At 69.6% G+C, this 56499-nt stretch carries 50 protein-coding genes, 5 tRNA genes and 3 pseudogenes (1 of these 58 running past the window's edge); 14 read left to right on the top strand and 44 right to left on the bottom strand.

Features of this window, described 5'->3' with window-relative positions; genetic code table 11:
* The first annotated feature begins 149 nt into the window (after nucleotides 1-149).
* Nucleotides 150-1511, top strand: coding sequence for an MFS transporter (locus ACWEK3_RS06580; protein WP_450542579.1), 1362 nt, complete (start codon nucleotides 150-152; stop codon nucleotides 1509-1511).
* A complete protein-coding gene (locus ACWEK3_RS06575) occupies nucleotides 1511-2866 on the top strand; it encodes a M20 family metallopeptidase (RefSeq protein WP_453249077.1) in 1356 nt (451 codons plus the stop codon). Before ACWEK3_RS06580 ends, ACWEK3_RS06575 begins: the two co-directional genes overlap by 1 nt.
* A gap of 114 nt (nucleotides 2867-2980) precedes the next feature.
* Here ACWEK3_RS06575 and gdhA read toward each other — a convergent pair whose 3' ends face one another.
* The 3 genes from gdhA to ACWEK3_RS06560 all read right to left on the bottom strand — a co-directional run bounded on the left by gdhA (nucleotide 2981) and on the right by ACWEK3_RS06560 (nucleotide 8428).
* The gene (gene gdhA, locus ACWEK3_RS06570) at nucleotides 2981-4339 is read right to left on the bottom strand and encodes an NADP-specific glutamate dehydrogenase (RefSeq protein ID WP_453249076.1); all 1359 of its coding nucleotides are present in this window, start codon (nucleotides 4337-4339) and stop codon (nucleotides 2981-2983) included.
* Between the two features lie 230 nt (nucleotides 4340-4569).
* Nucleotides 4570-5208, bottom strand: a complete 639-nt coding sequence (locus tag ACWEK3_RS06565; protein ID WP_450542573.1) for a PH domain-containing protein — start codon at nucleotides 5206-5208, stop codon at nucleotides 4570-4572.
* A gap of 145 nt (nucleotides 5209-5353) precedes the next feature.
* Nucleotides 5354-8428: a glycosyl hydrolase 115 family protein gene (locus tag ACWEK3_RS06560; RefSeq protein ID WP_453249075.1), complete on the bottom strand. Its 3075-nt coding sequence runs from the start codon at nucleotides 8426-8428 to the stop codon at nucleotides 5354-5356.
* A 293-nt stretch (nucleotides 8429-8721) separates the two neighbouring features.
* On the opposite strand from ACWEK3_RS06560, the pseudogene ACWEK3_RS06555 reads away from it, so the two are divergent.
* A pseudogene (locus tag ACWEK3_RS06555) lies at nucleotides 8722-8853 on the top strand (LysR family transcriptional regulator); the annotation flags it as partial.
* A 96-nt stretch (nucleotides 8854-8949) separates the two neighbouring features.
* Nucleotides 8950-9543, top strand: a pseudogene (locus ACWEK3_RS06550) (carbohydrate-binding protein); the annotation flags it as partial.
* 111 nt (nucleotides 9544-9654) lie between these two features.
* Here the strand turns inward: ACWEK3_RS06550 and tuf are convergent.
* From tuf to ACWEK3_RS06475, 15 genes are all read right to left on the bottom strand, one after another.
* Nucleotides 9655-10848 carry an elongation factor Tu gene (tuf, locus tag ACWEK3_RS06545; RefSeq protein ID WP_376407873.1) on the bottom strand — a complete coding sequence of 398 codons (1194 nt, stop codon included), beginning with the start codon at nucleotides 10846-10848 and terminating at the stop codon, nucleotides 9655-9657.
* A gap of 173 nt (nucleotides 10849-11021) precedes the next feature.
* Nucleotides 11022-13148, bottom strand: coding sequence for an elongation factor G (fusA, locus tag ACWEK3_RS06540; RefSeq protein ID WP_376407875.1), 2127 nt, complete (start codon nucleotides 13146-13148; stop codon nucleotides 11022-11024).
* A 39-nt stretch (nucleotides 13149-13187) separates the two neighbouring features.
* Entirely contained in the window at nucleotides 13188-13658 is a 471-nt protein-coding gene (gene rpsG, locus ACWEK3_RS06535; protein ID WP_003992340.1) for a 30S ribosomal protein S7, read from the bottom strand.
* A gap of 2 nt (nucleotides 13659-13660) precedes the next feature.
* Nucleotides 13661-14032 (bottom strand): 30S ribosomal protein S12, encoded by a 372-nt coding sequence (gene rpsL / locus ACWEK3_RS06530; protein WP_003948652.1) that lies wholly within the window; start codon nucleotides 14030-14032, stop codon nucleotides 13661-13663.
* A 334-nt stretch (nucleotides 14033-14366) separates the two neighbouring features.
* Nucleotides 14367-14840, bottom strand: a complete 474-nt coding sequence (locus tag ACWEK3_RS06525) for a DUF1707 and DUF4190 domain-containing protein (protein ID WP_453249074.1) — start codon at nucleotides 14838-14840, stop codon at nucleotides 14367-14369.
* A gap of 199 nt (nucleotides 14841-15039) precedes the next feature.
* Entirely contained in the window at nucleotides 15040-18939 is a 3900-nt protein-coding gene (locus ACWEK3_RS06520; RefSeq protein WP_361422374.1) for a DNA-directed RNA polymerase subunit beta', read from the bottom strand.
* Nucleotides 18940-19035: 96 nt separating this feature from the next.
* Nucleotides 19036-22521 carry a DNA-directed RNA polymerase subunit beta gene (gene rpoB, locus ACWEK3_RS06515; RefSeq protein WP_450542565.1) on the bottom strand — a complete coding sequence of 1162 codons (3486 nt, stop codon included), beginning with the start codon at nucleotides 22519-22521 and terminating at the stop codon, nucleotides 19036-19038.
* Nucleotides 22522-23129: 608 nt separating this feature from the next.
* The gene (rplL, locus tag ACWEK3_RS06510; RefSeq protein ID WP_390875157.1) at nucleotides 23130-23516 is read right to left on the bottom strand and encodes a 50S ribosomal protein L7/L12; all 387 of its coding nucleotides are present in this window, start codon (nucleotides 23514-23516) and stop codon (nucleotides 23130-23132) included.
* A 117-nt stretch (nucleotides 23517-23633) separates the two neighbouring features.
* A complete protein-coding gene (gene rplJ, locus ACWEK3_RS06505) occupies nucleotides 23634-24164 on the bottom strand; it encodes a 50S ribosomal protein L10 (protein ID WP_365431727.1) in 531 nt (176 codons plus the stop codon).
* Nucleotides 24165-24458: 294 nt separating this feature from the next.
* Nucleotides 24459-25382, bottom strand: a complete 924-nt coding sequence (locus tag ACWEK3_RS06500) for a hypothetical protein (protein WP_453249073.1) — start codon at nucleotides 25380-25382, stop codon at nucleotides 24459-24461.
* Nucleotides 25383-25610: 228 nt separating this feature from the next.
* Nucleotides 25611-26336, bottom strand: a complete 726-nt coding sequence (gene rplA, locus ACWEK3_RS06495; protein WP_361422359.1) for a 50S ribosomal protein L1 — start codon at nucleotides 26334-26336, stop codon at nucleotides 25611-25613.
* Between the two features lie 95 nt (nucleotides 26337-26431).
* Nucleotides 26432-26866, bottom strand: a complete 435-nt coding sequence (gene rplK / locus ACWEK3_RS06490) for a 50S ribosomal protein L11 (protein WP_019756559.1) — start codon at nucleotides 26864-26866, stop codon at nucleotides 26432-26434.
* 179 nt (nucleotides 26867-27045) lie between these two features.
* Nucleotides 27046-27864 (bottom strand): transcription termination/antitermination protein NusG, encoded by an 819-nt coding sequence (nusG, locus tag ACWEK3_RS06485; protein ID WP_225078007.1) that lies wholly within the window; start codon nucleotides 27862-27864, stop codon nucleotides 27046-27048.
* An 81-nt stretch (nucleotides 27865-27945) separates the two neighbouring features.
* Complete coding sequence (gene secE / locus ACWEK3_RS06480) at nucleotides 27946-28230, bottom strand: preprotein translocase subunit SecE (RefSeq protein ID WP_365436724.1); 285 nt, start codon at nucleotides 28228-28230, stop codon at nucleotides 27946-27948.
* Between the two features lie 108 nt (nucleotides 28231-28338).
* Nucleotides 28339-28411, bottom strand: a tRNA-Trp gene (locus ACWEK3_RS06475).
* A 261-nt stretch (nucleotides 28412-28672) separates the two neighbouring features.
* Here ACWEK3_RS06475 and ACWEK3_RS06470 point away from each other — a divergent pair.
* Both ACWEK3_RS06470 and ACWEK3_RS06465 read left to right on the top strand, forming a co-directional pair.
* Nucleotides 28673-29899, top strand: a complete 1227-nt coding sequence (locus ACWEK3_RS06470; protein ID WP_384432272.1) for a pyridoxal phosphate-dependent aminotransferase — start codon at nucleotides 28673-28675, stop codon at nucleotides 29897-29899.
* Between the two features lie 134 nt (nucleotides 29900-30033).
* The gene (locus ACWEK3_RS06465) at nucleotides 30034-31065 is read left to right on the top strand and encodes an adenosine deaminase (protein WP_450542560.1); all 1032 of its coding nucleotides are present in this window, start codon (nucleotides 30034-30036) and stop codon (nucleotides 31063-31065) included.
* A gap of 25 nt (nucleotides 31066-31090) precedes the next feature.
* Here the strand turns inward: ACWEK3_RS06465 and ACWEK3_RS06460 are convergent, their stop codons facing one another.
* From ACWEK3_RS06460 to ACWEK3_RS06430, 7 genes are all read right to left on the bottom strand, one after another.
* On the bottom strand, nucleotides 31091-31804 hold the full coding sequence (locus ACWEK3_RS06460) for a DsbA family protein (protein ID WP_453249072.1): 714 nt from the start codon (nucleotides 31802-31804) through the stop codon (nucleotides 31091-31093).
* Between the two features lie 28 nt (nucleotides 31805-31832).
* Nucleotides 31833-32888, bottom strand: coding sequence for a UDP-N-acetylmuramate dehydrogenase (locus ACWEK3_RS06455; protein ID WP_384432281.1), 1056 nt, complete (start codon nucleotides 32886-32888; stop codon nucleotides 31833-31835).
* 66 nt (nucleotides 32889-32954) lie between these two features.
* The gene (locus ACWEK3_RS06450) at nucleotides 32955-33383 is read right to left on the bottom strand and encodes a MaoC family dehydratase (protein ID WP_453249071.1); all 429 of its coding nucleotides are present in this window, start codon (nucleotides 33381-33383) and stop codon (nucleotides 32955-32957) included.
* An 8-nt stretch (nucleotides 33384-33391) separates the two neighbouring features.
* Complete coding sequence (locus tag ACWEK3_RS06445) at nucleotides 33392-33844, bottom strand: MaoC family dehydratase N-terminal domain-containing protein (protein WP_361427345.1); 453 nt, start codon at nucleotides 33842-33844, stop codon at nucleotides 33392-33394.
* Between the two features lie 144 nt (nucleotides 33845-33988).
* A complete protein-coding gene (rpmG, locus tag ACWEK3_RS06440; protein ID WP_003948671.1) occupies nucleotides 33989-34153 on the bottom strand; it encodes a 50S ribosomal protein L33 in 165 nt (54 codons plus the stop codon).
* 89 nt (nucleotides 34154-34242) lie between these two features.
* Nucleotides 34243-34315, bottom strand: a tRNA-Met gene (locus tag ACWEK3_RS06435).
* A 46-nt stretch (nucleotides 34316-34361) separates the two neighbouring features.
* Nucleotides 34362-34434 (bottom strand) — tRNA-Thr (locus tag ACWEK3_RS06430).
* A gap of 230 nt (nucleotides 34435-34664) precedes the next feature.
* Between ACWEK3_RS06430 and ACWEK3_RS06425 the strand changes: the two genes are divergently transcribed.
* The gene (locus ACWEK3_RS06425) at nucleotides 34665-35927 is read left to right on the top strand and encodes an amidohydrolase family protein (RefSeq protein WP_450542554.1); all 1263 of its coding nucleotides are present in this window, start codon (nucleotides 34665-34667) and stop codon (nucleotides 35925-35927) included.
* 121 nt (nucleotides 35928-36048) lie between these two features.
* Complete coding sequence (locus tag ACWEK3_RS06420; RefSeq protein ID WP_453249070.1) at nucleotides 36049-36705, top strand: SDR family oxidoreductase; 657 nt, start codon at nucleotides 36049-36051, stop codon at nucleotides 36703-36705.
* Between the two features lie 34 nt (nucleotides 36706-36739).
* Here the strand turns inward: ACWEK3_RS06420 and ACWEK3_RS06415 are convergent, their stop codons facing one another.
* Nucleotides 36740-36952, bottom strand: coding sequence for a hypothetical protein (locus ACWEK3_RS06415; protein WP_450542551.1), 213 nt, complete (start codon nucleotides 36950-36952; stop codon nucleotides 36740-36742).
* Between the two features lie 437 nt (nucleotides 36953-37389).
* Between ACWEK3_RS06415 and ACWEK3_RS06410 the strand changes: the two genes are divergently transcribed.
* The gene (locus ACWEK3_RS06410) at nucleotides 37390-38907 is read left to right on the top strand and encodes an FAD-binding oxidoreductase (protein WP_450542549.1); all 1518 of its coding nucleotides are present in this window, start codon (nucleotides 37390-37392) and stop codon (nucleotides 38905-38907) included.
* Between the two features lie 286 nt (nucleotides 38908-39193).
* Here the strand turns inward: ACWEK3_RS06410 and ACWEK3_RS06405 are convergent, their stop codons facing one another.
* Nucleotides 39194-39544 (bottom strand): hypothetical protein, encoded by a 351-nt coding sequence (locus ACWEK3_RS06405; protein ID WP_450542547.1) that lies wholly within the window; start codon nucleotides 39542-39544, stop codon nucleotides 39194-39196.
* 30 nt (nucleotides 39545-39574) lie between these two features.
* Between ACWEK3_RS06405 and ACWEK3_RS06400 the strand changes: the two genes are divergently transcribed.
* Nucleotides 39575-39892, top strand: coding sequence for a hypothetical protein (locus tag ACWEK3_RS06400; protein WP_453249069.1), 318 nt, complete (start codon nucleotides 39575-39577; stop codon nucleotides 39890-39892).
* 402 nt (nucleotides 39893-40294) lie between these two features.
* A complete protein-coding gene (locus tag ACWEK3_RS06395; protein ID WP_450542543.1) occupies nucleotides 40295-40582 on the top strand; it encodes a hypothetical protein in 288 nt (95 codons plus the stop codon).
* A gap of 355 nt (nucleotides 40583-40937) precedes the next feature.
* Here ACWEK3_RS06395 and ACWEK3_RS06390 read toward each other — a convergent pair.
* From ACWEK3_RS06390 to ACWEK3_RS06360, 7 genes and pseudogenes are all read right to left on the bottom strand, one after another.
* Nucleotides 40938-41014 (bottom strand) — tRNA-Met (locus ACWEK3_RS06390).
* A gap of 366 nt (nucleotides 41015-41380) precedes the next feature.
* Nucleotides 41381-42052 carry a tyrosine-type recombinase/integrase gene (locus tag ACWEK3_RS06385; protein ID WP_453249068.1) on the bottom strand — a complete coding sequence of 224 codons (672 nt, stop codon included), beginning with the start codon at nucleotides 42050-42052 and terminating at the stop codon, nucleotides 41381-41383.
* On the bottom strand, nucleotides 41973-42602 hold the full coding sequence (locus ACWEK3_RS06380) for a tyrosine-type recombinase/integrase (protein WP_453249067.1): 630 nt from the start codon (nucleotides 42600-42602) through the stop codon (nucleotides 41973-41975). Before ACWEK3_RS06380 ends, ACWEK3_RS06385 begins: the two co-directional genes overlap by 80 nt.
* The gene (locus ACWEK3_RS06375) at nucleotides 42602-42814 is read right to left on the bottom strand and encodes a helix-turn-helix domain-containing protein (protein WP_141359410.1); all 213 of its coding nucleotides are present in this window, start codon (nucleotides 42812-42814) and stop codon (nucleotides 42602-42604) included. Before ACWEK3_RS06375 ends, ACWEK3_RS06380 begins: the two co-directional genes overlap by 1 nt.
* Nucleotides 42814-43716 (bottom strand): annotated as a pseudogene (locus tag ACWEK3_RS06370) (replication initiator); the annotation flags it as partial. The pseudogene ACWEK3_RS06370 and the gene ACWEK3_RS06375, both read right to left, overlap by 1 nt.
* 16 nt (nucleotides 43717-43732) lie before the next feature.
* Nucleotides 43733-44107, bottom strand: coding sequence for a hypothetical protein (locus ACWEK3_RS06365; protein ID WP_453249066.1), 375 nt, complete (start codon nucleotides 44105-44107; stop codon nucleotides 43733-43735).
* Between the two features lie 173 nt (nucleotides 44108-44280).
* Nucleotides 44281-44362, bottom strand: a tRNA-Tyr gene (locus tag ACWEK3_RS06360).
* 229 nt (nucleotides 44363-44591) lie between these two features.
* Here ACWEK3_RS06360 and ACWEK3_RS06355 point away from each other — a divergent pair.
* Nucleotides 44592-45080 (top strand): YajQ family cyclic di-GMP-binding protein, encoded by a 489-nt coding sequence (locus tag ACWEK3_RS06355; RefSeq protein ID WP_390725165.1) that lies wholly within the window; start codon nucleotides 44592-44594, stop codon nucleotides 45078-45080.
* Between the two features lie 77 nt (nucleotides 45081-45157).
* Here the strand turns inward: ACWEK3_RS06355 and ACWEK3_RS06350 are convergent, their stop codons facing one another.
* On the bottom strand, nucleotides 45158-45424 hold the full coding sequence (locus ACWEK3_RS06350; protein WP_384432308.1) for a GlsB/YeaQ/YmgE family stress response membrane protein: 267 nt from the start codon (nucleotides 45422-45424) through the stop codon (nucleotides 45158-45160).
* A 244-nt stretch (nucleotides 45425-45668) separates the two neighbouring features.
* Here ACWEK3_RS06350 and ACWEK3_RS06345 point away from each other — a divergent pair, with 244 nt between their 5' ends.
* Both ACWEK3_RS06345 and ACWEK3_RS06340 read left to right on the top strand, forming a co-directional pair.
* Entirely contained in the window at nucleotides 45669-46925 is a 1257-nt protein-coding gene (locus tag ACWEK3_RS06345; protein ID WP_453249065.1) for an APC family permease, read from the top strand.
* A 148-nt stretch (nucleotides 46926-47073) separates the two neighbouring features.
* The gene (locus ACWEK3_RS06340) at nucleotides 47074-47475 is read left to right on the top strand and encodes a YccF domain-containing protein (protein ID WP_141359420.1); all 402 of its coding nucleotides are present in this window, start codon (nucleotides 47074-47076) and stop codon (nucleotides 47473-47475) included.
* Nucleotides 47476-47574: 99 nt separating this feature from the next.
* Here ACWEK3_RS06340 and htpX read toward each other — a convergent pair whose 3' ends face one another.
* From htpX to ACWEK3_RS06295, 9 genes are all read right to left on the bottom strand, one after another.
* The gene (htpX, locus tag ACWEK3_RS06335) at nucleotides 47575-48438 is read right to left on the bottom strand and encodes a zinc metalloprotease HtpX (protein WP_141359421.1); all 864 of its coding nucleotides are present in this window, start codon (nucleotides 48436-48438) and stop codon (nucleotides 47575-47577) included.
* 293 nt (nucleotides 48439-48731) lie between these two features.
* On the bottom strand, nucleotides 48732-50255 hold the full coding sequence (locus tag ACWEK3_RS06330; RefSeq protein WP_453249064.1) for an NADH-quinone oxidoreductase subunit N: 1524 nt from the start codon (nucleotides 50253-50255) through the stop codon (nucleotides 48732-48734).
* Nucleotides 50252-51826: a complex I subunit 4 family protein gene (locus ACWEK3_RS06325; protein ID WP_361424132.1), complete on the bottom strand. Its 1575-nt coding sequence runs from the start codon at nucleotides 51824-51826 to the stop codon at nucleotides 50252-50254. Before ACWEK3_RS06325 ends, ACWEK3_RS06330 begins: the two co-directional genes overlap by 4 nt.
* Before the next feature lie 6 nt (nucleotides 51827-51832).
* On the bottom strand, nucleotides 51833-53827 hold the full coding sequence (locus ACWEK3_RS06320) for an NADH-quinone oxidoreductase subunit 5 family protein (protein ID WP_450545152.1): 1995 nt from the start codon (nucleotides 53825-53827) through the stop codon (nucleotides 51833-51835).
* Nucleotides 53824-54219, bottom strand: a complete 396-nt coding sequence (gene nuoK / locus ACWEK3_RS06315; RefSeq protein ID WP_361424126.1) for an NADH-quinone oxidoreductase subunit NuoK — start codon at nucleotides 54217-54219, stop codon at nucleotides 53824-53826. Before nuoK ends, ACWEK3_RS06320 begins: the two co-directional genes overlap by 4 nt.
* Nucleotides 54219-54839, bottom strand: coding sequence for an NADH-quinone oxidoreductase subunit J family protein (locus ACWEK3_RS06310; protein ID WP_450545150.1), 621 nt, complete (start codon nucleotides 54837-54839; stop codon nucleotides 54219-54221). Before ACWEK3_RS06310 ends, nuoK begins: the two co-directional genes overlap by 1 nt.
* A complete protein-coding gene (locus ACWEK3_RS06305) occupies nucleotides 54836-55387 on the bottom strand; it encodes a NuoI/complex I 23 kDa subunit family protein (protein WP_390725170.1) in 552 nt (183 codons plus the stop codon). The genes ACWEK3_RS06310 and ACWEK3_RS06305 overlap by 4 nt, the downstream gene beginning before the upstream one ends.
* A 2-nt stretch (nucleotides 55388-55389) precedes the next feature.
* The gene (locus tag ACWEK3_RS06300; protein WP_390725171.1) at nucleotides 55390-56358 is read right to left on the bottom strand and encodes a complex I subunit 1/NuoH family protein; all 969 of its coding nucleotides are present in this window, start codon (nucleotides 56356-56358) and stop codon (nucleotides 55390-55392) included.
* Nucleotides 56355-56499: the final stretch of an NADH-quinone oxidoreductase subunit C gene (locus tag ACWEK3_RS06295; protein WP_453249063.1), read on the bottom strand. Its footprint extends 1484 nt past the window's final position; 145 of the gene's 1629 nt are visible here — the last part of the coding sequence; the start codon falls outside the window, past its right edge; the stop codon is at nucleotides 56355-56357. Before ACWEK3_RS06295 ends, ACWEK3_RS06300 begins: the two co-directional genes overlap by 4 nt.

Here is a 56499-nt window from a genome sequence, read left to right as displayed (position 1 = left end):
TTGACACTCCCTCGGCGGCGACAATAGCGTCCCGGGCCATGGGTTCGGACGGACCCATTGGCGGGTGCACCCTCCCACCCAGCCGGGCGTCGCTCGTACCCCCTCCCCGCGTCGGACGGGCCGCCCCCTTCCCGCAAAGGAGCCGGTCCATGAGCACAGCCCTCCGCAGACCACCCGGGACCGACGGTCCCAGCAAGCGTCGCAGCCCGCTGCGGATCGCCACCGCCACCCTCATCGGCACCAGCGTGGAGTGGTACGACTTCGGCATCTACAGCACGGCGGCGGCCCTGGTCTTCCCCAAGCTGTTCTTCCCCGAGATGAACCACGCACTGGCCGTGCTCAGCTCGTTCGCCACCCTGGCCGTCGGCTCCCTGGGACGGCCGCTCGGCGCGATCCTCTTCGGTCACATCGGCGACCGCCACGGGCGCAAGAAGGCACTGATCGGCTCCCTGCTGCTGATGGGCGTCTCCACCTTCCTCATCGGTCTGCTCCCCGGCTACGCCTCCGCCGGCGCCCTCGCCCCCGCGCTGCTGCTGGTCGTCCGCATCCTGCAGTCACTGGCGGTCGGCGGCGAGTGGGGCGGCGCCGTGCTGTACGCGGTCGAGAGCGCACCGCCCAGGCGCCGGGCCCTCTACGGCTCCTTCCCGCAGATCGGCGACGGTGTCGGCTTCTTCCTCGCCACCGGCGTCTTCGCGCTGGCCTCCCTGCCGGGCCATGACGCGCTCATCAGCTGGACCTGGCGAATCCCATTCCTCCTCTCCAGCCTGCTGGTGATCACCGGGCTGCTGATCCGCAGCCAGCTGGAGGAGTCCCCGGAGTTCGGCGAGGCGCAGAAGCGCGCCGACCAGGAGAAGGAGGCCGCCCGGCAGATCCCGCTGGTCGGCGTGATCCGCACCGCGTGGCGCCCCTGGCTCCTGGCCTCCGGAGCCTTCCTGGTCACCGTCGGCGGCTACTACGTCATCGTCACCTTCATGTCCGTCTACGCCCTCGACCACCTGCACTTCAGCGAGGCGCAGGTCTCCACCGCCGGGATCTTCTGCTCGCTCGTGGTGATCGTCTTCACGCCGGTCTCGGCGATGCTGGCGGACCGGTTCGGGGTCCGCCGGCTCACCCTGATCGGACTCCTCTCGCACCTGCTGGTGGCGTTCCCGATGTTCTGGCTCGCCGACATCGGCACCATCCCGGGCCTCTGGGCGGGCATGGGTCTGGCCATGCTGGCCAGCACCGTGGCCTACGCCACCATCGGCACCATGATCACCACGTGGTTCGCGCCCCGGATCCGCTACACCGGGCTCTCCCTCAGCTACCAGCTCGCCGGGCTGGTCGGCGGCGGCACCACCCCGGCCCTCGCCCAGTGGCTGGCCGGCCCCTCCGGCACCAACTGGACGCCGGTGGCCCTGCTCTTCCTCGGCATGGCGGTGGTCAGCGTGGTCTGCGTCCTGCTGCACCGGGCGCCCGAGGAGTCCGAGGGCGCCGAGCTCACCGCCACATCCACCCTGATGGAGGCCTGATGTCAGCGACAGCCGTCGGCCCAGCGGCGAGTACCGCGGGCCGCGCGCACCTGGAGGAACTGGCCCGCAAGGCCGCTCGCGCGGCCGAGCAGGCCGCCGCGTGGGAGTCCCCGTACACCGGTGCCGACGAGAAGCTGCACGCCCGGATCGACGCCGCCGTCGCCGAGGACCGGGAGGCCCTGCTCGCCCTGAGCCACGCCCTGCACCAGGACCCGGAGCCCGGCTTCGAGGAGCACCGCGCCGTGGCGCGCGTCGCCGAACTGCTGCGTTCGCACGGCATCGAGGCCGAGACCGGGGTGTACGGTCTGCCCACCGCGCTGCGCGCCACCGCGGGCACCGGGCAGGGGCCCACAGTGGCGGTGCTGGCGGAGTACGACGCCCTGCCTGGCATCGGGCACGCCTGCGGCCACAACGTCATCTGCGCGTCCGGCGTCGGCGCCTTCCTGGCGCTGGCCCGAGTGATGCCCGCGCTCGGCGGCACAGCGGTGCTGCTGGGCACCCCCGCGGAGGAGAACGGTACCGGCAAGGAGACCATGGCCCGCGCCGGGGCGTTCGACGGAGTGGACGCCGCGGTCATGATCCACCCGTTCGCCGGCGGCGACCTGACGGACGCGCCCTACCTGGGCCTGCGGGAGGTCGTCGTCGAGTACCGGGGGCTTGCCGCGCACGCCTCCGCCACACCGTTCATGGGCGTCAACGCGCTGGACGGGGTGGTCGCCGCGTACCAGGGGATCGCCGCGCTGCGGCAGCACATCCTGCCCACCGACCGGATCCACGGCGTGATCACGGACGGCGGGACCCGCCCCAACGTGGTGCCCGACCGGGCCGCCGCGCACTTCTATCTGCGGGCCGGCACCGTAGAGGCGCTCGCGGAGCTCTCCGAACGGGCCCAGCGGGTCTTCGAGGGCGCCGCCACGATGACCGGGACCGAGCTCACCGTCCGCTGGGACGACTGCCCGCCCTGCATGCCGGTGCGCAGCAACGAGGCCCTGGCCGCCCACTTCGCCCTGCACCTCACCGGGCGGGGCCGCACCGCCCTGCCCGGCAGCGCCGCGCCGGACGCCGGGTCCGGCTCCACCGACCTCGGCAACGTCAGCGTACGGATCCCGGCCATCCACCCGATGCTGTCGGTGGCACCGGCCGGAACCGCCCTGCACACGGCGGACTTCGCCGCGTGCACAGCGGGTGCCGAGGCCGACCGCACGGTGCTGGACGGGGCCGCCGCCCTCGCCCGCACCGCCGCGGACTTCCTGGCCGACCCCGAACTGCGCGCCGAGGTGGCCCGCGAGTTCACCGTGGCAGGCGGCGCACTCGACGTCGAGCGACTGCTGGGCACACCGGGGACCACCCGCTGACCGCCGGGTCCGGATGAAACCGGCCCCGGCACACTCGCGGCGGCTCCACGTTCACACCGCCACCCGCGATCGTCCGTCGGCACACCGGACGATCGCGGGCCGGGGGGAACGCCGTCAGATGACGCCCTGGGCGAGCATCGCGTCGGCCACCCGCTCGAAGCCGGCGATGTTCGCGCCCGTCACGTAGTCGCCGGGGGCGCCGTAGCGTTCGGCGGTCTCGTGGCAGGTGGTGTGGATGTCGCTCATGATGAGTGCCAGCTCCCGCTCCACCTGGGTGGCCGTCCACGCCGTACGGGAGTGGTTCTGCGCCATCTCCAGGGCGCTGACCGCGACCCCGCCCGCGTTCGCCGCCTTGCCGGGGCCGAAGGCCACCCCGGCCTGCTGGAACAGGTGCACGGCCTCGGGCGTCGCCGGCATGTTCGCACCCTCGGACACGGCCTTCACCCCGTTGCGGATGAGTGTCTCCGCGTCCTTCTCGTCCAGTTCGTTCTGCGTCGCCGAGGGCAGCGCGACGTCGCCCGGGACCTCCCAGACCCGCCCGCCGGGCACGAACCGCGCGGAGGTGCCCCGCCGCTCGGCGTACTCGCTGATCCGGCCGCGCTCGACCTCCTTGATCTGCTTCAGCAGCTCCACGTCGACGCCCTTGTCGTCGATCACGTACCCGCTGGAGTCCGAGCAGGTCAGCGCGTTCGCACCGAGGGCGGTCAGCTTCTCGATGGTGTAGATCGCGACGTTCCCGGAGCCGGAGACGACCGCGGTCTGGCCCTCCAGTTCCTCGCCGCGCTCGCGCAGCATCGCCTCGGCGAAGAGCACGTTGCCGTACCCGGTGGCCTCGGGCCGGATCAGCGAGCCGCCCCAGTTCGCGCCCTTGCCGGTGAGCACACCGGCCTCCCAGCGGTTGGTGATCCGCCGGTACTGGCCGAACAGATAGCCGATCTCACGGGTGCCGACGCCGATGTCACCGGCCGGCACGTCGGTGTGCTCGCCGATGTGCCGGTGCAGCTCCGTCATGAACGACTGGCAGAACCGCATGACCTCGGCGTCGCTCCGCCCGTGCGGGTCGAAGTCGCTGCCGCCCTTGCCGCCACCGATGCCGAGCCCGGTCAGCGCGTTCTTGAAGATCTGCTCGAAGCCGAGGAACTTGATGACGCCCAGATCGACGGAGGGGTGGAAGCGCAGACCGCCCTTGTACGGGCCCAGCGCGCTGTTGAACTCCACCCGGAAACCACGGTTGACGTGCACCCGGCAGTGGTCGTCCTGCCACGGCACCCGGAAGATGATCTGCCGCTCCGGCTCGCACAACCGCTCCACGAGCCCCGCCTCCGCGTACTCCGGCCGAGCCGCGATCACCGGCGCCAGTGTCTCCAGTACCTCGTGAGCGGCCTGGTGGAACTCGGGCTGGGCCGGATTACGGCGCTCGATCTCGGCGAGCAGGGAGGTGAGCTGGGTCTTGGTGTCGGGTCGGGTCGTCACAGGGTCCCCTTCTGGCACGGCTACTACCGGCGTCGAAGCCGGTGATGAACGCTCGGCGCCGTTGCCGCGCGCAGGAACTCGGCCGACCCGGGAATGGGCATCCGGGAAACGGCCGACCCTTCAGTGTTACCTCTGGATCGATGCACTGGCCAGTGACCCGGCACCTATAGTCCACGATGTGAGATCAAGATTCCGAAAAATCGGCTGGTCCGACCGTTCCCAGGGGACGCCTACGCCAGGGGCCAGTGGGGCAAGAACTCGACTGCGAGGTACAGCACGACGCCCAGCAGGATGATCCACGGGGCGAGTCCGGTGCCGGTCAGCCCTCGCTCGACCGGGGCCGTGGGGCGCAGATCGCCGTGGAGGGCCATGGCACTCAGCGTGTCGGCGGCCCGGCTGCCCCGGTCGGAGCGGGCGACACGGCTCATCCAGGGTGGCGCGAAGAACCCGGCCATGGGCTCCGGCGTACGGCCGAAGAACTCCAACTGCCCGTCGCGCCGCATCTCCACACGCGTGATCGTCGACCACGGCAGGAGCCGCGTGGACCACAGCCGGCGGATGTACACGCCGTCACGGTCCGCGGTGACGCGCCACAGCGCGAACCAGCAGCACGCAAAGCCGACGACCAGCGAAGTCCACAGCGCGTAGAGCAGGGCACCCGGTTGCGGATGCGCCAGGCTCGCCTCGGCCGGATGCTCGGTCAGCGCGACGAACACGGCGCAGACGACCGCACCCGTCACCCTCCCGCGCCACCCGGCACGCCACACTAGCGGCGCCTCCGGCGCCGTCATCACCCCGGCGAGCTCCTCGACCCGGTCCCGGCGCTCCTTGCGCGCCTGCCGCCCCCGCTCCGCCCGGCCCGCTCTCATTCCCACCCCCAGCCCCCGCCGTCGTGTACCACGGCGAGCTTACCGACCGTTCGGTGCTCCCCCTCGGCCCCGGCCGGTGCCGGGGCGGATGCCCCCGCACCGGCCGGGTGGGCCGTCGCACCGCGGATCGGGGCGACGGGCCGCCCTACACCCGCCGGCTCTCCAGCGGCCCCAAATAGGTCTCCGGCAGGCCGCCCGTGTCGATCAGCAGGCGTTGCAGGACCATCGTCGGGTCGATCGTCCAGAACTTCAGGCGATGCGTTCCGGCGCGGGTGATCGTGTGCCTGGTCGCGGTGCGGTTGACGTTGTCGGACGTGTTGCGGGCCCACGCCGTGTTCATCGTGCCGTCGTCCGCGCCCGTGGCCGCGTTGATGTCCACCGCCTGCGGTGCGGCGTCGTCGAAGGAGACGCCGTAGCGCAGGCCGCCGGTCGGGAGGGCAGGGTTCCTCGGCGACACCTCCGCCCACACCGTCACCTCGCCCGCGGAGAGGAGGGTCACCTCGTACTCCAGGCGCGGGGAGTCCGGGGCGCCGGGGGTGCGGCGCGGGGCCGTCACCGGCCAGGGAGTCATGCCCGACGTGGTGCGGCCGACGCCGTCCAGGCGGCGCCACTCCCCCACCACGCCGTCGTGGTGCTCCGCGTCGATCGCCACGTAGCCGCCCGCCTCCACGAAGCCCCGCACCAGACGGGGCGGGGTGTTCTCCGCCGTGCAGGCGACCGTCACCGTCGTGCCCGCGCCCGAGATCGTCAGCTTCGCCTCCCCCCGGCCGCTCGGCACCCGGCGCCAGTCCACCCGGACCTCCACGCGCACCTGCTGCTCCACCCGGCCCCGGGCACGGTCCACCAGAAGCCACGGGACCGAGGACTCGATCCGGTACTCGAAGGGCGTGCGGCCGCGGTTGAAGAGCTCCACGTACTGCTGCGGGCGGGTCTGGTACGGGCTGAAGGAGGGCAGCCGGGCCGCGGTCGCCGCCCCACCCGGCCACCAGCTCCCCGCGTCCTCCGCACCGTCCACCGAGACGCCCAGTCCGGCGGCGCGCGGCACCTCGATCCGCCGGACCGCGGGGAAGAGGACGTCCGGGATCGCCACGTTGTCGATCTCCGGCTGCTGCCAGCCCGCGTTGGGGCCGTAGCGTTCCACGTCCCCGTAGTCGATGTGCGGCTGAGTCTGGAAGCCGTTCCACTTGCCGCCGGCCACCTCGTGGTTGAAGCGGTCGGCGAGGGCGAAGTCCCGCTCCAGGCCCGCTTCCGCCTGCGCCGCCAGGTCGTTGGTCGCCGCCCGGCCCTGCCTGGCGTAGAGGAGGTGCGTGAACTCGGCCTGCCGCAGGCCGTAGAGGTTCGCGGTCGCCTCCACCTCGTAGCCGACCAGTTCGAACCAGGCGTCCCGGCTCCGCGCGGGCAGCTTGAGGGCGACGCGGTCGGCCTTGCGGGCCAGGGCCTTCCACTCGTCGGTGACCCGCTCCAGCTCGCCGTGGGCGAAGTAGTACGGGGTCTGCTCGTCGTCGTGGACGACCTCGCCGTCCCGGAGGGTGATCCGGCGGTTGAGCAGTTCGGGCTTGCGGCGGGCTTGGAGCCGGCCGTACTCCGCCAGGACCTCCGCGATCGGCCCGGAGTCCGCCTCGCCGAAGTTCTGGGCGGCGTAGCGGCGTTCCCACTCCCCCAGCCGCTCCTGCGGCCAGCTGTACGGGTTCCAGGCGTAGTTGAGGAAGAACTCCGTCGGCAGCTCGTTGCCCTTCAGGTCGCCGACGTTGGTGACCCACAGGCCGTGGTTGCCGTAGGCGTGGGCCTGGTGGAGCTGGTCCCAGAGGTTGGTGAGGTTCGCCGTGTCGACCCACTTGTAGTTGCGGCCGGCGCCGACGTAGTCGAAGTGGTAGTAGAGGCCGTATCCGCCGGCGCGGGCACCCTCCGCGGGGTCGGGGTGCTTGCGGATGTTGCCCCAGTTGTCGTCGGTGAGGACGACCGTGACGTCGTCCGGGGCGCGCAGGCCGCGGTCCCAGTAGCGCTGCACCTCCTTGTAGAGGGTCCACACCTGCGGGGTCTCGGCGGCCGGCCTGCCGGTGACCTCCTCGATGATGCGGCGCTGCTCGGCGATGATCTCCTGCATCAGTTCGATGCCGTCGCCGTCGGGCAGGCTGGTGTCGCCGTTGCCCCGCATGCCCAGGGTGACGACGCCCTCGAAGCCCTCGTCGACCATGCGCCGGATGCCGTCCCGCCAGTACGCCTTGATCGCCTCGGCGTTGCGGACGTACGACCACTCGCCGTTGCCGCCGTAGGGGTCCTTGCCTCCGCCCGCGTGGCGGTTCCACTCCTCGATGCCGCGCATCATGGGCGCCTCGTGGGAGGTGCCCATGACGATGCCGTACTCCGACGCCCGCTTGTGGTTCTCCGGGTCGTCCTCCGCGAAGGCGCGCCCCCACACCGCCGGCCAGAGGTAGTTGCCCTTCAGGCGGAGCAGCAGCTCGAAGACCTTGGCGTAGAAGTCGGCGTTGAAGCCGCCGGGCCGGCCCGGGGCCTTGCCCGGACCGAAGTACGCGGGTGCCCAGGTGCCCAGGGCCGGGTTCTCGTCGTTGATGAAGACGCCGCGGTACTTCACCACCGGGGTGCCCTGCGTGTGGCGGCCCGGCAGGATCCAGACGCGGTTGCGGCGCACCGGGGGCACGTCGTCCCACCAGTACCAGGGCGAGACCCCGATGCCGTACGAGACGTCGTACGCCCCGAAGATCGTGCCGCGCGGGTCGCTGCCCGCGATGACGAGCGCGCGGTCGACGCCGGGCATCGGATGGTCGACCACCGCCTGGAGCGAGGTCTCCCAGCGGCCGCGCACCCCGGTGACGTCCAGCTTCCCCGACTTCACCAGGCCGTCGATCAGCGGGCTGCGGCCGATCGTCCCCACCAGCACGGCGTTGCGGGCGATGGTGTGGCCGGGCCGTACGCCCGTGACCCGCTGGATGTCGTCGCGCAGGTCGCCCGCCGCCCGCACGACTCCGGGGTGGTCGTCGGCGCTGACCACGATCGGGGCGCCCACCAGGGAGAACGAGCCCGGTCTCGGCTCACGGGGCGCGAAGGAGACGTATGCCCCCGGATCCGTCACCCGCGGACCGCCACCCTCGCCCCCGGCCGCCCACGCGGAACCCGACGCGCCCAGAGCACCCGACGACAGCACCGGCACCGCGGCGAGGCTCGCGCCCAGGACGGCTCTTCGGCTGACGTGCGCAGACATGGCACACCCCTCACACACCTGAATTTGGTCAGCGGCATGACAAATGTTGGAGGAGTGGTCTGCGGGGAACCAGGGGTCGTACGCGCCGAATAGTTTCGTAACAGCCCCCTCCACCGGGCACCCCGCGCCCGGCGTCGCGCACTGCCCGGCACTCCCGGCTCCCGCCCCTCGCCCCTCGCCCCTCGCCCCCGGCAGGAGGCAGGCAGCAGACACCCTCACACGCGCACGCACCCGCGCCCGTGGTACGGACCAACCCCTTGGCCCCGCCGCCCCGGGCACCGCAAGCTCCCTGCATGGAGCTGGAGTTGCGACATCTGAAGACGATCCGGACCATCGCCGAGGCAGGAAGCCTCACCAGGGCGGCGACGGTGCTCGGACTCGCGCAGCCCGCGCTGAGCGCACAGCTCAGGCGCATCGAAAGGGCCCTGGGCGGCCAGCTGTTCGAGCGCGGACGGCACGGGGTGCGGGCGACCGCGCTGGGCGAGCTGGTACTGGACCGGGCCCGGCTCGTACTGCCCGCGGGCACCTTCCAGGCGTCGGTCTTCCCCGGCAACGACATGGCCTGGGTGGCCACCCACTCCAACTGGACGGCGACCCCCTACGTCAACCAGGGCGGCCAGAACGTCCAGGTGACCGGGTCCACGGTGGCGACCGTGGGCTCCTCGGTGTGCCGCTCCGGTTCGACGACCGGCTGGCACTGCGGCACCGTCCAGCAGCTCAACACCAGCGTGACCTACCAGGAGGGCACCGTCTCCGGGGTCACCCGGACCTCGGTGTGCGCGGAGCCCGGCGACTCGGGCGGCTCCTTCGTCTCCGGCAGCCAGGCGCAGGGCGTCACCTCGGGCGGTACGGGCAACTGCTCGACCGGCGGCACGACGTACTTCCAGCCGGTCAACCCGATCCTGAGCTCCTACGGGCTCACGCTGAGGACGACCGCCGGCGGCCCCGGCGAACCGGGCCCGGGCAACCCCGGCGGCACCTGGTCGGCCGGCACCGTCTACCAGGCCGGCACCACGGTGACCTACGGCGGCGCCACCTACCGCTGCCTCCAGGGCCACCAGGCGCAGCCGGGCTGGGAGCCCCCGAACGCACCGGCGCTGTGGCAACGCCTGTGACCCCCTGACCGGGGGAACGCGAAAGGGCCCGTACGACAGAAGTCGTACGGGCCCTTGTGGTGCTCGCGATGGAGCTACCAGGTCGGGAGACCCTTCAGTAAGCCGGAGAGCTTACTTCTCGATCTTGGTGACCTGGCCGGCGCCCACGGTGCGGCCACCCTCACGGATGGCGAACTTCAGGCCCTCTTCCATGGCGACGGGCTGGATGAGCTCCACCTTCATCTCGGTGTTGTCACCCGGCATGACCATCTCGGTGCCCTCGGGGAGGGTCACCACGCCGGTCACGTCCGTCGTGCGGAAGTAGAACTGCGGACGGTAGTTGTTGAAGAACGGCGTGTGGCGGCCACCCTCGTCCTTGGAGAGGATGTAGGCCTGGGCCTGGAACTCGGTGTGCGGGGTGACCGAGCCCGGCTTGATGATGACCTGGCCGCGCTCGACGTCCTCGCGCTTGATGCCGCGGAGCAGCAGACCGACGTTCTCACCGGCCTGGCCCTCGTCGAGCAGCTTGCGGAACATCTCGATGCCGGTGACCGTGGTGGTGGTCTTCTCCTGCTTGATGCCGATGATGTCGACGGTCTCGTTGACCTTGAGGACACCACGCTCGATGCGGCCGGTGACGACCGTACCGCGACCGGTGATGGTGAAGACGTCCTCGATCGGCATCAGGAACGGCTTGTCGACGTCGCGCTCCGGCTCCGGGATGGCGGTGTCGACGGCGTTCATGAGGTCCAGGACGGACTGGACCCACTTCTCGTCGCCCTCAAGCGCCTTCAGAGCGGAGACACGGACGACCGGGAGGTCGTCACCCGGGAACTCGTACTCGGAGAGGAGCTCGCGGACCTCGAGCTCGACGAGCTCCATGATCTCTTCGTCGTCCACCATGTCGGACTTGTTCAGAGCCACGACGATGTACGGCACGCCGACCTGGCGGGCCAGGAGCACGTGCTCCTTGGTCTGCGGCATCGGGCCGTCGGTCGCGGCGACCACCAGGATCGCGCCGTCCATCTGGGCGGCACCGGTGATCATGTTCTTGATGTAGTCCGCGTGACCGGGGCAGTCGACGTGGGCGTAGTGACGCGCCTCGGTCTGGTACTCGACGTGCGAGATGGAGATCGTGATACCACGCTGGCGCTCTTCGGGCGCCTTGTCGATGTTGTCGAACGGGGTGGCCTCGTTCAGCTCCGGGTACGCGTCGTGCAGCACCTTGGTAATGGCGGCCGTGAGGGTCGTCTTACCGTGGTCGATGTGACCGATGGTGCCGATGTTGACGTGCGGCTTAGTCCGCTCGAACTTCGCCTTCGCCACTGGGTTCCTCCTGTGGAGTGGTTCTGTACGCCTTACTCATCGGCGCCAGGTGATCTTTGCTGGATGGCCCGGATCTCCGGGGCATTCCTCCGGCCGTGCGGCTGATCGCCGCGAATCCGTGGAATGCCCCGAGAGGCTCCGGAGTCAAGACTAAAGGCTGGAACTCGGGTGAGTTACTCGCCCTTGGCCTTCGCGATGATCTCCTCGGCGACGTTCCGCGGAACCTCGGCGTAGGAGTCGAACTGCATCGAGTAGCTTGCGCGACCCGACGTCTTGCTGCGGAGGTCGCCGACGTAGCCGAACATCTCCGAGAGGGGCACGAGGCCCTTCACGACACGGGCACCCGCCCGCTCCTCCATGGCCTGGATCTGGCCACGGCGGGAGTTGATGTCGCCGATGACCTCGCCCATGTAGTCCTCGGGCGTGGTGACCTCAACGGCCATCATCGGCTCGAGCAGCACAGGACCGGCCTTGCGCGCGGCCTCCTTGAAGGCCTGCGAACCGGCGATCTTGAACGCGAGCTCGGAGGAGTCGACCTCGTGGTAGCCACCGTCGAGAAGCGTGACGCGGACGCCCGTCATCTCGTAGCCGGCGAGGATGCCGAACTGCATGGCCTCCTGCGCACCGGCGTCCACCGAAGGGATGTACTCCTTCGGGACGCGGCCGCCGGTGACCTTGTTCACGAACTCGTACGAGGTGTCGCCACCCTCGAGCGGCTCGATCGCGATCTGCACCTTGGCGAACTGACCGGTACCACCGGTCTGCTTCTTGTGGGTGTAGTCCACGCGCTCGACGGCCTTGCGGATCGTCTCGCGGTACGCGACCTGCGGCTTGCCGACGTTGGCCTCGACCTTGAACTCACGGCGCATGCGGTCGACCAGCACCTCGAGGTGCAGCTCGCCCATACCGCCGATGATGGTCTGGCCGGTCTCCTCGTCCGAGTGGACCTGGAAGGACGGGTCCTCCTCGGCCAGGCGCTGGATCGCGACGCCCAGCTTCTCCTGGTCGCCCTTCGACTTGGGCTCGATGGCGACCTGGATGACCGGCGCCGGGAAGTCCATGGACTCCAGGATGACCGGGGCCTTGTCGTCGCTCAGCGTCTCACCGGTGGTGGTCTGCTTCAGACCCATGACGGCGACGATGTCGCCGGCGCCCACCGACGGGATCTCCTCACGCTTGTTGGCGTGCATGCGGTAGATCTTGCCGATGCGCTCCTTCTTGCCCTTGACGGAGTTCAGCACCTGCGTGCCGGACTCCAGGCGGCCCGAGTAGACCCGGACGAAGGTGAGCTTGCCGAGGTGCGGGTCGCTCATGATCTTGAACGCGAGCGCGGCGAGCGGCTCGTCCTCGGACGGCTTGCGCTTGATGACCTCTTCCGCGTTGCCCACGGCGTGGCCCTCGATGGCCTCGACGTCGAGCGGCGTGGGGAGGTAGCGCACGACCGCGTCGAGCAGGGGCTGAACGCCCTTGTTCTTGAACGCGGTGCCACAGAACACCGGGGTGATCGTGGTCTCGGTGGCCTTGCCGGACGCGATGGTGATACGACGGATCGCGGTGTGCAGCTGCTCCTCGGTGGGCTCGTTGCCCTCCAGGTACAGCTCCATGATCTCTTCGTCGTTCTCCGCGACGGCCTCGACCAGCTTGCCGTGCCACTCCTCGGCGGCCTCGGTGTGCGTGGCCGGGATGTCGACGACGTCGTACATCTCGCCCTTGGCGGCCTCGGCGGACCACACGAGCGCCTTCATGCGGACCAGGTCCACAACGCCCTTGAAGTCGGCCTCGGCACCGATCGGCAGCTGCATGACCAGCGGCTGCGCGCCCAGGCGGTCCTTGATCATGTCGACGCAGCGGTGGAACTCCGCACCGGTGCGGTCGAGCTTGTTCACGAAGCAGATGCGCGGAACGCCGTAGCGGTCCGCCTGACGCCACACCGTCTCGGACTGGGGCTCGACACCGGCAACGCCGTCGAACACCGTCACGGCACCGTCGAGCACGCGCAGGGAGCGCTCCACCTCGACGGTGAAGTCGACGTGACCCGGCGTGTCGATGATGTTGATCGTGTGGTCGACGTTGTCCAGCGGCCAGTGACAGGTGGTGGCAGCAGAGGTGATCGTGATGCCACGCTCCTGCTCCTGCTCCATCCAGTCCATCGTGGCGGAACCCTCGTGGGTCTCACCGATCTTGTAGGACACACCGGTGTAGAACAGGATCCGCTCGGTGGTGGTCGTCTTGCCCGCGTCGATGTGGGCCATGATCCCGATGTTGCGGACATGGGCCAGGTCAAGTGAAGTGGTAGCCATAAGGCTTCAGTCTTCTCTCGGTTCTCGATGGGGTAGCGACTACCAGCGGTAGTGCGCGAAGGCCTTGTTGGACTCGGCCATCTTGTGCGTGTCCTCGCGCTTCTTCACAGCGGCACCGAGGCCGTTGGAGGCGTCGAGGAGCTCGTTGAGCAGACGCTCGGTCATGGTCTTCTCGCGACGGGCGCGGGAGTAACCGACCAGCCAGCGCAGCGCCAGGGTGTTGGCGCGACCGGGCTTGACCTCGATCGGCACCTGGTAGGTGGCGCCACCGACACGGCGGGACTTGACCTCGAGGGTCGGCTTGATGTTCTCGAGAGCGCGCTTCAGCGTGATGATCGGGTCGTTGCCGGTCTTCTCGCGCAGACCCTCCATGGCGCCGTAGACGATGCGCTCGGCGGTGGAGCGCTTGCCGTTCAGCAGCACCTTGTTGATCAGGGAGGTCACCAGAGGAGAGCCGTAGACCGGGTCGATGATGACCGGGCGCTTCGGGGCGGGGCCCTTACGAGGCATTCTTACTTCTCCTTCTTGGCGCCGTAACGGCTGCGAGCCTGCTTGCGGTTCTTGACACCCTGGGTGTCGAGCGAACCGCGGATGATCTTGTAGCGAACACCCGGCAGGTCCTTCACACGGCCGCCGCGCACGAGCACGATCGAGTGCTCCTGCAGGTTGTGTCCCTCACCCGGAATGTAAGCCGTGACCTCGATACCGCTGGTCAGACGCACACGCGCGACCTTACGGAGGGCCGAGTTCGGCTTCTTCGGGGTGGTCGTGAACACACGCGTGCAGACGCCACGGCGCTGGGGCGAACCCTCGAGTGCGGGCGTCTTGTTCTTTTCGACCTTGTCCTGCCGGCCCTTGCGGACCAGCTGCTGGATCGTAGGCACTACTTCTCCGGTTTCTGTGTGCCGATGGGTACAGCTAACCTGGAACATCGCCGACCCACGCGGTCGGGTGTGTCGAATCCCGCAGACTCCCACCGCAAGGCAGAAAGAGGCGCAGATCACGGTGGCCGTTCAGCGGCTCCCGGTGCGGTTTCAAGGCACGCACGAAAGCCAGGGCACACCCCAGGCACAAGGTCTGAGCGTACCTACCTCATTCGCTGCGGTCAAAACAAATGCGCCCCGCCCGCCGCGTCCCCCGGGGCTTGTCAAGCCCCGGTCCCGCGGGCGATCTTCGAATCCACGGAACGTGATCTTCGGACACCGGAATCCGCCCACGTCACCCCGACCCCGCGATCCCGGCCACGACGAGCACGGTCAGGAACACCGCCCAGCCCGCGACGGACAGCCAGCCCAGGACCAGCCCGGCCAGCGCGAGGCCGTCACCGCCCTGCCCGTTGCGGCGCATCTCCGCGCGGGCGGCGTGTCCCAGGACCACCGCGGGCAGGCCCGTCAGACCGCCCGTCATCAGCGTGAGCACACCGCAGACCAGGGAGCCGACCGCCTTGCCGTTGGTGGGCGGCGGGACCGCCGCCGGCAGGAACGTGGGCGGCACGACCGGAGCCGCCGCCGAGGTGAGCGGCACCGGACCCTGCGGCAGGTCCGCCACCAGCAGCGCCAGCTCCCCGACCGTACGCGCCTGGTACGCCCGTGCGACGCGCTGGTCGAGTTCCCGCTCGTCCAGGCGGCCCTCGCTGAAGCCCGCCCTGAGCACGTCCACGGCCCGCTCGCGGTCGGCGTGGGACGCGAGCATCGAAGGGCCGCCCTGGCCCTGCCACGGCTGCGGTGCCCCCTGTCCCCGCTGCCAGGGCTGCATGGGCTGCCACGACGGGTGTGACGGTTGATACGACACTGGGACCTCCCCCGGACCGCGTGTGTCTCTCCATGATGCGCCAAGGGCGGCCATCCCGTTGTGGGATGGCCGCCCTTCAGCGCGTCAAGCAGTCGCTCGCCTACTGGTTGTACGGACCGTAGTCGTAGTCCTCCAGCGGAACGGCCTGGCCGGAGCCGGAGCCGAACGGCGAGTAGTCGATGTCGTCGTAGCCCACGGCCGAGTACATCGCGGCCTTGGCCTCCTCGGTCGGCTCGACCCGGATGTTGCGGTAGCGGGACAGGCCCGTACCGGCCGGGATGAGCTTACCGATGATGACGTTCTCCTTGAGGCCGATCAGGGAGTCGGACTTGGCGTTGATCGCCGCGTCCGTCAGGACCCTGGTCGTCTCCTGGAAGGACGCCGCCGACAGCCAGGACTCGGTCGCCAGCGAGGCCTTGGTGATACCCATGAGCTGCGGACGACCGGAGGCCGGGTGACCGCCCTCCTGGACCACACGACGGTTCTCGTGCTCGAACTTCGAGCGCTCGACCAGCTCGCCGGGCAGCAGCTCGGCGTCGCCGGACTCGATGATCGTCACGCGGCGCAGCATCTGCCGGATGATGATCTCGATGTGCTTGTCGTGGATCGACACACCCTGCGAGTTGTAGACCTTCTGGACCTCGCCGACCAGGTGGACCTGGACGGCCCGCTGACCCAGGATACGCAGCACGTCGTGCGGGTTGGTGGCACCCACGGTGAGCTTCTGGCCCACCTCGACGTGGTCGCCCTCGCCGACCAGCAGACGGGCACGCTTCGAGATCGGGAACGCCGTCTCGTCGCTGCCGTCGTCCGGGGTGATGACGATCTTCTTGGTCTTCTCGGTCTCCTCGATCCGGACGCGTCCGGCCGCCTCGGAGATCGGGGCGACACCCTTCGGCGTACGGGCCTCGAAGAGCTCGACGACACGCGGCAGACCCTGGGTGATGTCGTCACCGGCCACACCACCGGTGTGGAAGGTACGCATCGTCAGCTGGGTGCCGGGCTCACCGATGGACTGGGCGGCGATGATGCCGACCGCCTCACCGATGTCGACCAGCTTGCCGGTGGCGAGCGAACGGCCGTAGCACATGGCGCAGGTGCCGACGGCGGACTCACAGGTCAGGACCGAGCGGGTCTTGACCTCCGAGACGCCACGGGCCACCAGTTCCTCGATGAGGACGTCACCGAGGTCGGTGCCGGCCGGGGCCAGGACCTGGCCGTCGACCACGATGTCCTCGGCGAGGCAGCGCGCGTACACGGACGTCTCGACGTTGTCCGCCTTGCGCAGCACGCCGTCCGCACCGCGCTCCGCGATGTGCAGCTTGAGGCCGCGTTCGGTGCCGCAGTCCTCCTCGCGGATGATGACGTCCTGGGAGACGTCGACCAGACGACGGGTGAGGTAACCGGAGTCGGCGGTACGCAGGGCGGTGTCGGCCAGACCCTTACGGGCACCGTGCGTGGAGATGAAGTACTCCAGCACGGACAGACCCTCACGGAACGACGCCTTGATGGGCCGCGGGATGGTCTCGTTCTTGGCGTTCGACACCAGACCGCGCATACCGGCGATCTGACGCATCTGCATCATGTTTCCTCGGGCGCCCGAGGAAACCATCATGAAGATCGGGTTGGTCTTCGGGAAGTTGTCGTTCATCGCCTCGGCGACCTCGTTGGTCGCCTTGGTCCAGATCGCGATGAGCTCCTGGGTCCGCTCGTCCTTCGTGATCAGACCGCGCTCGTACTGCTTCTGGACCTTCTCGTCCTGCGCCTCGTAGCCGCGGACGATCTCCTTCTTCGCCTCGGGGACGACGACGTCGGAGATGGCGACGGTGACACCGGAGCGGGTGGCCCAGTAGAAGCCGGACGACTTCAGGTTGTCGAGCGTGGCCGCCACGATGACCTTCGGGTAGCGCTCGGCGAGGTCGTTGACGATCTCGGAGAGCTGCTTCTTGCCCACCTCGAAGTCGACGAACGGGTAGTCCTCGGGCAGCAGCTCGTTGAAGAGCGCGCGGCCCAGGGTCGTCTTCAGACGGAAGGAGTCACCCTGCTGCCACTCCGGCTCACCCTCCTCGCGGGCCGGCGGGGTCCAGCCGCGCGGCGGGATGGTGCCCACCGGGAAGCGGACGTCCACCCGCGACTGCAGCGAGAGCTCGCCGGCGTCGAACGCCATGATCGCCTCGGCGACCGACGCGAAGGAGCGGTCCTCGCCCTTGGCCGCGCGGCCCTCGGCGTCGGTGGTGAGGAAGTACAGACCGAGGACCATGTCCTGGGTCGGCATCGTCACCGGACGGCCGTCGGCCGGCTTGAGGATGTTGTTCGAGGACAGCATCAGGATGCGGGCCTCGGCCTGCGCCTCCGCGGACAGCGGCAGGTGCACGGCCATCTGGTCACCGTCGAAGTCCGCGTTGAACGCGGTGCACACGAGCGGGTGAATCTGAATGGCCTTGCCCTCGACCAGCTGCGGCTCGAAGGCCTGGATGCCGAGGCGGTGCAGCGTGGGCGCACGGTTCAGCAGAACCGGGTGCTCCGCGATGACCTCTTCCAGCACGTCGTACACGACCGTGCGGCCGCGCTCGACCATGCGCTTGGCCGACTTGATGTTCTGCGCGTGGTTCAGGTCGACCAGGCGCTTCATCACGAACGGCTTGAAGAGCTCCAGCGCCATCGCCTTCGGCAGACCGCACTGGTGCAGCTTCAGCTGCGGACCGACGACGATCACGGAACGAGCCGAGTAGTCGACGCGCTTGCCGAGCAGGTTCTGACGGAAGCGGCCCTGCTTGCCCTTGAGCATGTCGGACAGCGACTTCAGCGGACGGTTGCCGGGGCCCGTGACCGGGCGGCCGCGGCGGCCGTTGTCGAAGAGCGCGTCGACGGCCTCCTGGAGCATGCGCTTCTCGTTGTTCACGATGATCTCGGGCGCGCCGAGGTCGAGAAGCCGCTTCAGGCGGTTGTTGCGGTTGATGACACGGCGGTACAGGTCGTTCAGGTCGGAGGTCGCGAAGCGGCCACCGTCCAGCTGCACCATCGGACGCAGGTCCGGCGGGATGACCGGCACGCAGTCCAGGACCATGCCCTTGGGGCTGTTGGACGTCTGCAGGAACGCGGAGACGACCTTCAGGCGCTTGAGGGCGCGGGTCTTCTTCTGGCCCTTGCCGGTGCGGATGATCTCACGGAGCTTCTCGGCCTCCTCCTCGAGGTCGAAGGACTCCAGGCGCTTCTGCAGCGCCGCGGCACCCATCGAGCCGTCGAAGTACGTGCCGAACCGGTCGCGCAGCTCGCGGTAGAGCAGCTCGTCGCCCTCGAGGTCCTGGACCTTGAGGTTCTTGAACCGGGTCCACACCTCGTCGAGGCGGTCGATCTCGCGCTGCGCGCGGTCGCGCAGCTGCTTCATCTCACGCTCGGCACCCTCGCGCACCTTGCGGCGCACGTCGGCCTTGGCACCCTCGGCCTCAAGCTCGGCGAGGTCCGCCTCGAGCTTCTTGGCGCGGGCCTCCAGGTCGGCGTCGCGGCGCTGCTCGATCTGCTGGCGCTCGACGGAGACGTGGGCCTCCAGCGACGGCAGGTCGCGGGTGCGGCGCTCGTCGTCGACGTACGTGATCATGTACGCCGCGAAGTAGATGACCTTCTCCAGGTCCTTCGGGGCCAGGTCGAGCAGGTAGCCCAGACGCGACGGGACGCCCTTGAAGTACCAGATGTGGGTGACGGGCGCGGCCAGTTCGATGTGGCCCATCCGCTCACGGCGCACCTTGGCACGGGTGACCTCGACGCCGCAGCGCTCGCAGATGATGCCCTTGAAGCGGACACGCTTGTACTTGCCGCAGTAGCACTCCCAGTCCCGGGTGGGACCGAAGATCTTCTCGCAGAAGAGCCCGTCCTTTTCCGGCTTGAGGGTGCGGTAGTTGATGGTCTCGGGCTTCTTGACCTCGCCGTGGCTCCACTGACGGATGTCGTCAGCGGTGGCCAGGCCGATCCGGAGCTCGTCGAAGAAGTTGACGTCGAGCACTATGCGTCAATCCCTCTCAGGGTCGTAAGTCTGTGGTCTGAAACGGGGGCCTGGGGGTCGGCGGGCCTCCTGGTCAGGAGACCCGCCGGACTCCCGTCAGACCTCTTCGACGCTGCTCGGCTCGCGCCGGGACAGGTCGATGCCGAGCTCCTCCGCAGCGCGGAAGACATCCTCGTCGGTGTCGCGCATCTCGATGGACATACCGTCGCTGGACAGCACCTCCACGTTCAGGCACAGGGACTGCATCTCCTTGATGAGCACCTTGAAGGACTCGGGGATGCCGGGCTCGGGGATGTTCTCGCCCTTGACGATGGCCTCGTAGACCTTCACGCGGCCGGTGACGTCGTCGGACTTGATGGTCAGCAGCTCCTGAAGGGCGTAGGCGGCGCCGTAGGCCTCGAGGGCCCACACCTCCATCTCGCCGAAGCGCTGGCCACCGAACTGGGCCTTACCACCCAGCGGCTGCTGGGTGATCATCGAGTACGGACCGGTCGAACGGGCGTGCAGCTTGTCGTCGACCAGGTGGTGCAGCTTCAGGATGTACATGTAGCCGACCGAGATCGGGTCCGGGAACGGCTCACCGCTACGGCCGTCGAACAGCTGCGCCTTGCCGGACGGGAGGACCATGCGGTCACCGTCGCGGTTCGGGATGGTGTGCTGGAGCAGACCCGCCAGCTCGTCCTCACGGGCACCGTCGAAGACCGGGGTGGCCACGTTGGTGCCGGGGGCGACCTGGTCGGCGCCGATGGCCTGGAGGCGCTCCGCCCACTCGTCCGCGAGGCCGGAGACGTCCCAGCCGCGGCTGGCGAGCCAGCCGAGGTGGATCTCCAGGACCTGTCCCGGGTTCATTCGGGACGGCACACCCAGCGGGTTGAGGATGATGTCGACCGGGGTGCCGTCCTCCAGGAACGGCATGTCCTCGATCGGCAGGATCTTGGAGATGACGCCCTTGTTGCCGTGGCGGCCGGCGAGCTTGTCACCATCGGTGATCTTGCGCTTCTGCGCGACGTAGACGCGGACCAGCTGGTTCACGCCCGGCGGCAGCTCGTCGCCCTCCTCGCGGTCGAAGACGCGCACGCCGATGACCTTGCCGGTCTCGCCGTGCGGCACCTTCAGCGAGGTGTCACGGACCTCACGGGCCTTCTCACCGAAGATCGCGCGCAGCAGGCGCTCCTCGGGGGTCAGCTCGGTCTCGCCCTTCGGGGTCACCTTGCCGACGAGGATGTCGCCGGCGATGACCTCGGCGCCGATGCGGATGATGCCGCGCTCGTCGAGGTCGGCGAGGACCTCCTCGGAGACGTTCGGGATGTCCCGGGTGATCTCCTCGGGGCCGAGCTTGGTGTCACGGGCGTCGACCTCGTGCTCCTCGATGTGGATCGAGGAGAGGACGTCGTCCTGGACGAGGCGCTGCGACAGGATGATCGCGTCCTCGTAGTTGTGACCCTCCCACGGCATGAACGCGACCAGCAGGTTCTTGCCGAGCGCCATCTCGCCGTTCTGGGTGGCCGGACCGTCGGCGAGGACCTGGCCCTCGACGACGCGGTCGCCCTCGTTGACGATGACCTTCTGGTTGACCGAGGTGCCCTGGTTGGAGCGGGCGAACTTGGCCAGGCGGTACGTGATGTACGTGCCGTCGTCGTTGGTCGTGGTGATGTAGTCGGCGGAGATCTCCTGGACCACACCGGCCTTCTCGGCCTTGACGACGTCGCCGGCGTCGACGGCGGAGCGGTACTCCATGCCGGTGCCGACGAGCGGGGACTCCGACTTGATGAGCGGAACGGCCTGGCGCATCATGTTCGCGCCCATGAGGGCACGGTTGGCGTCGTCGTGCTCGAGGAACGGGATCATGGCGGTCGCGACCGACACCATCTGGCGCGGCGAGACGTCCATGTAGTCGACGTCCTCGGGGCTGACGTAGTCGACCTCGCCGCCACGGCGGCGGACCAGCACGCGGGCCTCGGCGAAGCGCAGGTCGTCCGCCAGGGTGGCGTTGGCCTGCGCGATGACGAAGCGGTCCTCCTCGTCGGCGGTCAGGTAGTCGACCTCGTCGGTGACCTGGCCGTCGCTGACCTTGCGGTACGGGGTCTCGACGAACCCGAACGCGTTGACCCGGCCGTAGGAGGCGAGCGAGCCGATCAGGCCGATGTTCGGGCCTTCCGGCGTCTCGATCGGGCACATGCGGCCGTAGTGCGAGGGGTGCACGTCACGGACCTCGAAGCCGGCCCGCTCACGGGAGAGACCACCCGGGCCAAGGGCCGACAGGCGGCGCTTGTGGGTGAGACCCGACAGCGGGTTGTTCTGGTCCATGAACTGCGACAGCTGGCTGGTGCCGAAGAACTCCTTGATGGAGGCGACGACCGGCCGGATGTTGATCAGGGTCTGCGGCGTGATCGCCTCGACGTCCTGCGTGGTCATACGCTCGCGGACGACGCGCTCCATACGGGCCAGACCGGTGCGGACCTGGTTCTGGATGAGCTCGCCCACGCTGCGCAGACGGCGGTTGCCGAAGTGGTCGATGTCGTCGGTCTCGACGACGATCGTCTGACCGCTGTCGCCGACCGTCTCGATCTCGCCCGCGTGCAGCTTCACCAGGTACTTGATCGTCGAGATGACGTCCTCGACGGTCAGGACGCCGGCGTCCAGCGGAGCGTCCGCGCCCAGCTTCTTGTTGACCTTGTAGCGGCCGACCTTGGCCAGGTCGTAGCGCTTGGGGTTGAAGTACAGGTTCTCGAGCAGCGTCTGCGCGGCCTCACGCGTGGGGGGCTCGCCCGGGCGCAGCTTGCGGTAGATGTCCAGCAGCGCGTCGTCCTGGCCCTGGGTGTGGTCCTTCTCCAGGGTGGCGCGCATCGACTCGTAGTCGCCGAACTCCTCGAGGATCTGCTCGTTGGTCCAGCCGAGCGCCTTCAGAAGGACGGTGACCGACTGCTTGCGCTTGCGGTCGATGCGGACACCGACCATGTCGCGCTTGTCGATCTCCATCTCCAGCCAGGCACCCCGGGAGGGGATGATCTTGGCGGAGAAGATGTCCTTGTCGGACGTCTTGTCGATGGAGGAGTCGAAGTAGACACCGGGGGAACGGACCAGCTGGGACACCACGACACGCTCGGTGCCGTTGATGACGAAGGTGCCCTTGTTCGTCATGAGCGGGAAGTCGCCCATGAAGACGGTCTGGGACTTGATCTCGCCGGTCTCGTTGTTGGTGAACTCGGCCGTGACGAAGAGCGGGGCGGCGTACGTGAAGTCGCGCTCCTTGCACTCGTCGATGCTGTTCTTCGGCGGCTCGAAGCGGTGGTCGCGGAACGTCAGCGACATCGACCCGGAGAAGTCCTCGATCGGGGAGATCTCCTCGAAGATCTCCTCCAGACCGGACTTGGTGGGGACGTCCTGACCGGACTCCAGAGCCGACTCGACGCGAGCCTTCCACGCGTCGTTGCCGAGCAGCCAGTCGAAGCTCTCGGTTTGCAGCGCGAGAAGGTTCGGAACCTCGAGGGGCTCCTTGATCTTTGCAAAGGAGATGCGCAGCGGGGCGGTGCTGGCGCCGTTGTTCGTATTCGCGGTCGAGGCGTTGCGCGAGGCGGCCAAGAGGGGGTCCTTCCGAGGGCTCGGACTCACTACGCGCGTACCGGCCCCCCGCCGCCGCTTGAGGACAGGTCGTCCTGATCGGGCCGAAAGGCCAGGTCAAGGATGATCTGGTCGTCGTTGCTGAGGCGAGGGCATGCCCCTGGTGACGGGCAGGGGACAGCTAACAGGCAGCGCAAAGGGTCAGTGTAGCCACATGGCACACTGATGTCCAGTGCGGGTTTTTTGCGACCCTCGTAGTTGTCAACGTCTGCGGCCTACCTGCCCTCAACGCACCCTGATACTGCCCTCTTCGTCGCCGATCCATGCCTCGGATTCGGATCCTTGTTGGCGACGCGTCCTGAGAATTGCGCGCTCCGTGCGGTTCGTCAAGGCCTCCCATGGCCAAACCGGATGCTGCCATCGTCACTTGCAGCCCGCCGCCGGGAGCTCTGGAGGCACGACGAAGATCACCATACCCCTCCCTGCCGCGGGCGCAAGGCAGCCGGCACCGGCCCCCTCGAACGCCGAAGAGCGACCACCCGGATGGATGATCGCTCCTCGGTGCGTTCGCGTTACAGCCCTAGGGGACCGTGTTCAGCGCGCGGGAGTCCTTCGCGGACCCGTGGAGGTTACTTGACCTCGACGGAGGCGCCGGCGCCCTCGAGGGCCTCCTTGGCCTTGTCCGCGGCCTCCTTGTTGACCTTCTCGAGGACGGGCTTCGGCGCACCGTCGACCAGGTCCTTGGCCTCCTTCAGGCCCAGGGAGGTCAGCTCGCGCACGACCTTGATGACCTGGATCTTCTTGTCGCCGGCGCCGGCGAGGATGACGTCGAACTCGTCCTTCTCCTCGACGACCTCGGCGGCAGCGCCACCGGCGGCACCGGCGACCATGACCGGGGCGGCCGCGGCGGCGGTGACGTCGAACTTCTCCTCGAAGGCCTTCACGAACTCGGAGAGCTCGATGAGGGTCATCTCCTCGAACTGCGCGAGCAGGTCTTCCTGGCTGAGCTTCGCCATGATGGCGGTCCTTCCACTCAAATCGGCAGGTGCCGGATGTACTGGGTGAGGCGGGCGTACGTCGGCCCGCTGCGACCCTCGCCGCGTCAGGCGGCTCGGATCAGAAAGCGAGCCGAGTTACTCGGCACCGCCCTGCTCGTCCTGCTTGGCGCGCAGCGCGTCCACGGTGCGGACGAGCTTCGACGGCAGCGCCTGGAAGACGGAGGCAGCCTGGGACTGCTTCCCCTTGAAGGCACCGGCCAGCTTGGAGAGCAGAACCTCGCGGGACTCGAGGTCCGCAAGCTTCTTGATCTCGTCGGCGGACAGCGCCTTACCCTCAAGGACACCGCCCTTGATGACGAGATTCGGGTTGTCCTTGGCGAAGTCACGGAGACCCTTCGCCGACTCCACCGGGTCACCGGTGACGAAGGCGACGGCCGTCGGACCAGCGAAGAGCTGGTCGTCCAGCGTGATCCCGGCCTCGTTGGCCGCAATCTTGGTCAGCGTGTTCTTCACCACGGCGTACTGGGCGTTCTCACCGAGCGACCGGCGCAGCGTCTTGAGCTGCGCCACGGTGAGACCGCGGTACTCGGTCAGCACGGCGGCGTTGGAGCTGCGGAACTTGTCCGTCAGCTCCGCAACCGCGGCAGCCTTGTCGGGCCTCGCCATAGAGCCTCGGCCTCCTTCCGGGTGATTCGGACCGCGCGGACCCGAAGGAGGACTGGGGAAAACGAAACGCCCCGGCGCAGGCGCTCGGGGCGGACTCGACCGGGTGCACACACGGGGATCGGCGCGTGCTCCGGGAGTTCTTCCACAGTCACCTGCGCGGGTCGTCCGCAGTTCAGCGGATCCTTCGGCCACCGCACCCTCGTACGAGCGCGCGGCAACGACCAGCGGTCTTTGGCTTCTGTGGGAGCGTACGGGAGGGGGCTACCGCAAAGCAAATCGCCTCGGGAGCGCGGCTCAGGAGCCGATGCCGGTGCCGCCCGCGGTGGCGCCCTGGGACTTCATCAGGTCCTTGAAGTCCATGGTGTCGCCGGCCGGGGGCACCTGGACGGAGGTCTTCACGCCGTAGTCGCTGTAGTAGGCGGTGTTGGTCATGGTGCCGGTCGCCATGTCCGCCTTCTCGACCTTCTTGACCAGCAGGCTCCGGTCGTTGACCCAGATGTCGATGGACTCCGTGGTGACGCCCGCCTCGCTGAGCTGCTTCTTCAGCTCGTCCATCTGGCGCTTGGGCAGGTTCGAGGTCTTGCCGGCGAAGTCGGCGACGTTCACCGTGCCCGCGTAGTGCGTGGTGTGCTCGCCGCGCACCCTCGCCTCGCCGACCTTCCTGACGTCGCCGGAGGCCAGCAGCAGCTTCACCGACTGGTTCGGCGTGGCGTTCTTCAGCTGCTCCTGCATGTACTCGCCGGAGCCGCCTGCGAGGGCCCCGAGGTCCTCGTAGCGGTACGCGATCCAGTGCTTGCCGCCCGTCTGCCGCGCATAGGCGTCGCCCATGTGGGCGTAGTAGGCGTCGGGCAGGTACCGCGCCTCCATCGTCGTGGCCCCGATCCGGCGCATCGTCTCGGCGACCGTGCCGCCGGTGTAGGTGAGCTTGAGCGTGCCGGTCAGGCCGTCACCCCAGTCGAGGGTGCCGTCGCCCTTCATCGACATCAGCGTGCCGATGCTGGTCGTCATCGACACTCTGGCGGAGTCGGCCTCGGCGGTGGAGGTGTCGGCGGAGCGCAGGGCCGCGACGGGGCTCACGTGCGCGAGCCCCCGGCCGGCCGCGCCGTCGCCCTTGCCCGAGCCACCGGAGGAGCCGGAGGAGCCGCAGGCGGCCACTGCGGTCAGCGAGGTCACCGCCACGACGGAGAGCGTGATACGGCGCGCGGTCGTGCTCTTCATTCGTCCCACCCCTATGCGGTTGCTGTGATCTTCACGCTAACGCAGCCCTGTGACAGGCGTATGGGAGTCGCACAGACGTCGCGCACGGACGTACGGAAGACGTCGTACAGGAGCCCCACGGAAAAGGGACGAGCCCCGCACCCGAAAAGGTTGCGGGACTCGTCCCTCAGCTGTGCGAGCCGTGGAGCCCAGACCGGCACAGACCGGTCCAGACCGGCCCGGACCGGCTCAGACCGCGGCCGGGTCCTCCTCGACGAGGAGGTTGCGGGTGCGGTTCGGGTCGACCGGGATGCCGGGGCCCATCGTGGTGGTGATGGCGGCCTTCTTGATGTAGCGACCCTTGGCGGCGGACGGCTTCAGACGGAGGATCTCCTCCAGCGCCGCGCCGTAGTTCTCCACCAGCTTGCTGTCGTCGAACGACGTCTTGCCGATGATGAAGTGCAGGTTCGAGTGCTTGTCGACGCGGAACTCGATCTTGCCGCCCTTGATCTCGGTGACGGCCTTGGCCACGTCGGGGGTGACGGTGCCGGTCTTCGGGTTCGGCATCAGACCACGCGGGCCGAGGACGCGGCCGAGGCGGCCGACCTTGCCCATGAGGTCCGGGGTGGCGACGACGGAGTCGAAGTCCAGACGGCCCTTCGACACCTCGTCGATCAGCTCGTCCGCGCCGACGATGTCGGCGCCGGCGGCACGTGCGGCCTCGGCACGGTCACCGGTCGCGAAGACCAGGACCCGGGCGGTCTTACCGGTGCCGTGCGGAAGGTTCACGGTGCCACGGACCATCTGGTCGGCCTTGCGCGGGTCGACACCCAGACGGAAGGCGACCTCGACGGTGCCGTCGAACTTGGTCGTGGAGGTCTCCTTGGCGAGACGGACGGCCTCGAGCGGGGCGTACTGCTTCTCCCGGTCGATCTTGGCGTCCGCAGCGCGGAGAGCCTTGCTGCGCTTGCTCACAACTGCTCCTGTGTGTTCTGAAAGGAGTCGTGGTACGGGCCGAGCGGGCCCTGCCACGTGCGGCCATCAGCCGCATGGTGCTACGAAGGTGGGGTTCAGCCCTCGACCGTGACGCCCATGGAACGCGCGGTGCCGGCGATGATCTTCGCGGCGGCGTCCAGGTCGTTGGCGTTGAGGTCGGGCAGCTTGGTCTGGGCGATCTCGCGGACCTGCGCCTCGGTGATCTTGGCGACCTTGGTCTTGTGCGGCTCGCCGGAGCCCTTCTCCACGCCCGCGGCCTTGAGGATCATCTTGGCGGCCGGCGGGGTCTTGGTGATGAAGGTGAAGGAACGGTCCTCGTAGACCGTGATCTCCACCGGGATGACCCAACCGCGCTGCGACTCGGTCGCGGCGTTGTAGGCCTTGCAGAACTCCATGATGTTGACGCCGTGCTGACCCAGCGCCGGGCCGACCGGCGGAGCCGGGTTGGCGGCGCCGGCCTGGATCTGGAGCTTGATGAGCCCCGTGACCTTCTTCTTCTTGGGAGGCATTGCTCTCCGGGTCCTTTCGATTCGGGTCCTGCCGGCGCTCGGGTACCACCCGGACGCAGGCATACCGCACAACGATAACGGGTATGGCTGCGCGGCTGAAAACCGGGCAGGTCAGGCGATCGTTCGAGCGATCGCCTGACCTGCGCGGAAGCGGTACGTCCAGAAAGAACCGCGGTGAACTAGTTCTTCTGGATCTGGTCGAAGCTCAGCTCGACCGGGGTCTCGCGGCCGAAGATCTCGACGAGGCCCTTGACCTTCTTGGAGTCCGGGTTGATCTCGTTGATCGTGGCCTGGAGCGTGGCGAACGGGCCGTCGGTGACGGTGACCGAGTCGCCGACCTCGAAGTCCAGCACCTGGACCTCGACCTTGCGCTGCGGGGCCGGCTTGCCCTCGGCCTCGGCGGCCTCGCGGGCGGCCTTCTCCTCCGCCTCGGGGGCGAGCATCTTGACGATCTCGTCCAGGGACAGCGGGTACGGGTCGTAGGCGTTGCCCACGAACCCGGTGACGCCCGGGGTGTTGCGGACGACGCCCCAGGACTCGTTCGTCAGGTCCATGCGGACGAGGACGTAGCCGGGCAGCTTGTTCTGCCGGACGGTCTTGCGCTCGCCGTTCTTGATCTGGACGATCTCTTCCTCGGGCACCTCGGCCTGGTAGATGAAGTCCTCGACGTTCAGCGAGACGGCACGCTGCTCCAGGTTCGCCTTCACGCGCTTCTCGTAGCCGGCGTAGGTGTGGATGACGTACCACTCGCCGGGCAGCGTGCGCAGTTCCTCGCGGAGCTTGGTGACCGGGTCGACCTCGGCCTCCGGCTCCTCTTCCTCGGCCTCACCCCCCGGCGCCTCGTCCACGACGTGGACGGCGGCCTCCTCGGCCGGCTCGCCCGCGGCGGCCTCGGCAGCCTCGGCCTCGTCGACCTCGTCCGCACCCTCGACGATGTCGAGCTCGTCATCCACGGACTCGGTCGGCTCGATGGCGTCGTTCAGGTTCGGGTCAGACACGGTGGCTGCTTCTTCCTGGATACATAGGGGTGGAACATGCGAAAAGGGGCGCCGGTAACCGCGGCGCCCTTCGCTCTTGACTCAGCCGAAGACGTACTTGGCCGCGTGGCTGAGCCCATAGTCAATCACGGTCACCAGGCCGATCATGATGACGACGAAGACAATCACCACGGTGGTGTACGTCGTCAGCTGATTGCGGGTCGGCCAGACGACCTTGCGGAGTTCCGCGATGATCTGACGGTAGAAGACAGCAAGGCGCTTGAGCGGGCCCTTCTTGCCACGCTTGCCACCCTTGCGGGCCTTCTTGGATTCCGTCACCTCGTCCTGGGCATCAGGCGTGTCGAGGGAGCCCACGGCGTCCGTCATTCGTCCTCACCTGATTCCGGGTCGTGGCCGTGCCGCGCCCGGTCGAGCCGCACGGCGGTGCAATTGCTGTACGTACATGCGCACACATCCTGGCGATGGTGTGTGTAGCAGGGCCGGAGGGACTCGAACCCCCAACCGCTGGTTTTGGAGACCAGTGCTCTACCAATTGAGCTACGACCCTTTGTGTGCCCCCCAACGTACCGCATACGACCGGATGCTCGGTGTGCACCCGGTGCGACAGCGGCTGCTGAAGGCCAACGAGGTGAGAGTGTACGTGTTCCGGCGCCGGTCGTCGAACAGAAAGTGCCCAACCGGCTCCGGTCGTTGGAAGATCGCCTGGCAGAAGGCGGGATCCGGACGGATGTCCGGAGGTTCGACCGGCCTTGTTCATCCTGTGAAACCCGCGTGCCCCGGGCGTTTCCGGTCTGAAACGATGGACGGTATGAGCGCTGCAACCCCTCCCACCGAGCGCCGGGTCTCCGCCCGCATCGGCGCGATCTCCGAGTCCGCCACCCTCGCCGTGGACGCCAAGGCCAAGGCCCTCAAGGCCGCCGGGCGTCCCGTGATCGGCTTCGGCGCCGGCGAGCCGGACTTCCCGACCCCGGACTACATCGTCGAGGCCGCCGTCGAGGCCTGCCGGAACCCCAAGTACCACCGCTACACGCCGGCCGGCGGCCTGCCCGAGCTGAAGGCCGCGATCGCCGCGAAGACGCTGCGCGACTCCGGCTGGGAGCCGGACGTCTCGCAGATCCTGGTCACCAACGGCGGCAAGCAGGCCATCTACGAGGCGTTCGCCGCGATCCTCGACCCGGGCGACGAGGTCATCGTGCCGGCGCCGTACTGGACGACGTACCCGGAGTCGATCCGCCTGGCCGGCGGTGTCCCGGTCGAGGTCGTCGCGGACGAGACCACCGGCTACCGCGTGTCGGTCGAGCAGCTGGAGGCCGCCCGCACGGAGAAGACCAAGGTCGTCCTCTTCGTCTCCCCGTCCAACCCGACCGGCGCGGTCTACTCCGAGGCCGAGACCGAGGCGATCGGCCGCTGGGCCCTCGAGCACGGCCTGTGGGTGCTGACCGACGAGATCTACGAGCACCTGGTCTACGGCGACGCCGTCTCGGTGTCCCTGCCGGCGCTCCTGCCCGAGCTGCGCGACAAGTGCGTCGTCGTCAACGGCGTGGCGAAGACGTACGCCATGACCGGCTGGCGCGTGGGCTGGGTCATCGGCCCGAAGGACGTGGTCAAGGCCGCGACCAACCTCCAGTCGCACGCCACCTCGAACGTGTCGAACGTCTCCCAGGCCGCGGCCCTCGCCGCCGTCTCCGGCGACCTGGAGGCGGTCGCGAAGATGCGCGAGGCCTTCGACCGGCGGCGGAAGACCATCGTGCGGATGCTCAACGAGATCGACGGCGTGCTCTGCCCGGAGCCGGAGGGCGCGTTCTACGCCTACCCGTCGGTGAAGGCGCTGATCGGCAAGGAGATCCGCGGCAAGCGCCCGCAGAACTCGGTGGAGCTGGCCGCGCTGATCCTGGAGGAGGCCGAGGTCGCGGTCGTCCCGGGCGAGGCCTTCGGCACGCCGGGCTACCTGCGCCTGTCCTACGCCCTCGGTGACGAGGACCTGGTGGAGGGCGTGAGCCGGATCCAGAAGCTGCTGGCGGAGGCGCGGGACTGAGTTCCGCTTCCGCTTGCGGGCGCTCGCGGACTGCTCACGTGAGTAGTCCGCGAGCGCCCCTTCATTTGTGCGAGCAAGACCACGAATGGGGAAACGACTACCGGGGCACGGGGAACGTGCGGCACCATCCAGGAATGGAGCGTGTACGTGATCTCTCTGAGCTGCCGAAAGCCCATCTGCACCTGCACTTCACCGGGTCGATGCGGCCCACCACCCTGCTGGAGCTGGCCGACAAGCACGGCGTACGACTGCCCGACGCGCTGACGGCGGCCCTGGTCAGCGGGGAGCCGCCGCGGCTGCGGGCGACGGACGAGCGCGGCTGGTTCCGCTTCCAGCGGCTGTACGACGCGGCGCGCTCCTGCCTGCGAGAGCCGGAGGACATCCGGCGGCTGGTGCGGGAGGCCGCCGAGGAGGACGTCAGGGACGGCTCGGGATGGCTGGAGATCCAGGTCGACCCGACCTCGTACGCACCGCGCCTGGGCGGGCTGATCCCGGCGCTGGAGATCATCCTGGACGCGGTGGAGACGGCGTCGCGCGAGACGGGCCTCGGGATGCGGGTCCTGGTCGCCGCGAACCGTATGAAGCACCCCCTGGACGCGCGTACCCTGGCCCGCCTCGCGGTGCGCTACCGGGATCGCGGCGTGGTCGGCTTCGGTCTGTCGAACGACGAACGCCGGGGCATGGCCCGGGACTTCGACCGGGCCTTCGCGATCGCCCGGGACGGCGGCCTGTTCGCGGCCCCGCACGGCGGCGAGCTGACCGGCCCCGCCTCGGTCCGCGACTGCCTGGACGACCTCCGGGCCCACCGGGTGGGGCACGGGGTGCGCGCGGCCGAGGACCCGCGGCTGCTGAGCCGCCTGGCCGACCGGGGCGTGACCTGCGAGGTGTGCCCGGCTTCGAACGTGGCCCTCGGCGTGTACGACAAGCCCGAGGACGTCCCCCTGCGCCGGCTGTACGAGGCGGGCGTCCCGATGGCCCTGGGCGCCGACGACCCGCTGCTCTTCGGCTCCCGGCTGGCGGCGCAGTACGAGATCGCCCGCCGCCACCACTCCTTCACGGACGCCGAACTGGCGGAACTGGCCCGCCAGTCGATCCGCGCGTCGGCGGCCCCCGAGGACGAGCGCGCGAAGCTGCTGTCGGGGGTCGACGACTGGCTGGCGAACTGACCGACGGGCGCGGAGGGCTCGCCGGTCAGGACCGGGCCATGGCGCCGATCACCATGGGCAGCGTCTCCTTGTCGAAGATGCCGCCGGCCAGGGACCCGCTGACGGTCCTGCCGTCCACCTTCATGGTGGGCGTGCCGGTCACCCCCGACGCGTCGAAGGCCTCCGCGGAGGCGGCCACGAAGTCGCGGTGCTTCATGCCCTTGACCGCCGCGTCGAACTCCTCGCCGCGCAGGCCCGGGACCCTGGAGGCCATGTCCAGCAGGAAGGCGTCGGTGTAGCCGTCGACCTTCTCCTCGGGCTGGTGCGCGAAGAGCACCTCGTGGTACTCGGCGAACCTGCCCGCGTCCAGGGCGGCCCGCAGGGCGTTGGCGGCCTTCTTGGAGCCCTCGCCGCCGAGCCCGTCGTCGAGGAACGAGGCCAGCGTGTACTCGGCCCTCACCTCGCCGGACAGGATCAGCTCGCGCAGGCCCTCGCCGCCGCCCTGGGTCTCGAACTCCGCGCAGACCGGGCAGCGCAGGTCCTCGTACAGGTGGACGACGGTCCGCGCGCCGCGGGATCCCACGCGGACGGTGGTGCCGTCCGGCGCGAGCGTCTCGTCGATGTCCCCCACGCTTGTGTAGGACGCCACCGCTTCCGGCTCCCCGCCTCCGGCCGGTGCGGCGCCCTTGCCGCATCCCGTGGCGAGCACGCCCGCCAGTACGGCGGCGGCCACAGCCAATATCGCACGTCGTTCCCGCATGGTCTTCCCCTCCCCATGTGCCCTGCGGCTACAGGCTCACGCCGACCGTCACCGGCTCGTTGACCAGGGTGATGCCGAAGGCCTCGCGGACCCCGGCCACCACCTCGCGGGCCAGCGCGAGCAGGTCCTCCGTGGTCGCGGCGCCGCGGTTGGTGAGGGCGAGGGTGTGCTTGGTGGAGATGCGGGCCGGTCCGGTGCCGTAGCCCTTGGTGAAGCCCGCCTTGTCGATCAGCCAGGCCGCGGAGGTCTTGGTGTGCCCCTGCCCTGCCGGATAGGCGGGGGGCTCGACGCCGTCGCCGAGCCGCTCCCGCACACGTGTGCGGAACACGGCGAAGCCGGCGTCCGTGAGGATCGGGTTGGTGAAGAAGGAGCCGGCGGACCAGGTGTCGTGGTCCTCGGGGTCCAGCACCATGCCCTTCCCGGCCCGCAGCTTCAGCACGGTCTCGCGGGCGGTGGCGAGCGGTACCCGGTCGCCCGCCTCCACGCCGAGGACGCGGGCGGTCTCGGCGTACTTGACCGGCGCCGACAGCCCGTCCGCGTCCTCCAGCCCGAAGCGGACGCGCAGGACGACGTACCGCTCGGGGTCGGCCTTGAAGCGGCTGTGCCGGTAGGAGAACGCGCAGTCCTCGTTGGCCAGGGTCACCGTGCGGCCCGCCCGGCGGTCGTAGGCGACGACCTCGGTGATCGTCGAGGACACCTCCTGGCCGTACGCGCCCACGTTCTGGATCGGGGTGGCGCCCGCGGAGCCGGGGATGCCGGACAGGCACTCGACGCCGGCGAGCCCGGCCTCGACGGTGCGCGCGACCGCGTCCGTCCACACCTCTCCGGCGGCCAGTTCCAGCGTCGTACCGCTGAGTTCGAAGCCGCGGGTGGCGATGCGCAGCGCGGTGCCGTCGAAGCCCTTGTCGCCGATGACCAGGTTGGAGCCGCCGCCGATGACCAGCAGCGGTGTGCCGTGGGCGTCGGCCTCGCGGACGGCGTCGATCACCTCGGCGTCGGTGGTCGCGGTGATCAGCCGGGTCGCGGGGCCGCCCAGCCGGAAGGTGGTCAGCGGGGCGAGGGGCGCGTCGTGGAGTTCCTGCACGCGCCCAAGACTACGAGACCCCGCGGACGGTCCCGCACCTCGGCGAGTGCGGGACCGCGGTGGCCGTCAGGCCAGGCGTACGACGGCCCGGGACATCCCGAGGATCTTCTGCCCGTTGCTCATGGCGGTCAGGTCGACCCGCACGGTGTTGTCGTCGAGCTTGGCCGCGACCTTGCCGGAGACCTCGATCACGGCCCCCTCGTCGTCGTTCGGGACGACGACGGGCTTGGTGAAGCGGACGCCGTACTCGACGACGGCGCCGGGGTCGCCCGTCCAGTCGGTGACCACGCGGATCGCCTCGGCCATGGTGAACATGCCGTGCGCGATCACGTCCGGGAGCCCGACCTCCTTGGCGAACTTCTCGTTCCAGTGGATGGGGTTGAAGTCCCCGGAGGCGCCCGCGTACTGGACGAGGGTGGCCCGGGTCACGGGGAAGGTCTGGGCCGTCAGCTCGGTGCCGACCTCGACGTCGTCGTAGGCGATCTTCGCCGTCATCGGTTTCCTCACGCCTCCTCGGCCGCGCGGGCCACGAGCTTGGTCCAGGCGGTCACGACGTGCTCGCCCACCTCGTCGTGCACCTCGCCGCGGATGTCCAGGACGTCGTTGCCGGCCAGGGACTTGATCGACTCGATGGTGGAGGTGACGGTGAGCCGGTCGCCGGCGCGCACGGGCCGGGTGTAGGCGAACTTCTGGTCGCCGTGCACCACGCGGCTGTAGTCCAGGCCGAGCTGCGGGTCCTGGACGACCTGTCCGGCGGCCTTGAAGGTGATCGCGAAGACGAAGGTCGGCGGGGCGATCACATCGGGGTGGCCGAGCTCCTTGGCGGCTTCCGGGTCCGTGTACGCCGGGTTGGCGTCGCCCACCGCCTCCGCGAACTCACGGATCTTCTCCCGGCCCACCTCGTAGGGGTCGGTGGGCGGGTAGGACCGCCCCACGAAGGACTGGTCGAGCGCCATGGCTCGGCACCTCCTGGTGTCGCTGGGGTTTTACGTAGCCCGGCGTGCGGCCCGGCTTTCACCGGGCTCCCGCTGGGCTTTCGCACATGAAACAACATGAGGCCGCCCCCGTGGTGCGGGGGCGGCCTCATGTCTGAGTTTTGATCAGCGCGTCTCGCGGTGCGCGGTGTGCGCGTTGCAACGCGGGCAGTGCTTCTTCATCTCGAGCCGGTCGGGGTTGTTCCGCCGGTTCTTCTTGGTGATGTAGTTCCGCTCCTTGCACTCCACGCAGGCCAGCGTGATCTTCGGGCGGACGTCGGTGGCAGCCACGTGAGTGCTCCTTGACGAACGGGTAGGCTATTTCAACGCAAGAAAGAGTAGCCGATCGAAGGACCGACCCCGCAATCGGCTACTGTGAGTAGCGGTGACCGGACTTGAACCGGTGACACAGCGATTATGAGCCGCTTGCTCTACCGACTGAGCTACACCGCTGCGATGCGATCGGGCCCCGCCTTGCGGCGGGTACCTCTCACACCAGAGCCCCAAAACGGAATCGAACCGTTGACCTTCTCCTTACCATGGAGACGCTCTGCCGACTGAGCTATTGGGGCGAGCGAGGAAGACATTACACGCTCTGCGGCCGTTCACCCAAATCCGTTTCCCGGCACCGTCCCCGGTCCCGCGGCCACACCGGTACGACTATTGCGCTCCTCCCTCGTCCGGCCCGGCGGCCACCCTAGGCTCGACTCACTCTGCGTGATCTTGCGTGGCCCGCGCGGCCTCACGGTCCGCGCCCCGAACGTGTCCCGAACCCGTTGTCGCCCTGCGTACCTGGAGTGCGATGCCCCCCGGACAGCCGCCACCCCCCTCGTCCTCCTCGCCGGGTCCGTCCGGACGGACGGACCCGGACGGGCTGCTGCTGTGCGGGGCCCGGCTGACCGACGGGCGGACCGTGGACGTACGGCTGGCCGGTGAGCGCATCGAGGCGGTCGGCACCGCCGGCAGCCTCGGCGCGGGCGACCCGCGGGGCGGCGCGCCGCGCGTCGACCTCAGCGGCTACCTGCTCCTGCCGGCCCCGGCCGAGCCCCACGCCCACGCCGACACGGCCCTGACCGGCGACAGCGGCGGACCGGTGTCGTACGAGCCGGAGGACGTCCAGCGCCGCACCACCGAGGCCGCGCTGCTGCAACTGGGCCACGGCGCGACGACCGTGCGCGCACACGTACGCGTGGGGGACGTCCAGGGGCTCGGCGTCCTGACGGCGGTCCTGCGGGCCCGGCGGTCGCTGCGCGGGCTCACCGAACTGACGACGGTGGCGGTACCGCGCGTGCTGACCGGGGCGGCCGGCGCGGACGGCCTGGCGATACTGCGGGACTCGCTCAAGATGGGCGCCTGCGTCGTGGGCGGCTGCCCCGACGTGGACCCCGACCCGACGGGCTACGTCGAGGCGGTCCTCGAGGTCGCCTCCGAACACGGCTGCCCGGTCGACCTGCACACCGACGGCGCCGACCCGGCCCGCCTGGCGCGCATCGCGGCGATGGCGGGCGGGCTGCGCCCGGGAGTGACGCTGGGCCCGTGCGGCGGCCTTGCCCGGCTGCCCGCCGGGGCGGCCGAGCGGGCCGCGGACCAGCTGGCCGCGGCCGGGGTGAGGGTGGTGTGCCTGCCGCAGGGCTGCTGCGGCGGCGCCGAGGGACACGGGACGGCGCCGGTGCGGTTGCTGCGGGCGGCCGGGGTCCGGGTGGCCGCGGGCAGCGGCGCCCTGCGGGACGTGTCGAACCCGGTGGGGCGCGGCGACCCGCTGGAGGCCGCGTACCTGCTGGCCTCGCGGCACGGGCTGTGCCCCGAGGAGGCCTACGACGCGGTGAGCGCGTCCGCCCGCACGGTGCTCGGTCTGCCCGAGGTGCGGGTGGAGGCGGGTTTCCCCGCCGAGCTGCTCGCGGTGCGCGGCGACCGGCTCGCGGGGGCGCTGTCGCTCGCGTACAGCCGGATCGTGGTGCACCGGGGGCGCGTGGTGGCACGCACCAGCGCGGTGCGGGAGTTCTGCGACTCCGCCGCCACGGTGGAGCTGGGGCTGCCTCGGCAGGGGCGGGGGGAGTTGTCCTGACGGTCCGAGCGGCAGGGCGGCGGCAGCGCTTCCGGGGGCGTGCGGGACACGGCGGAGCGCGCCCCGGGGCATGGCCGAAGTCGTGCGGCGGATACGGCCGTCCGGGCGTACGGTCGGAAGCATGCGCATTGTCATCGCTGGTGGTCATGGTCAGATCGCGCTGCGACTGGAGCGGCTGCTCGCCGCGCGCGGGGACGAGGTGGCGGGCATCGTCCGCCGTGCCGAGCAGAGCGAGGACCTGCGGGCGGCCGGCGCCGAACCGGTCGTGCTCGACCTGGAGTCGGCGTCCGTCGAGGAGGTCGCGCAGCTGCTGCGGGGCGCCGACGCGGCGGTGTTCGCGGCGGGCGCGGGCCCGGGCAGCGGAGCGGCGCGCAAGGACACGGTGGACAAGGGCGCGGCGGTGCTGTTCGCGGACGCGGCGGTACGCGCGGGCGTGCGCCGCCATCTGGTCGTGTCCTCGATGGGCGCGGACGTGGCGCACAAGGGCGACGAGGTCTTCGACGTCTATCTGCGCGCCAAGGGCGAGGCGGACGACCACGTCCGCCGTCAGGAGGCCCTGGACTGGACGATCCTGCGCCCCGGCTCGCTGACCAACGACGCCGGCACCGGCCAGGTGCGCCTGGAGGCCCACACCGGCCGCGGCATGATCCCGCGCGACGACGTGGCCGCCGTACTGGCCGAACTGGTGGAGACCCCGGCCACGGCCGGCCTGACCCTCGAACTCGTCAGCGGCTCGGCACCGGTGTCGGTGGCGGTGAAGTCGGTGGCGGGCAACTGAGCACGTCCGAGGGCCTTCCGGCACCGGCGACCGCTCAGAACAAGGGCATCTGCCCGGGACACCCCGGAACGGCATAGCCGTCCAACGCCGGCTGCGCGGCGCCGAGTTGCGCCATCCGGCGCGATCCGGCGCAGGAGGTCAGCCCGCCGCTCGCCCGGGTCCCGGGCGGATCGTGCCGCGCGAACCGCCCGGCGACCACGGCGATCTCCCGACGGCACACGGGGCAGAGTCTGCGACGCGAGGACATGGCCCCAGTGTGCACGGCACCACCGACACCGGCCCCGCGCCCACACGCGAAAACCCCCTCCGGCCTGCCGTATAGGCTGATCAGAGGGGGTCCTTCCCAAAGTGGCGGCGCCAGGATCCGAACCTGGGAAGGCTGAGCCGGCAGATTGACAGCGGGTTCCCCTCAACACCGCTCACCTGCGGCTTCTCCATTGCTGGACACCCCTGGGGCACACCTGGGGGAAGAGACCCCGAGAACACCGCTTCAGGAGTTCGATCACGGCCCCCATGATGCCGTGATGTGGCTCTGTGGTGCCTCTGCACTCGGCCGTCGAGATCGTCTGAGGTTGCGAGCGTGTCGAGACCGTTTACCATGATCGCCCTTGCTAACGTCCGCTTCGCATAAATGGTCCATAAAGGACCGATTTGCACCCCCTGGTGGGCGAGAGGACACGGACCATGAACGACTTTTCCCGTCGCGGGCTGCTCAAGACGACGGTGGCCGCAGGTGCCGGCGCGGTCGTCATGCCGGCCGTCGCGGCAGCCGAAGCCCCCGGTGCGAGTGCCGTGACCGAGTCCTCCGTGAGCGGGGCGCACGGGGCGAAGTGCCGGCCGGCGAAGCTGACCGGCCGCATCGTCCGCCCCGACGATCCCGGGTACACGGACGCGCGCCTCGGCTGGGACCAGCTCTTCTCTCACTATCCGCTGGTGATCGTCTTCGCTCAGAACACCCAGGACGTGGTCAACGCCCTGACGTGGGCGCGGCAGAACGACGTCGCGCTGCGGATCCGGAGCGGCCGCCACAGCCTTGAGGGCTGGTCGAACGTCGACAGCGGCCTCGTGATCGACATCAGCGAGCTGAAGTCGGTCCACATCGACAGAGCCGCTCGTGTCGCGACGGTCGGCTCCGGACTCAACCAGTTGGAAGCGGTGACCACGCTCGCGAAGCAGAACTTCGCGGTGACGACCGGTACCGAAGGCAGCGTGGGCCTGGCCGGCGCGACGCTCGGGGGCGGCCTCGGCTTCCTCACCCGCTGGCTCGGCATGGCCTGCGACAGCCTGATCGGCGCCGAGGTCGTCGTCGCGGAAGGCGACGAGTGCGCCAAGGTGATCAAGGCCGATCTGAACCACAACTCGGATCTGCTCTGGGCGCTGCGCGGAGCGGGCAACGGCAACTTCGGAATCGTCACCTCACTCACCTACAAAGTGGCCCCGCTGAAGAGCGTCACGTATGTGCAGGCCACATGGGATGGACGCGTGGACCTGCGCTACCTGCGTAGGATCTTCGAGGCTTATCAGCGCACTGCGCCGTACACCGACAACCGCCTCGGCACCCAACTCGAACTTCACCGGAACCAGATCCTGCTGTTCGCGGTCCTCGCGGAAGGAACACCCGCGGAGGCGAAAAAGCTGCTGGCCCCGATCCTGTCGATCGACAGCCCCAAGGTTTCGACGCAGGTAGGAAACTGGGGCGACGTGTATGCGGGATTCCAGACCCCGATCGAGGTCGAACCCGCGAACTGGAAGTTCTACTCGCAGTTCGCCAAGAAGCCGTTCCCGACCAAGGCGATCGACGTGATCTCCTCGTTCGTGAAGGACGCCCCCACGGACGACAGCAACTACTTCGTTCAGGCGTTCGGGGGCGCGGTCAGGAAGAGCCCCCGCGGCGGCACGGCCTTCCCGCACCGCGACGCGCTCTTCTACGCCGAGCCCGGCGTCGGTTGGGGCGAGCGCAGCGACCAGCCGGGCATCTGCGACCCGCTCACCCCGCAGGCGCAGGCTTGGATCGCCGAATTCAGCCAGGCACTGCGCCCCTACGTGGACGGCGCCTACGTCAACGTGCCGAACATCGGCATGCAGGACTGGGAGACCGCTTACTGGGGATCCAACTTCGGCCGACTGCGCAGGATCAAGGCAGATTACGACCCCCGCAACGTCTTCCAGTACGACCAGAGCATCCCGCCCGCGTCCCGCTGACCGAGCACGGCCTGAGCCCCCTCCCGCCTGAGAGCGCGGTGAGGGGGCTCAGTCATGACCTATCCGTCCTGAACCTCTCGCCCGACAGTCGCTGGGAAACGGCAGCCAGGGCTCGTGCTTGGTCCGGATGTCGCGGCGGCGAACGCGATCTGGGGATGGGCTGCGAGCGCACGGCCCACCGTGTCCAGGGCCGAGGGTGCGGTGGTGAAATCGAGCTCACCTACGGCGACTGGAGCCCACCTGCTCTTCCTTTAATCCGCCTATCGCTCGTGCCCGGGTAATCCGTCTATCGCTCGTGCCCGGGCCAGTATCCCGCCGATGCGCGGATCCGGTCGCCCGCCGGTAACTCAGCGTGGATGCTCGGCCGGACCTCCACGATGGCGTCGGCGTCCTCCTGGTCGCCCTCCTCGTCGCGCCAGAGGTAGACCCGCACGTGCTTCGCCCTGTGAAGGCCGCACACCTTCCACTCGGTCATCAGGTCGGCGACGACGAGGGAAAGTGCGTACTGGGGGCCCTCGCTCGAATCGTCGGCGGTGATCGTGCCCCGCCACCGTTCGGGGTCGCTGCCGTAGGGGCGCCATCCCTCCGAGCCGTGCGGCTCGAACACCCGGTACACCCAGTCCGTCTCGGTGCCCATAACACCGATCCTGTCACTGCAAGGGGCACCATGCGCCGCATCAGATCCACCCTCGCCGAGAGCGGGTCGACCGGCTACAACGACTGCCCCGATGTCTTTGAGCCGGGCGACGGGTCCTTCTTCGTCATCGGCAAGGTGCCTGCCGCCGGGCAGGCGCCGGCTGCCGAGCAGCGGCGCGCGATGGGCGCCTCCATCGGCGCCAACGAGCGGATGGTGATCCCGCCACGCGACTGCATGCTGCACGCCGTGAAGCAGCGGGGTTCCGGGTCCAAAAGCAGCGGCGGCAGGCGGGGGCATACGCTTCAAGAAGGGGCGTACATGCAGGAAGAGGCGTGCGTGGAGGCGTAGTGGCACACGGGCCCCAGAACTCCGGTGACCGCTTGTGCAACCTCAACACGCCCGCAGGAGGTACGCCATGGATCATGAACCCTTGCCCTCCCCAGACCATGCTGAGGTGCGCATCATCGCAGCAACGCCAGAGGTCGCCCGTCGCGTCGCACAAGTACTGCGTTGGTGCTTCTCCTCGACCGAACAACGCAGCTACCCAGCCGGCCGCGGAGGGGCGACCCGTCTCCACCTCACCATTGACACCGCTCATACCGCGCAGTCCGCACAGTCCTGGCTGACCTCGAGCGCATCATCCTTCGCGGAACACGATCCCAGCGACGAGGTGTGACCGGACGGTGAGAACTCGAAGCCGCCACCCCATCATCGCCCGCACCGTCGGCCAAAAGCCCTGGAGCGACAGCCATGACGACACTCCGTGAACGCAAGGCCTACCGCAAAGCGGTTCTCCGATCTCTGTACGGGGCCGTCGAATGCAATCGCCCCGACGTCAGTGGAGCGACACTCCGCGACGAGCTCCACGTACCCGACGAAGATCTCACCGCGGCCTGCGCCTTCCTCGTCGGCGAAGGACTGATCACCGTCGAATGGACATCGCACAACACCCCCGCCACCCTCTCACTGACTCACGACGGCATCCGCATCATGGAGGAGGAAGAAGAGTCAGAATCGACTACTCAGGGTGACCGATAAAGGGATCGTCCTCGAATGTTTGGCTGCCGCTGGCCATCCACCCTCGTCCAGATCAGGTTTCGCAGTGGTCGGTGGTTGCACAGGCCTTCGCCGGCGCTAATGTCCGCTCAGTGCGCCGGGCCCCACTTCGGGTTGGGGTCGTACTCGTTAGCCTCCGCCTTTTGCCCTCGATGGCGTAGAAGACGATCAGGACGATCGCGCCGAACGGGATGAAGGTGAGCAGGAATTCAATGTGCCCAGCCCTTCACGCGGAGCGGGGTGCTGCTTGCGTAGGAGGGCCGACGCTGGAGGCCCCGTTGGGCAAACCGAAGCTGCAGGCGCATGCGGAAGGGCCCGGAGACCGGGCCCTTCCATGTGGTAGCGGGGACAGGATTTGAACCTGCGACCTCTGGGTTATGAGCCCAGCGAGCTACCGAGCTGCTCCACCCCGCGTCGGCACCAGCAACAGTACACGCCGGGGAGGGCAGGGTGCGTTCAGGGCAGCCGCGGACGATGTTCTCTGCCTGAGGCCCCTTCTGGCCCTGCGTCACGTCGAAGGTCACTGGCGCCCTGCTCTCGTAGAACGGGGCCCGACTAGGGTCAGTTGCCGGCGCCCCTGCGGGGGGGGGCGACGGCGGGGTGCTGCTGCTCCCCGCACCCGCGGGGATGGTCCCTCCCTGCTACGGCCTGCGGGTTCCCCTCGCCCTGGCGCTATGGGGGGATGGGGGACTCGCTGTGGCGCCTCGCAGAGGGTCTGTCGCCCACGGGGGATTTACAGACTCTGGCGAACGATCACGCCTGCCGGAGCATCAGCGCAGGTCAGCCGCTCTGATCACTTGCCCCTTGACTGTCTTCCCTGCCGTCGTGCAACGTCCGTGCCACATCACCCTTGGGCCGCTTGGCGCTCTTGGCCTTTCCGGCACGCGCCCGCTTGGCCTTCTCGTGTTCGGCGTTGAGTTGCTTGGCGATCTCGGCATCCTGGCCATCGCGCGACCGTGCGTAGTGCCGAGTCGTGACGCTCGCATTGGCGTGCCCAAGGCGCTTGGCCGCAGCCATGACGCCATGCCGGTCGGCCACCTGGGAGGCATGCGTAGCCCGCAGGTCCTGCGGGGTCACGTCCTTGAGCCCGGCACGGTCAACGGCCTTGTCGAAGTGCGTACGGCGCCAGGAGTTGTACCGAACCGGGCGCCCGGTACGGCCGAGGAACAGCAGCGCTTCCGGATCGTCGGCCACCTTCGTGGACAGGTGCTGTCGCAGCTCCGTGACCAGGTACGCGGGCAGCGTCAGAGGCCGCTTCTGATGCGACTTGGGAGTGTCGAAGAACAACTGTCCGCCGTCCTCCGCCAACGCCTCATCCACCCAGATCAAGCCGTTGACCAGGTCGACATCCTTCCGACGCAGTGCGAACGCCTCACCGATCCGGACCGGCGTAGGCGAGGAGCTTGACCAGGAGGTCGTGCGGCGGGTTGAGGTTCGAGGCCATGCGCTCAATCTCGCGCGTGCTCAGGATGTGCGGTTCCGTCTCGGGGAGACGCGGCAGCTTGATCCCCCGGCATGGCGTGACCGCGATCAGGTCATTGTCGACAGCCGACGCGAAGACCTGGGAGAGCACCCGGTACGCCGTGCGGGCACGCGAGGCGCTGAGCCCCGCTTTTTGGAGTCCGCCAAGCCACTCCTTGACGTGGATCGGACGCACCGCCGACAGTTCGTAGCCGCCCATCCTCGGATTGATCCACAGACGGAGCAGCCCCGCATACAGGGTCACGGTCCGCCGCTTGAGATGCGGGGACGCCGAGTCGAACCAGCGCTTGGCCCACTCTTCCACGGTGATCTTTCCAGCGCTTGGATCACGGAACGACCCCTTGAGGATCTCCGCCTCAGTAGTCGTGAGCCAGACGTCAGCGTCGGTCTTGGTGGCGAAGGTGTTCGGCGCAGACCGCAGGACGCCGGATGCGGGATCACGGTAGCGCGCCTGCCAGCGACCGGACTTGAGTTGCCGGACAGCACCAAAGCGCCGGCGCTTGCCTCGGTTGTTCGGCATCAGGCCACCGCCTTCAACCGCAACCGGGAGGGCCGGACCGGCTCAACCGTGTTGGTCTCGATGTACGCCGCTACCGCGCTCTCTGGGATGCGGACGTGTCGGCCGACCTTCACGAAGGTGATCCGGCGCTCCTCGATGAGCCGCCGTGGGAAGCGGACGGTTGTCCCGAGGAGTTCGGCCACCTGTTGCACGGTGAGAAGCCGCTCAGCCATCACCAATCTCCCTCCCCTTCCAGATCGGCCAAGTCGGCCAGTGCTTCACGTGCTGTCTCCCGGTTCAGTCGGATGTCCTTTGCGATCGAGGCGGCGAGCCAGGATTCGCCGGGGGTGTGGCCCTGTCCGGCGTAGGTCCAGTGGGCGAGCACGAGCGTGGAGCCCTCCGTGTCGTCGAGGTCTTCGGAGAACCCGTGTTCGTGGCGTTCCTGCCGGGCGCGGTAGTCGGCCCGCACCTGGCGCAGCGCGCCGAGGGTGGTCGAGTACCGGCGCGACTTGGTGGAGAAGTGCCCGCGGAAGCCGAGCATGTGAGCCCAGCGCCACAGCAGCCGTTCCGGGTAGGCGTCATCGAGCGCCCAGCACGCTTCGATCAGTCGTCGCGTGTGCGCGGGTAAGGACAGCTTGTCGAGTTCGGCCAGCTCCCCGATGCGGCGGTCAACGGTGCCGGTGGTCTCGGCGGCTTTGGTGGCGTACTTGGCGACGTAGGAGGCAACGGCCTGTTCGGTCAGTTCCTCGTGGCCCAGGGCGCCGGTGGCCTGTCCGTCGACCTGGGAGCCCCAGCGCAGGACGCGAGCCGGGAAGTCACCGGCCGCAGGCACCGGCACCGCGATACGGGCAGCGGCGGCCCGGATCGCCTCATCCAGGAGAGCCACAGTGGCCCAGGACGGCGGAGCGGTGTCGGGGCCGTCCGGACCGTCGAACCGCACCACGGCATGGAAGTGCACGGCCCCACGCTTTTGGAATTCGGCGACCTTGCCGAAGGAGACCCGACACACCTCCTTGAGCGCCGTCTGTGTCAGGCCCGCTCGGGCGGCGATCTCACGGCGCAGGTAGATGGTGAAGCGGCGCCACAGGTCCCCGGCATGGTTGTTCCACAGCACCGACCCGGCGTAGTCGTCTCTGGGCCGTGCGGGGGTGCTAAACGACAACCAACGCTGACAACCGCCGACAGCTAAGTCGCAGGTCGCAGCGTTGATCGGGACGGAGACGGTAGAGCTCGACCAGTCGGGCCATCAACTCTTCGTCGAGCAACGGCGCCTGATAGCGATCGATCGTCCCGATGTAGAAGAGCCAGCCGTGCAGCCGGTTGGCAGGACAGTGCCCTTGGCCCGCATACAGATTCTCCGGCTCGTGCTCGTCACCCCAGGAACCGACGTACAGGTAGGAGGCGCAACGCAAGCCCTCGTCCAGAACCGGCGTCGGATCGTCCTTGCAGTTCCAATGGATCCGAGCCTCATCCTCGGGTATGGGGCTCGGCACGGCTGCCAACCACAGTTGATAGGTCTCCTCCACGGCCGCAGTCTGGCATGCCGAGTCAAGCACCGGACTGACAGCTCACGCCGGGCCGTGCCACACGCGTGCCAGAACGAGCAGGGACCAGCGGGGAACGGCGGGGAGAGGAAGAGATCGCAAAAGAGATCCGCCCCTGACCAAACTCGCTGGTCAGGGGCGGATACTCCCAAGTGTGGCGGCGCCAGGATTCGAACCTGGGAAGGCTGAGCCGGCAGATTTACAGTCTGCTCCCTTTGGCCGCTCGGGCACACCGCCTTGGGATGCCGCCGGTCCGACCGCTTTTCGGCGGTGCTCTCCGGCAACGACGTAAACAATACCCGATGCTGAGGGGTGCTCCGCCACCCCATTGATCGGCGGCCGGCACGGCCCGGGATGGCTAGGCTGGTGCGGATGCGACCCGCGACCCGCAGGCCGGGATCGGCGGCCTCCCCCACGCCCGCCGGCACGCATCCGATACGCACCCCGATACAAGGAGCCACAGGACATGGCCGACTCCAGTTTCGACATCGTCTCGAAGGTCGAGCGGCAGGAGGTCGACAACGCCCTCAACCAGACCGCCAAGGAGATCTCGCAGCGCTACGACTTCAAGGGCGTCGGTGCCTCGATCTCGTGGTCCGGTGAAAAGATCCTCCTGGAGGCGAACTCCGAGGACCGAGTGAAGGCAGTCCTCGACGTCTTCCAGTCCAAGCTGATCAAGCGCGGCATCTCGCTGAAGGCCCTGGACGCGGGCGAGCCGCAGCTGTCCGGCAAGGAGTACAAGCTCTTCGCGTCGATCAAGGAGGGCATCTCCCAGGAGAACGCGAAGAAGGTCGCGAAGCTCATCCGCGACGAGGGGCCCAAGGGCGTGAAGGCCCAGGTCCAGGGTGAGGAGCTGCGCGTCAGCTCCAAGAGCCGCGACGACCTCCAGAACGTGATCGCGCTGCTGAAGGGCCAGGACTTCGACTTCGCGCTCCAGTTCGTGAACTACCGGTAGGACAGAACAAAGGGTGGGCACCCGGCGGTGCCCACCCTTTCCCGCCTGCCGGCCGCGGCTCGGCCCGGCCCGCAGGCTCAGTCGCGCGACCTGCCGAAGAAGATGCGGTAGGCGATCAGCAGCACGAGCGAGCCGCCGATCGCGGCGGCCCAGGTGGCGCCGTCGAAGAGTTGCCTGCTGATCGGGTGACCCAGCCAGCGGGCGGAGATCCAGCCGCCGAGGAACGCTCCGGCGACGCCGATGAGGGTCGTGACGATGAAGCCGCCCGGGTCGCGCCCCGGCAGCAGGAGCTTCGCGATGGCGCCGGCCAGGAGCCCCAGGATGATCCAGCTGATGATGCCCATGCTCTGAACCTGCCCTTCCACGCCGTGCCTGCGCTGTCCCGGTGCTTCGCGTTCGGATCGGACAGGCTGTGCTGCAGCGCACGCAGGCCGCGCGTCGTTCGTCGTGCTTGTCACGTGCTGTGATCGTGCTTACCACACGCGTGTTCGTCCCGCGCCAGGAGCGCGTCGTGGAGAGGGACGCCCCGACCTCGTCCCGCGGTTGCACCGTTCGGTCGCGGTTGCGCCGGTCAGTAGGGTTCGGGCCATGACTCGGTCCGCTTCCCCGCCCCCGTCCGAGCTGCGGCGCACCCTCGGGGTCGCGGACGCCGTGGTCATCGGGCTCGGCTCGATGATCGGAGCCGGGATCTTCGCCGCTCTGGGGCCGGCGGCCCACGCGGCAGGCTCCGGGCTGCTCCTCGGGCTCGCGGTCGCCGCCGTGGTGGCCTACTGCAACGCCACCTCCTCGGCACGGCTGGCCGCCCGGTATCCCGCCTCCGGCGGCACGTACGTGTACGGGCGTGAACGGCTCGGCATGTTCTGGGGCCATCTGGCGGGCTGGGCGTTCGTCGTCGGCAAGACGGCCTCCTGTGCGGCGATGGCGCTCACCGTGGGCGCGTACGTCTGGCCGGGTCAGGCGCACGCGGTGGCGGTCGCGGCCGTGGTGGCGCTGACCGCGGTGAACTACGGCGGCGTCCAGAAGTCCGCCTGGCTGACTCGGGCGATCGTGGCGGTCGTGCTGGCGGTCCTCGCCGCTGTGGTCGTGGTGTGCCTGGGGTCCGGCGCCTTTACCGCCGACCGCGTGGCCGTCGGCGGCTCCGTCGGCGCCGGCGGCGTCCTTCAGGCGGCCGGGCTGCTGTTCTTCGCCTTCGCCGGATACGCGCGGATCGCGACCCTCGGCGAGGAGATACGGGATCCCGCGCGCACCATTCCGCGCGCGATCCCTCTCGCCCTGGGCATCACGCTGGCCGTGTACGTGTGCGTCGCGGTGGCCGCGCTCTCCGTGCTGGGACCGGACGGGCTGGGCCGCGCGGCGGCACCGCTGGCCGACGCGGTGTGGGCGGCCGCGGTGCCCGGACTGGTCCCGGTGGTGCGGGCCGGGGCCGCCGTGGCCGCGCTGGGGTCGCTGCTCGCCCTGGTCCTGGGCGTCTCGCGGACCACGCTGGCCATGGCCCGGGACCGGCATCTGCCCGCTGTGCTGGCCGCGGTGCACCCCCGCTTCCAGGTGCCGCACCGGGCGGAACTGGCCGTGGGCTCCGTGGTCGCGGTGCTCGCCGCGACGGTCGACGTCCGGGGCGCGATCGGCTTCTCCTCCTTCGGCATCCTGGCGTACTACGCGGTCGCCAACGCCTCCGCCTGGACCCTCGATCCCGCCCCCGCCCGGCGCGCGGTGCCGGCGCTGGGCCTCGTCGGATGCGTGACGCTGGCCTTCGCCCTGCCGTGGGTCTCGGTGGCCGTGGGCAGCGGGGTGCTGGCGGCGGGCATGGCCTCGTACGGCGTACGCCGGTGGCGGGCTGCGCGCTAGAGGCAGGCGGCGCCGGCGCACCGCGGGATCGTCTCCGAACCTTCCCGATCACGCTACAAGGGAGCCGCGGCCCCCTCCAATCCCCTGATCACGCCGATACTTGAGTCAGCGGGCAGTGCCGACGGAACGATCTTGGAGGATGCCGATCATGAAGGTGATCAACCTGCTGCTCAACCTCGTGTGGCTGGTCTGCTGCGGCATCTGGATGGCGATCGGCTACCTGATCGCCGCGCTGATCTGCTTCGTCCTGATCATCACCATCCCGTTCGGCATCGCGTCGCTGCGCCTCGCGGGATTCGTCCTGTGGCCGTTCGGCCGCGACGCCGTGGAGCGTCCGGGGGCCGGGGCGGGGTCGTTCATCGGCAACGTGATCTGGCTGGTCTTCGCGGGCTGGTGGCTGGCGCTGGGGCACCTGATCACCAGCATCCCGCTGTTCCTGTCGATCATCGGCATCCCGTTCGGGTGGGCCAACCTGAAGCTCATCCCGGCCTCGCTCATGCCCCTGGGGCGTGAAGTGGTGCGGACGGACGACGGATTCGCCGGGCGCTGAGCGCCCCGCCCGGACGGGTGAGGCGGGCCGTCTGAGACGGGGCGTCGTCGTCGCCGGCCCGGAGGGCTTTCCCCGGGCCGGGCTTCGACCCTGGCCGTCTCAGAGCCGGCGGCCGGCCATCTGCTCGAGCCGGGCGATGCGCTCCGCCATCGGCGGGTGCGTGGAGAACATCTTCGACAGCCCCTGACCGGGGCGGAACGGGTTGGCGATCATCATGTGACTCGCCGTCTCGATACGCGGCTCGGGAGGCAGCGGAAGCTGCTGGGTGCCCATCTCCAGCTTGCGCAGGGCGCTGGCGAGCGCGAGCGGGTCGCCGGTGAGCCGGGCGCCGGACGCGTCCGCCTCGTACTCCCTGGAACGGCTGATGGCCAGTTGGATGAGGGAGGCGGCGAGCGGGCCGAGGAGCATGATCAGGAGCATGCCGATCAGGCCGGGTCCCTCGTCGTCGTCGGAGCGGCCGATCGGGATCAGCCAGGCGAAGTTGACCAGGAACATGATCACGGAGGCCAGGGCACCGGCGACGGAGGAGATGAGGATGTCGCGGTTGTAGACGTGGCTGAGCTCGTGGCCGATGACGCCGCGCAGCTCGCGCTCGTCCAGGATGCGCAGGATGCCTTCCGTGCAGCACACCGCGGCATTGCGCGGGTTGCGGCCGGTCGCGAAGGCGTTGGGTGCCTCGGTCGGGGAGATGTACAGGCGGGGCATGGGCTGGCGGGCCTGGGTGGAGAGGTCGCGGACCATGCGGTACAGGGCCGGGGCCTCGAACTCGCTGACCGGGCGGGCCCGCATGGCGCGCAGCGCCAGCTTGTCGCTGTTCCAGTACGCGTACGCGTTGGTGCCGAGGGCGACGAGGACCGCGACGATCAGGCCGGTGCGGCCGAACAAACTGCCGATGAGGATGATGAGTGCGGACAGTCCCCCGAGGAGGACTGCGGTCCTGAGCCCGTTGTGCCGGCGGTGCACGGTACGCCCTCCAAGTGGTGCGGCAGGGGAACCCTTCGCTTGCTGCGCTTCGACTCCACCGGTGCCGTGTGGTGTCACGTCCAGTGGACCCTTACGAACTGGTCAACGCCAGGCGAGGGCCGCGGGTTCCCTGGTGCTCGCGACGGCGCCCGGGCCGTCCGGGTGACCGGGGCGCCGGGCGGCACGCGCGCGTGGGGGCCGTGGCGCCGGGCGGCAGGCGCAGGCCGGGGCGCCGGGCTGCACACGCGCGTGTGAGGGCCGGCGCCCCACGCGCGCGTGGCGGGGGCCAGGGCTCAGAACAGGCCGGTGCCGGCGAAGCGGAGCACCAGCTGGGGGGCGCCGGAGAGGGCTGCGCCTAGGACGCCCGTCAGGGCGAGGGCGGCCGTGAGGGGGGCCGGGACGCGGTGCCCGACAGGTTCGCCCTCGGGGGCGCGGAACAGCAGGGTCGTCCACTGGAGGTAGTAGAACAACGCGATGACGACGTTGACGGCCATGACGACGGCGAGCCAGCCGAGTCCGGCGTCGACGGCGGCGGAGAACACGGTGACCTTGGCGAACAGCCCGATGACGCCCGGGGGAAGGCCGGCCAGGCAGAGCAGGAAGAAGGCCAGCAGCAGGGCGGTCAGCGGGTTCGTGGCGTACAGGCCGCGGTAGTCGCTGACGCGGTTGCGTTCCTTCGTACGGCCCACGAGCGCGGCCACGGCGAAGGCGCCGATGTTCACGGCGGCGTACATGAGCGCGTAGGCGAGCGTGGAGCCGATCGACTTCTGCGGGTCCCTGGAGTAGCCGGCGGCGGCGATCGGCACCAGGAGGTAGCCGGCCTGGCCGACGGAGGACCAGGCGAGCAGCCGTACCGCGCTGTTCGCGCGCGTGGCCTGCTGGCGCAGGGCGCCGACGTTGCCGACGGTCATGGTGAACGCGGCGAGCACGGCCATCGCGGGACCCCAGGCGCCGGAGTACGACGGGAAGGCGACGACGGTGACGAGGATCAGTCCGGTGAAGCCGACGGCCTTGCCGACGACCGACAGGTAGGCGGCGACCGGCAGGGGGGCTCCCACGTAGGTGTCGGGCACCCAGAAGTGGAAGGGAACGGCCGCGGTCTTGAAGGCGAAGCCGACGAGGGTGAGGACGACGCCGGTCTGGGCGAGCGTGTGGAACTGGCCGTCGACGTGCTGGATGCGTTCGGCGATCCGGGTGAGGTACAGGGTGCCGGTGGTGGCGTAGACGAAGCTGACGCCGAGCAGGCTGACGGCGGTGGCGGTGACCGAGGACAGGAAGAACTTCAGGGCCGCGTCGGAGGACCTGCGGTCGCCGTGGCGGAGGCCGACGAGGGCGAAGGCGGGCAGGGAGGCGACCTCCAGGGCGACGACGAGGGTCGCCAGGTCGCGTGCGGCGGGCAGGAGCGCGGCACCGGCGGCGGAGGCCAGCAGCAGGAACCAGAACTCCCCTTCGGGCAGTGCCTTGCGTGAGTCCTTCAGCGCGGTGACCGACAGCAGGGTGGTCAGGAGGGCGCCGCCGAGGACCAGGAACTGGATGACGAGGGTGAATCGGTCGGCGGTGTAGCTGCAGACGTCGGGGTGGCCGGTCTGGCAGAACGTGGCCCGGTCGCCGTCGAGGAGGGGCAGGAGCAGCAGCGCGGCGGCGGCGAGTCCGGCGACGGAGAACCAGCCGAGGAGGGGCTTGCGCGCTTCCGGCACGAAGAGGTCGGCGACGAGGACCACGAGGGCGATCACCGCGGTGAGGGTGGGCGGCGCGACGGCGAGCCAGTCGACGGACTGGACCACCGACTCGGCCGCCGTCTGGGCCAGGGCGCTCATCGGGTGCCTCCTGCGAGGAGCTGCTGCACGGCCGGGTCGGTGAGCCCGAGCAGGGCCTTCGGCCAGAGTCCGGCGAGGACGGTGAGGGCGACGAGCGGGGTCCAGGCCGCGAACTCGTAGCCCCGGACGTCGGCGAGCTGTGGCGCCTGCCGCGGTACAGCGCCCATGCAGACGCGGCGGACCACGACGAGCATGTACGCGGCGGTCAGCAGGGTGCCGAAGGCGCCGATCGCCATGAAGGTGAGGAAGGCGGGCCGACTGAGGCCGGCGGCCGGCTGGAACGAGCCGAACAGGGCGAGCATCTCGCCCCAGAACCCGGCCAGGCCCGGCAGGCCGAGCGAGGCGACGGCGCCGAAGGCGAGCAGGCCGCCCAGGCGCGGGGCCTTCGCGTACAGCGCGGCACCGGTCTTCTCGGCGAGGGCGTCGAGGTCGGTGGTGCCGGTGCGGTCCTTGAGCGCGCCGACGAGGAAGAACAGCAGGCCGGTGATGAGGCCGTGGGCGATGTTGGCGAACAGGGCGCCGTTCACGCCGGTGGGGGTCATGGTGGCGATGCCGAGCAGGACGAAGCCCATGTGGCCGACCGAGGAGTAGGCGATGAGCCGCTTGAGGTCGCCCTTCGCGCCCTGCCTGGCGAGGGCGAGGCAGGCCAGGGACCCGTAGATGATCCCGACGACGGCGAGGGCGGCGAGGTAGGGCGCGAAGGTGCGGAAGCCGTCGGGTGCGATCGGCAGCAGGATGCGGACGAAGCCGTACGTTCCCATCTTCAGCAGGACACCGGCCAGCAGCACCGAGCCGACGGTCGGGGCGGCGGTGTGCGCGTCCGGCAGCCAGCTGTGCAGCGGCCACATCGGCGTTTTGACGGCGAGTCCGAGACCGATCGCCAGAACGGCGATGACCTGCACGGACGCGGTCAGGGACCGGCCGTTGTCAGTGGCGAGTGCCACCATGTCGAAGGTGCCGGCCTTGAGCCCGATGAGGAGCAGGCCGAGCAGCATGACGACCGAGCCGAGCAGGGTGTAGAGGATGAACCGCCAGGCGGCGGCCTGACGGCCCTCGCCGCCCCAGCGGGCGATGAGGAAGTACATCGGGATGAGGACCATCTCGAACGCGAGGAAGAACAGCAGCAGATCGAGGACGGCGAAGGTCGCGAGGGTGCCGGACTCGAGGAGGAGCAGCAGCGCGACGAAGGCCTTCGGGGTGGGACCCGTGGGCGGCTTGAAGTAGGAGTACAGCGCGCAGAGGAAGGTCAGCAGCGCGGTCAGTACGACGAGGGGGAGGGAAATGCCGTCGACGCCGAGGTGGATGCGCACGTGGAGTGCGGGGATCCAGCTGATGTCGGTCGTGGCCTGCATCTTCGACGGGTGGGCGTGGTCGAAGCCGACCGCGAGGACGATCGCGGCGGCGAGGATCGCGCCGGTGACGGTCACGCCATGCCGGAGCACGGCCTGCTCGGGTGACTTCCCCTTCAGCCCGGGCGGCGCGGGCAGGAGGGCGGCGAGCGCGCCGAGGAGCGGGCCGGCGACGAGGAATGCCAGAAGGAACTGCATCACGGACTCGTTGATATCGATCACGCCTGCTCACGCTCCCGTGGCCAGAAGGACGGCGACGACCGCCAGGACGACGGTGCCGGCGAGCAGCGCGCTCACATAGGTCTGCACATTGCCGGTCTGGGCCCGCCGTACGGCGGCCCCGAGCAGTCGGGGTACGGCTCCGGCGCCACGTACGTAGGTCTCGACGACCTCCCGGTCGAGGAACCGGACGAGGCTCGCTCCGGCCAGCACCGGGCGGACGAAGAGGGCCCCGTACACGGCGTCGAGGTGGAAGCCGGCGGCCGCGTGCCGGTGCAGCGGACCGAGCAGCAGCCGTCCGGGGTCGGCGGGGTCGGGCGCGTGGGCGATGTCTCCGTACGCGGGCCGGTGGGTGGCGATGGCCTCGGCCTCGACGAGTCCGGCGTCGCCCTCGGGGTGGGCGGCGACGGCGCCGAGGGGGACCCGGGCGGCGAGCGCGGAGGTGTGCTGCCAGGCGCCGTAGGTGACGATGCCGCCGACCAGGGCCACGCCCGTGCCGAGGACGGAGGTGATGAGCATGGGGGTCAGGTCCCGGCCGTCGAACCATCCGGGCAGGACGCGGAAGGCGAGGCCGCCGAAGGCGAGGGACGGGAGGGCGAGCACCCAGAGGACCGCGTTCATGACGAGGGGCTGCCTGCCGTGGTCGGGGGCCTCGGCGCCCCGGCCGCGGAAGGCCAGCAGCCACAGGCGCATGGCGTAGGCGCCGGTGAGCAGGGCCGTGAGGAGGCCGGCCACGAGGATGGTCCAGCCGGCCGCCACGGGGGCGTGGCCGGTGTGGCCGGTGGCCGCGTGTTCGGCGGCGCCGAGGACGGACTCCTTGGAGAAGAAGCCGCTGAAGGGAGGGATCGCGGCGAGCGCGAGGAGCGCCACGGTCATCGTCCAGTAGGCGTCCGGGACGCGGTCCCGCAGGTTGCTCATCCGGGACATGGCGGCCAGCGAGTTGGTGCCGGCGGCGTGGATGATCACGCCGGCCGCGAGGAACAGCAGCGCCTTGAACGCGCCGTGCGACAGGAGGTGGAAGACGGCCGCGCCGCGGTCGCCGACGGCGAGCGCGCCGGTCATGTAGCCGAGTTGGCCGATCGTCGAGTAGGCGAGGACGCGTTTGATGTCGTCCTGGGCGAGCGCGGCGAGCGCCGAGCCGGCCATCGTCACGGCGGCCATGACGGCGAGGACGACCATCGCGGCCGAGGAGGCCTGGAAGACGGGGAGGAGCCGGGCGACGAAGTAGACACCGGCGGCGACCATCGTCGCGGCGTGGATCAGCGCGGAGACGGGCGTCGGGCCCGCCATGGCGTCGGGGAGCCAGGTGTGCAGCGGGAACTGCGCCGACTTGCCCGCCACGCCGGCGAGGAGCAGCAGGGCGATCAAGGTCGGGTGGTGCAGTCCGCCGCTCGCGACGGTGCCGAGGACCTGGGTGATCCGGAAGGACCCCGCGTCGGTGCCGAGCGCGAACAGGCCGATCAGGAAGGGCACGTCGCCGAGCTTGGTGACCAGGAAGGCCTTGATCGAGGCGGCGCGGGCCTCGGGGGTCTCCCAGTAGTGGCCGACCAGGAAGTAGGAGCAGATGCCCATGACTTCCCAGCCGACCAGCAGCACGATCAGGTCGCCGGAGTAGACGACGAGCAGCATCGCGGAGGTGAACAGGGAGACGAGGGCGGCGTACGAGGGGTAGCGCGGGTCGTCGCGCAGGTAGCCCATGGAGTAGATCTGCACGCAGGTGGCGACGACGCCGACCAGGACGGCGACGAGCGCGGCGAAGCCGTCGATGTGCAGGGCGAGTTCGATGGGCACCGAGCCGGTGGGGGTGAGCTCGGTGGTGGCGTCGACGGCCCGGCCGCCGCCCTGGTCCGCGGCGACCAGCGCGGCCAGGACCAGGGAGGCGAGGGTCGGCAGGACGGCGAGCGGGCGGACGAAGCCGGGCGCGCTGCGGCCGTGCAGCAGGCCGGCCACGGCGCCGAGGAACGGAAGGAGCGGAACGAGGACGGCGAGGGTGGTCGTGGTCACGCGGTGGCCTCAGCCTTCTCAGCGGCCTCCGCGGTCGCGGCGGCGCTGTGGGGGCCGTCGTCGGAGTCGTCGGGGCCCTCGGCGGAGTCGCGGAGCCGGTCGATGTCCGAGGTGCCGCGGTTGCGGTGGACGGCGAGGACGATCGCCAGGCCGATGCCGATCTCGGCGGCGGCGATGGCGATGGTGAACAGGGTCAGGGCCTGCCCGGAGTGCAGGGTCTCGATCGCGGCCCTGCTGAGCCAGACGTCGAAGGCGACCAGGTTGAGGTTGACGGCGTTGAGCATGAGCTCGACGGACATCAGGACCAGGATCGCGTTGCGGCGGGCGAGGACCCCGTACAGGCCGGTGCAGAACAGGAGGGCGGAGAGCACGGCGGGATAGGCGAGGTGCATCAGCGGACACCTTCCTTCGCGCCCGGGTCGCCGTGGGCCCCCGGGGCCCGGGTGGCGGCAGGGACCTGGGGGGCGGCCGCGACCGTCTTCGCCTTGCGGGACAGGACGATCGCGCCGACCAGCGCGGCCAGGAGCAGGACGGAGAGGGCCTCGAAGGGCAGGACCCAGTTCTGGAACAGGCTCTCGCCGGTGGCCTTCGTCGATCCGGCGGCGGCGCCGTCCAGGTCGATCCAGGTGGTGCGGAAGGCGTCGACGACCACCCAGACCAGGGCGGCCGCGGCGGCGACGGCCACGGTCAGGGCGGCCCAGCGGTTGCCGGAGTCGGCGTCCGGGGAGCGGCCGATGGGCGCCTTGGTGAGCATCAGGCCGAACAGGAGGAGGACGACGACGGAACCCACGTAGATGAGGACCTGCACCCAGGCGATGAACTCGGCGGTGAGCAGCAGGTACTCCACGGCGAGGCCGCCGAGGGTCACCACCAGCCACAGGGCGGCGTGCACGAGCTGCCGGGTGGTGACGGTGACGAGGGCGGCGCCGAAGGTGGCCAGGCCGACGAGGAGGAAGGCGATCTCGACGCCGGTCGGGGAGAGGAAGCCGTGGCTTGCGGCGGCGATGCTCACGTGTCCCCCTCCCGCGGTTCGGCCTGCGCGGCCGCCAGCTTCTCGGCGGTCTTGCGGGCGGCGGCGATCTCCTTGGGTTCCTCCGCGCCGGGGTCGAGGGCGGGCGGCGCGGGCACGGTCCACATCCACTCGCGCAGCTTGTCGCGCTCGTGGGTGAGGTCGCGGATGTCGGTCTCGGCGTACTCGAACTCCGGGGACCAGAACAGGGCGTCGAAAGGACAGACCTCGATGCAGATACCGCAGTACATGCACAGGGAGAAGTCGATGGCGAAGCGGTCGAGCACGTTGCGGCTGCGTTCGCGGCCGCCGGGGGCCGCCGCGGGGACCGTCTCCTTGTGGGAGTCGATGTAGATGCACCAGTCCGGGCACTCGCGGGCGCACAGCATGCAGACGGTGCAGTTCTCCTCGAACAGGCCGATGACGCCGCGGGTGCGCGGCGGAAGGTCGGGCTGGACGTCGGGGTACTGCGCGGTGACGGTCTTCTTCGTCATCGTGCGGAGGGTGACGGCCAGGCCCTTGGCCAGGCCGCTGCCGGGGATGGGGGCCATGGCTACTGGATCACCACCTTGACGATGCCGGTGAGGGCGATCTGGGCGAGGGAAAGGGGGACGAGGAGGGTCCAGGAGAACTTCTGGAGCTGGTCCTCGCGCAGCCGCGGGTAGGTGACGCGGAGCCAGATGACCACGAAGGCGAGGATCGCCGTCTTCAGCAGGGTCCAGACCCAGCCGAGGCCCTCGGCTCCCCACGGGCCGTGCCAGCCGCCCAGGAAGAGGACGGTGGTCAGGCCGCACAGGACGACGATCCCGGCGTACTCGGCGAGGAGGAACAGGGCGAAGCGCAGACCGGTGTACTCGGTGTACGCGCCGAAGATGATCTCCGAGTCGGCGACGGGCATGTCGAACGGCGGGCGTTGCAGTTCGGCGAGGCCGGCGACGAAGAAGACGATCGCGCCGACGATCTGCCAGGGCAGCCACCACCAGTGGAAGGCGTGGACGATGCCGGGCAGGGAGACCGTGCCGGCCGCCATCGCCACGGAGGCGGCGGCGAGCAGCATCGGCAGTTCGTAGGCGAGGAGCTGGGCGGCGGTGCGCAGACCGCCGAGGAGGGAGAACTTGTTGGCGGAGGCCCAGCCGGCCATGAGCGAGCCGAGGACGCCGATGGCCATGATCGCGAGCACGAAGAAGATGCCCGCGTCGAGGACCTGACCGACGGCTCCCTCACTGGGGCCGATCGGGATGGCGAGCAGCACGAGGAGGTAGGGCAGCAGGGCCACGGCGGGGGCGAGCTGGAAGACACGGCGGTCGGCGCCGGCCGGGACCACGTCCTCCTTCTGCGCGAACTTCACGCCGTCCGCGACCAGTTGGGCCCAGCCATGGAAGCCGCCGGCGTACATGGGGCCGAGGCGGCCCTGCATGTGCGCCATCACCTTGTGCTCGGTCTGACCCACGATCAGGGGGAAGGTCAGGAACACCGCGAAGACGATCACGAGTCGCAGGGCGACGTCGACGGCGCCGTTCACCGCGTGCCTCCTTCCGGGTCGTCGGGGGTGGTGGGGGGTTTCGTGGCGTGGGGGTCGTCGTCCTCGGGGGACGGCCCCGGTTTCGGTTCGGGTTCGTCGAACGCCGGGCGCGCGTGGTGCCAGGGGGCGTCCGAACTGCGC

The sequence above is a fragment of the Streptomyces sp. NPDC004721 genome, assembly GCF_053601495.1.
The sequence above is the reverse complement of the archived record's forward strand: the minus strand, read 5'-3'. Positions and strand labels throughout refer to the sequence as shown.

Coding starts and splice junctions, on each gene's coding strand:
- ACWEK3_RS06500 (WP_453249073.1), bottom strand. CDS start 25,382: ATGAAGAGCACGACCGCGCGCCGTATCACGCTCTCCGTCGTGGCGGTG.
- ACWEK3_RS06400 (WP_453249069.1), top strand. CDS start 39,575: ATGCGCCGCATCAGATCCACCCTCGCCGAGAGCGGGTCGACCGGCTAC.
- ACWEK3_RS06445 (WP_361427345.1), bottom strand. CDS start 33,844: ATGGCGCTCGACCAGTCCTTCGTGGGGCGGTCCTACCCGCCCACCGAC.
- rplL (WP_390875157.1), bottom strand. CDS start 23,516: ATGGCGAAGCTCAGCCAGGAAGACCTGCTCGCGCAGTTCGAGGAGATG.
- ACWEK3_RS06560 (WP_453249075.1), bottom strand. CDS start 8,428: ATGTCTGCGCACGTCAGCCGAAGAGCCGTCCTGGGCGCGAGCCTCGCC.
- ACWEK3_RS06345 (WP_453249065.1), top strand. CDS start 45,669: ATGACTCGGTCCGCTTCCCCGCCCCCGTCCGAGCTGCGGCGCACCCTC.
- ACWEK3_RS06415 (WP_450542551.1), bottom strand. CDS start 36,952: ATGTCCTCGCGTCGCAGACTCTGCCCCGTGTGCCGTCGGGAGATCGCC.
- ACWEK3_RS06330 (WP_453249064.1), bottom strand. CDS start 50,255: ATGAGCGCCCTGGCCCAGACGGCGGCCGAGTCGGTGGTCCAGTCCGTC.
- rplJ (WP_365431727.1), bottom strand. CDS start 24,164: ATGGCGAGGCCCGACAAGGCTGCCGCGGTTGCGGAGCTGACGGACAAG.
- ACWEK3_RS06380 (WP_453249067.1), bottom strand. CDS start 42,602: ATGCCGAACAACCGAGGCAAGCGCCGGCGCTTTGGTGCTGTCCGGCAA.
- ACWEK3_RS06470 (WP_384432272.1), top strand. CDS start 28,673: ATGAGCGCTGCAACCCCTCCCACCGAGCGCCGGGTCTCCGCCCGCATC.
- fusA (WP_376407875.1), bottom strand. CDS start 13,148: ATGGCTACCACTTCACTTGACCTGGCCCATGTCCGCAACATCGGGATC.
- ACWEK3_RS06420 (WP_453249070.1), top strand. CDS start 36,049: ATGCGCATTGTCATCGCTGGTGGTCATGGTCAGATCGCGCTGCGACTG.
- ACWEK3_RS06525 (WP_453249074.1), bottom strand. CDS start 14,840: ATGCTCGCGTCCCACGCCGACCGCGAGCGGGCCGTGGACGTGCTCAGG.
- ACWEK3_RS06450 (WP_453249071.1), bottom strand. CDS start 33,383: ATGACGGCGAAGATCGCCTACGACGACGTCGAGGTCGGCACCGAGCTG.
- ACWEK3_RS06340 (WP_141359420.1), top strand. CDS start 47,074: ATGAAGGTGATCAACCTGCTGCTCAACCTCGTGTGGCTGGTCTGCTGC.
- ACWEK3_RS06350 (WP_384432308.1), bottom strand. CDS start 45,424: ATGGGCATCATCAGCTGGATCATCCTGGGGCTCCTGGCCGGCGCCATC.
- secE (WP_365436724.1), bottom strand. CDS start 28,230: ATGACGGACGCCGTGGGCTCCCTCGACACGCCTGATGCCCAGGACGAG.
- rpsG (WP_003992340.1), bottom strand. CDS start 13,658: ATGCCTCGTAAGGGCCCCGCCCCGAAGCGCCCGGTCATCATCGACCCG.
- ACWEK3_RS06405 (WP_450542547.1), bottom strand. CDS start 39,544: ATGGGCACCGAGACGGACTGGGTGTACCGGGTGTTCGAGCCGCACGGC.
- ACWEK3_RS06565 (WP_450542573.1), bottom strand. CDS start 5,208: ATGAGAGCGGGCCGGGCGGAGCGGGGGCGGCAGGCGCGCAAGGAGCGC.
- ACWEK3_RS06460 (WP_453249072.1), bottom strand. CDS start 31,804: ATGCGGGAACGACGTGCGATATTGGCTGTGGCCGCCGCCGTACTGGCG.
- rplK (WP_019756559.1), bottom strand. CDS start 26,866: ATGCCTCCCAAGAAGAAGAAGGTCACGGGGCTCATCAAGCTCCAGATC.
- ACWEK3_RS06305 (WP_390725170.1), bottom strand. CDS start 55,387: ATGGCCCCCATCCCCGGCAGCGGCCTGGCCAAGGGCCTGGCCGTCACC.
- ACWEK3_RS06375 (WP_141359410.1), bottom strand. CDS start 42,814: ATGGCTGAGCGGCTTCTCACCGTGCAACAGGTGGCCGAACTCCTCGGG.
- ACWEK3_RS06410 (WP_450542549.1), top strand. CDS start 37,390: ATGAACGACTTTTCCCGTCGCGGGCTGCTCAAGACGACGGTGGCCGCA.
- ACWEK3_RS06425 (WP_450542554.1), top strand. CDS start 34,665: ATGCCCCCCGGACAGCCGCCACCCCCCTCGTCCTCCTCGCCGGGTCCG.
- ACWEK3_RS06580 (WP_450542579.1), top strand. CDS start 150: ATGAGCACAGCCCTCCGCAGACCACCCGGGACCGACGGTCCCAGCAAG.
- ACWEK3_RS06395 (WP_450542543.1), top strand. CDS start 40,295: ATGACGACACTCCGTGAACGCAAGGCCTACCGCAAAGCGGTTCTCCGA.
- ACWEK3_RS06355 (WP_390725165.1), top strand. CDS start 44,592: ATGGCCGACTCCAGTTTCGACATCGTCTCGAAGGTCGAGCGGCAGGAG.
- ACWEK3_RS06575 (WP_453249077.1), top strand. CDS start 1,511: ATGTCAGCGACAGCCGTCGGCCCAGCGGCGAGTACCGCGGGCCGCGCG.
- nuoK (WP_361424126.1), bottom strand. CDS start 54,219: ATGCACCTCGCCTATCCCGCCGTGCTCTCCGCCCTCCTGTTCTGCACC.
- ACWEK3_RS06465 (WP_450542560.1), top strand. CDS start 30,034: ATGGAGCGTGTACGTGATCTCTCTGAGCTGCCGAAAGCCCATCTGCAC.